A 57,671-nucleotide genomic window follows, 5' to 3' on the forward strand; every position below is an offset into this window, starting at 1 on the left:
AAGGTTTCTTAACAATTTAGCTTTTTTATCAAGAAAAAAAGCCAACTTTATTTGCTATTTTATTTTAACCATGCTATGATGAATAGGTAAAGTTCTGATATGTTAATACTTGTTTATCTTTTCTATTGATACACACTTCAATTACACATCATTTTCTATTACAAACAAATAAACACAGTCGATGTGTAATATGGAGGTATACGTTTATGAATAACGGTACAGTAAAATGGTTTAATGCAGATAAAGGTTTTGGATTTATTACAGGTGAAGACGGCAATGATGTATTTGCTCACTTCTCAGCTATCCAAGGCGACGGCTTCAAAACTTTAGAAGAAGGTCAAGCAGTGACTTTCGACGTTGAAGAAGGCCAACGTGGCTTACAAGCAACAAACATCGTTAAAGGTTAATTGACGTTAACAAGCGAGAATCCATTGGGTTCTCGCTTTTTTTTTGTTTTATTTTATGTAAATATTGAAATTTATAAGGTTTCCAGGATCTGTTACAAGAGAATAGTTGCAGGCTTTGAGGGCCTGACATGGTAAATAGTACATCTTTGTTTTCGATAGTCAACTAACCCTAAGCGTTGCGTTTTACTTATCCATGATTTCTCATTCGATGATAAGCGTATAAAAAGAGGAAAACAGAAAGAGAGGCTATATACCGTATTCAATAAATAAATGCTTTTCACAATAAATGAAAAAGTGATTGAACAGGTTTAGTAGCATCGCTACCAATAAAATCAATGATCGCTAGTGATTCAAATGGCATGTCTCATTTGAATAGAATAAAGAAACAGGTACAGTGGAAAATGCCACGATTCAATGTATGGTCCCCCGTACTTATACAAGAGTAATCGATGTGAAAGGTCGATAATTCTTATTCGTTTCATCGATATTGTCTTGAATGAATTGTAAAAGTAGAATATATTGGTACAAATTAGCTACTTTTTTTATTGGAGATGGGAACAAAGATGATTACATTTCGAGGGGGATTTATATGAAGCCAAAAGAAATACTTTGCCAATGGGTTGATGCGTTTAATCAGGCAGATGTTGAAATTATTTCAGAATTATATGATGACAATGCAATAAACCATCAGGTTGCTAATGAGCCAGTTGTTGGGAAACAAGCGATCAAGCAGATGTTTGAGCAAGAATTTTCTAACGCAAAAATGGTTTGTATCGTTGAGAATATTTTCGAAGATGGACAATGGGCAATTTTAGAGTGGCGTGACCCCTTAGGTTTGAGAGGTTGCGGTTTTTTTCAAATAGTAAATGATAAAATTTTATTTCAAAGAGGCTACTGGGATAAATTATCTTTCTTAAAACAGCACGACTTGCCTATTGAATAAAAGGAATTCCCTTATAGGAATGGTTAGCAGATATGCATGACAGGAAGGTTGATCGCTTCACGTAGAATTCTTAAAGGAGCAACACTGTTTGAAAACAATACCTTTTGTTTAAGTAATGATTAAGAATAAGCTAGTTTACTTCCGTCGGCGCCTAGTTGCGTGGTATAGTTATTGATAAGCGACAAATATTTTTGTACCACACGTTACTTGTTTTGAAGAAATTTATTCAAACCTGGCGTAACTTCAGAGTTACAAGGATACAATAGAGGTTAGGGATTGTATCGTTTAAATGAGAAATAAATAATAGTAGTAATAGTATGCTGCACTTTCAAAGAATAAATATTGACTCGTCAGATAGCCTTCTCGTTTACCCAAACGAGAGGGCTATCGTTCATTAGAAAAGAGAAAGTGTCTTTTTCCTAAAAGAAAGGAAGAAGACACTTTTTGGCTTTATTCTGCTGTGAGGGGGATCGTCAGTTTGCGATCATCGGTTTGATCGTCGAGCATTGAATCGACATATTGCTTCAAAAAGTAAGAATAGGTCGCTAACCACTGATACTCCTCGGAGTCTTTGATAGCAGTTTTTTCTTCGGCTGAGTAAGTATCATTGCCAGTAAAAAGGGCGGTGTTCAACTTCGTGACAAACGCGCAAAGTTTTGTCATCTGGGCATCTGACAGTTCAGACACTGCGGACAATTGGTCACGGACCAGTTGGTCGGTGTCTTTTTCAAAAATACTTTTCTGGTAGTTTTGATAGTTCAGCAACTGTTCATCTGTTTGCTTCGTTTCAGCCGCCCAAGCATCGAGATCAATCTGGCGTGCTTCGTAGTTGATTTCCTTGTCAGAAAGAGAAAGGACACCGTAGCCTAATTCTGCCGTTGAATAAGACCCAGTGACTGCTTCATAAAGCGAATCATTCCCTTCGTTAATGTCTTGAATGTGGATATGACCAGAGAAAACGGCTGGCACGTTGAAGCGTTCCAACAAAGCGACAGTCTCAGAGGCGTTGTCAAGAACATAACCGTCTTGTAAGTGTTCATTATGACTGAACAAGTTATGGTGCAAAAAGACCAGTGGTACTTGCTCCGCTTCTTTCGTCAGGGTTAATTGCTCCTCCAACCAAGTTAGAGTAGCCGGTTTCAACTCACCATTCGTAGTAGGATCATCCCAATTAACCTCAGAATCGTAGATACATGAATCGAGCAAAAAGAGACGATACTTGTCGTTTAACTGAATGCTGTAGCTAAGGGAAGACTTGTCGATACTGTTGGCTTTTTCGTAACCTTCAGCAAAAATCGTTTGAAAATCCTCAGGACTGATTTGATCTGCGTAGTATTCCTTTTCACCTTTAAATGCTCGCGCCCAACCATTGTAAATCTCGTGGTTGCCAGGTAATGCTAAAACCATAATGTCAGCTTCTTGCAATGGTTCAAGCAATCTTGCCAACTCTTGAGCACTTGCTTTCTCGCCATTGAGCGTCATATCACCGGTCAAAATAATTCCCGTGGGTTTCTCTTTTAAGGCTTGAGCGGTGAAGGCCTCGATCGATTGTTCTTGATACGTCATCTCTTTGCCAGCAGCTCCCTTTGTGAAGGTCTGAAAGGCTGCGCCGTTATCATGGAGCGTGGAGGAAAGAAAATGAATATCACTTAAGAGCCAAAACTCACTGTTGCTCGCCTGTTGCAATGGAGTATCGGCTTCATGCACCTTACGAAATTGAAAGAATAACAGGAAACAGGTGACAAAAAGTGTAAGTAGTGCCAATGGCCAAAACCATTTTTTGTGTGTACGAATCGCGATTCCCTCCTCGCTTGTTTTATTTATTATAGAAAGGAATAGGGATCTTGTCACATAAATGGTCTTTTTTTGAATGATTTCTTGTTTTCATAGTTTTTCTTATTAAAAAAAGTGTGATCAAGCTTTAAACCCTGACGAATTAGCTTTACTTTCAATAAAGATAACATTAATTGATTTTATTTTTGATGATGAAAATGAAAAGAAAACGCGGTAATTTATTCAGAAACGTTGATTTAACGGTCTTTAATTGTTTTGTTATTTATCGTTGAGATAAAGGAAGTGTTAGATTGAAACATTTTTGTAACATTTCCTTTATCTGTGTGTCATATCATTATGGTAGAATTCATTTGTCGTTAAATCGAACATTAAACTTTCTTAGACAAAATTAAGTTTTTATAAAGGCAGTTCATCTGTCAAATCAACCAGCTAGTCGGAGGAAAAACGAGTGAAGAATAGTTTGTTATCAGCATTAATGGTGTGTTCACTAACATTAACAGCAGTTGCAGCACCTGCATTAGCATTTGCAGATTCCATTGATGATCAAATCGAGCAGCAAGACCAAAAAATCAATTCTCTTAAAGGTCAGCAAGCTGACGCCCAATCACAAATCGATTCTCTAGAAGCAGAAATTGAAACAGTGAGTGCAAAAGTTGCTTCATTAGAAGCGAAACAAGTTGAGTTAGGTCAGGAAGCTGAGAAATTGCAAGACAAAATCGCAACATTGAAATTGCGTATTGCCAAACGTGAAGAAGCAATCCAAAAGCAAGCCCGTGATGTACAAGTTAACGGTCAAAGCACCAATTTCATTGATGCTGTTTTAGAAGCAGATTCTTTAACGGATGTTATCGGTCGCGTACAAGCGATGACAACGATCGTCAATGCAAACAATGATTTAGTTGAACAACAAAAACAAGACAAACAAGATGTTGAAGACAAAGTCAAAGAAAACGAAAGCAAGATCCAAGAAGTTGCTGCGAACCAAGCAGAACTTAGCCAACAAAGAGATGCCATCGCAGCAAAACAAGCTGATTTAAATGTCTTGAAAGCAAACTTAGCAGCAGAACAAGCAACTGCTGAAAAAGACAAAGATGCATTGAATAAGAAAAAACAAGAAGCAGAAGCTGAAAAAGCACGTATCTTGAAAGAACAACAAGAAGCTGCTGCTGCTCAAAAAGCAGAAGAAGAAAGACAAGCTGCTGCTTTGAAAGAAGCACAACAAGAAGCTGCTGCTCAATCAACTGAAAGCACGACAGAGAATACAACAGCTTCTACTGAAACAGCAACAAGTAGTTCTTCAAGCAACACAAGCTCAAGCAATACCAGCAGTTCTAACAGCTCAAGTTCATCGAACGCAGGCTCTTCAAACACTGGTTCAAGCAATTCAAGCTCAAGTAACTCAGACTCAAACTCTTCATCAAACAATAATTCTACCGGAAGTATTTCTACTGGCGGCGGAAAAGATCATTCAAGCTCAGGTAACATGTATGCTTGGGGTCAATGTACTTGGTACGTGAAAAACCGCGCTCCTTGGGTAGGTACTTACTGGGGTAATGGTGCACAATGGGGTGCGTCAGCTGCAGCTGATGGATACACTGTCAATGGTACACCAGCAGCCGGTGCCGTTGTAGTCTTTGCCGCTGGTCAATCAGTTGGTGGCGAATGGACTGCTGATCCAACTTATGGACACGTAGCCTATGTTGAATCATACAACCCATCAAACAATACCATCACAATCTCTCAAGGCGGAATGGGCTTTGACAGTCCTGGTGGACCAAACACTGCAACAATGAGCGCATCTGGATATACTTACATCCATCGCTAATCAATTCAAAAGCAAAGCATCAACGCAATCGCGTTGATGCTTTTTTATTTGATCGATAGCTTTCTAAATCAATCAGATAAGAGAACTACTCAGAGAGGCAAGACAGGGTTCTCTCAAATCTCATCAAGATTCTATAGAAAGTAGGAGGTTTCTCGTTTTACTATTCAAGGAGTGAGAAACGGCGAAAAGGTTCCTTTTGAAGTTACCACCAGTTCTTCCATTGCACGAGAAATCGCCGTGTAGAGAATTCGCCGGTCTTGATCGGTATGATAATTTTCTTCTGAGACATCATATAAGAGGACCTGCTTAAATTCCAATCCTTTGGCAAAATAAATCGGTAAAACCGTTCCATGAAATGACACGGCCTGTTTATCGAAGAACTGTTTGAGCGCCTCACTGGATCGACTATCTTTGGTGATGATCGTTACTGGTTGCTTAAGTTCCTTTATTATGTCTACTAACGCAACGTCAGGCAGATTGGCATAAAACCGTGGCAACTTTCCTTCTGGTCGAACGGCAGAGATGTTTAAATTGGTTTCTTTTGGTAGCATTTGGGCAAATAACCGCGTGATTGCACCGCTAGAACGATAACTCGTAGTCAGCTGATACGTTTCGAGGAATTTCGCCTGTTGTTGAAATAACGTTTGGATTTCTGATACGGTGATGGCACTTGTAAAGATCGCCTGTTGCTGATCCCCCACGAGGGTAAAAGCGGTCATAGGAAAAAGACATAATAGAAACTGAATTTGTGCTGGCGTATAATCTTGGACTTCATCGATAAACAGATAGCGTAACGCAGGGACAGGTTGTTTTTCGGCGAGCAAATGACGAATCAGCAATAGACAAACGGTATAATCCAAACTATCTGTTGTTTGCGTCAAAGTGATCTGTCCGTGAGTAAAATAGTCGGCACTGTCTGCTAACAATCGTTTCGTATCAAACCAAGTAAGGTCGTTGATTTGTTTGGAAACTTTTGCGTATTTTTTCTTCAGGAGGCGAATGGCTGCTTTCTGAATCGTTTTTTCTGAATCATCCTTTAAAACTGTCCCTAATAGGGAGCGCTGTTCGTCTTCAGTCAAAGAACGAACTTGGTCGTGAACATTTGCTGCTAAGGCATTTTTTTGCAGTCGATCCTCCCAAGCGTAAGCCAATTTCTTTTTGACTGCTTGGATGCGATCGCGCAAGGATGCCTGTTTCGGTGTCTCTTGGAAGAAAGTGTCGATCGTTTCTTCAGAAAAAAGGACGACGTTTTTTCTTTTGATTGGTTTAAACTGAAGCACAAGTTCTTCTGGCAGCTGTTTGCTCAAGGATTGAAGAAAGCGGCTGAAGTCCGCACTGCGCAAAAGGTCGATTGCTTCACTGGGTGTTTGCTGGATGCGGTCAAAATACGCCTCTTCCGATTCTAAGTCAACACTAGGAAATGCTTGGCAAAACTGGCGCATGGTCAACGTCAATGGATTTTTTTCACCGAGGGAAGGCAGCACTTGCGAAATATAATCAATAAACCGAGAGTTCGGGGAGAGGATCAAGACATTCTCTGCGGTCATCTCTTCACGAAAATGGTACAGCAAAAAGGCGACTCGCTGCATGACAGCAGACGTTTTTCCGCTTCCAGCAACACCGTTGACCAGTAGGTTTTTATGCGCTAAGTCACGGATGATGACGTTTTGTTCGTGTTGGATCGAAGCGGTGATATCTTGCATTTTTTGACTATTATTGGCTTCAAGGGCTGCCAGTAACACTTCATCTTGAATCGCGACTGAGGTATCAAAGGCTTGCTTCATGTGATCTTTTTCGATAATAAATTGTCGGCGATGTTCAAGAGCAGCAGAAATCGTCTGATTGTTCACTTGATAAGAGACCGGGCCCAAGCGTTTGGCATAGAACAATTCGGCAATAGGGGAGCGCCAATCATAGATCAACCCTTCCTTATTTTCATTAACAAAACCATTGATCCCAATGTAAAAATCTTCTATCGTTTCCTCATCTTCAAATTGTAGGGAGATTTTACCAAAGTAGGGACTATCCAGTAGACGGTCGATGGCAGCTAATTCACGTTCAGCAGATTGAAGAGCGGCGTTCATTTGGTCGATCTCACGATTCTTACTTTCGATGGCAGCAAAAGTATCTAAACGGTCAGCAAAATTATCAAAGTTTAAGCGAATCTCTTCGCCGATGCTTTGCATCTCAAGGCGATCTTTTTTTCTGCCTTCAGTCAATAAACTGTTCAGCACTGTCTTTCGCGTCAGCAATTGCTGGTACGTGTCTGCGAGATGCTTCTTTTCAGCCTTTAGGTCGTTCATTTAGACTCACATCCATTCTCCAAAGTATCTCAATTATACGGGCATCCACCAAAAATACTAGTCTATTTTTTTGACTCTGGATGCGGTATAATAATAGTGGGAAGAGGCAGCTGATTGTTCCAATGTCATGGGAGCAAGCAGAATGCGTCTATTTTTTTGTTTTAAAAATGGGAAAAAGGGTCATTGCTTGTGTTTTTGAAGGGGCTGTTTATACTGAATATAGAGAAAAATACAAAGCGAAAAATCGTTGAGGGAGTGTCAGCATGTCCAAATTATTGTCACCAGTGAAGCTAGCGAATTTAGCATTGGCCAACCGCGTCGTTATGTCGCCGATGTGTATGTATGAAGTAAAAAAAGAAGACGGTGTTGCGGAGCCTTTTCATTTTGTTCACTACGGGGCACGAGCATTAAGCAAAGTCGGCTTGATCATTATTGAAGCGACTGCCGTTGAACCAGACGGACGAATCACAAACAATGATCTAGGGTTATGGAATGAAGAGCAGCAAACAGAGCTGACGAAATTGGTGGAACTGCTGCATGGGTTCGATGCGCAAGTAGGCATCCAACTAAGCCATGCAGGACGAAAAGCAGTTGATGCCAGCAATCCTTTGGCACCAAGTGCCGTTGCCTTTAACGAACGCTACCCGTTACCGTCAGAAATGACCCTGTCGGAAATCAAACGGGTGCAAGATAGTTTTGTTCAGGCTGCCCAACGAGCAGCCAAAGCGGGTGTCACGATGATCGAACTTCATGGGGCTCATGGCTACTTGATGGATCAATTTCTTTCGCCTCTCGTCAATCAACGCACCGACCAGTATGGTGGTTCCTTAGAGAATCGCTATCGCTTTGTAAAAGAAACGGTACAAGCAGTTCGGGCAGTCTTTTCTGGGTCCTTGTGGATGCGCTTGTCACTGACAGACTATGAAGAACCAGGACGCCAAAATTCGTTGGAAGATTGGCAGCAAGTGGCCCAATGGCTTCAAGCAGATGGCATTGATTGTCTTGACTGTTCCACAGGCGGTGTGGTGGATAAAAAGCCTAACATTCCGATCTATGATGGCTATCAAGTGCCCTTTGCTGCAGCTATCAAGCAAGTGGTCGATATTCCCGTAGCAGCAGTCGGTTTATTGGATAATCCTGATCTTTGCGAATATCTTTTGCAAACCAATCAAGTGGATTTGGTTTTACAAGGCCGCGCATTGATCAGAAATGTCAACTGGTTGGCAGATGCAGCGGCGAAACTTCACGATAAGTCTTTTCAAGCGTACAATGATTCCTATCAACGCGGGGTGAAGCGTTGAATCATCTGATAAAATTCTCCTAGAAGAAAATTCTTCTTAGGAGATTTTTTTATTCTACTAGTATGCTTTACAAACTAGTGACAAACACGTATACTAGGTACAATACTAGTTTGTATAACAAACTAGATAAAGGGAACCAAAGGAGGGAAATCGTGAAAGAGACGCAATTGCTAAAAGGGGTTTTGGAAGGGTGTGTTTTGCAAGTGATTGCTCAAAAAGAGATTTATGGTTATGAACTGGTACAGGAACTGAAGCAAAGAGGCTTTGAAACGATCGTTGGCGGCACGATCTATCCTTTGCTGCAGAAGTTGGAAAAACAAGAACTTATTACCTCTGAGATGAAAAAATCACCTGAAGGACCTGATCGCAAGTATTTCTTGATCACCCCGAAAGGCATAGACTATTTGGCACAATTTAGAGAACAATGGACGAACCTAATGAAGAAAGTCGAAGGATTATTTAAGGAGTGAGGAAACATGGCAAATAAACAAGAGACGACCTATTGGCGAGAGCAAACCAATCTGATCGAGCAACAATTCAATGAGAAAAATCGCCAATTTTTTGATGATTTTCGAAGCTACCTCTTACTTTCCAGCCTTTTTTACGATGAGCATAAAGTCACAGAGCAGGTATACGCGATTGCAATGGATTTATTAGAAGCACAAACTCATGGGGAAGAGGCGCAACACTATTTTGGCAATGATCCGAAAGGGGTAGCAGATGAACTATTGGCAAACACGCCAAAGAGTAATCTCGAAGAGCGTCTCAAATTGGCGTATCTAGCGGTTGGCATCAGTTGGGGCATCAAGTTTATAGCTGATTTTACAAATCAAGGACCACTGGTTCTTAACCTGCTGGATTATCTTTTAACAGGATTGGTAACTGTGGTAGCGGTCATCGGGATTTTTGCGATCATCAGCAAAACCATCTATCAAAAGAAGGGCACAAGCAAGGTGATTCGTTTCGGCTCCCTTTGGCTCGTTGTGAGTGGCTGGATTGGTCTTTCACTGTTGATCAATCTGCTGACCCCAAACTGGTGGCTCCTGACGATCGCATTTCCTCTTGATGTAGTATTGGTTGGCAGTTTGCTGGTAGCGGCGATCGTTTTTGTTGTATCACGCAAAGAAAAAGCTTTTTATCCGATCGTTTTTCTACTGGGGGTATTTGTGTTGCTTGGTTGCCTGCAAAAAGCCATGGCATTTTATCACATTGGGGATCCATCGTGGATGACCGGCGGACTTTTGACACTGCTCGTTGTAGGGTTTCTTATTTTTCTCTGGTGGACCCGTCGAGTGATGAAAAAGCAATAAGCAAAGCCAGAAACAAGTGTGTTGCTTGTTTCTGGCTTTTTTACATGGACAAAAGCATTATCCTGAGGAATCTTTCTGCTTCATGCTACACTTAAAAAAGAAACGGAGGGAAATCAAGATGTTGACAACAGATCGGTTCTTTCACGGCCACGACAAGCAGACCGCTTTTTTTGAAGGCTGGTACCATAAGCACCAAATCGGTGAAGAAGTCTATGCTTTTATTCCAGGTCTTTCGATTCAAGAAGACGGTACCAAAGAAGTGTTCATTCAAGTGATCAATCATGAGGGCGCGCATTACTTCCCCTTTCCAGAAACTGATTTTCAGGTTTCAGAAGAGGAGCGAAAAGTAACGATTGGTGACAATATCTTTAGTGAAGCAGGCATTCAAGTTTCTTTAAAAAATAACGATCTCCAAGTACAAGGAGCAGTAAAATATAACGACCACAAACCGATTCAGCGGACACGTTATGCGCCGAGTATCATGGGGCCTTTTTCGTATCTGTCATTTATGGAGTGCTACCACGGTGTCTTGAGCATGAGTCATACCTTAGAAGGTACGCTGTACTGGAACGAAGAACCAATCGATTTTACGAACGGGATCGGTTATTTGGAAAAAGACTGGGGTACCTCCTTTCCAGCAGCTTATATCTGGGTTCAGTGCAACAGTTTTGATGCACCAGATGTACGGTTCTTTTTCTCCGCAGCCGACATTCCCTTTGCTGGTTTTGCTTTTTTGGGAACGATTTGTGTTCTGCAAGTCGGCAGCCAAGAATATCGTTTTGCTACTTATCATGGTGCAAAGATTCATGATGTCAAACGTACGGAAGACCGTTTAGTGATCCAGCTCAAACAAAAACAGTGGCTGCTGACGATCGAAGTGTTGACGAAAGAAGGCCATTCGTTGTTAGCACCTTCTATTGGGCAAATGAATCGGATCATTCGCGAAAGCGCCAGTACGGAAATTGCCTTGACCCTTTTAGAAAATGGGCAGGAGATCTTGCGGCAGACAGGGACGTCAGCTGGTTTTGAAGAAGTAGCGAATCTGCGAGGATTTCACTATTAAAAAAAGGCGGGAAAAAAGCAGAAAAATTCGTTTCTTTTGATATACTAGTAGATAGTTACTGCGAAAACACGTATCTTTGGAGGGAAACGGATGGAAAAAATAACGAATGAGACACTATTTGAACTGAAAACGATTGCGCAGCCTGCAGTGGGGCAAAATCAGGTTTTTTACTTGGAAACGGCAGTCAACCAAGAGACTAATACGTATGATTCAGCGATTTATAGTATTGACGCAAAGACCAACGAACGGCGTGAGTGGGGCACCGAAGCGACGACCCACAACAACCTAAAGGTCTCGCCAGATGAGCAAAGGCTCAGTTTTGTGACGACCGATCCAAAGAAAGGTGAAAGTACGTTATGGACGATGCCAGTGTCCGGAGGCAAGCCCCAAGCACTTGTCACTGAGAAGGGTCTGGGGGACTATTTTTGGAAGCAAGACGCAACGGCGGTCTATTATAAGCTGGCACAAGAAGAGCCGGTCTCAGAGAATCAAGACGACACAGAAAAGACGGACAAGCAAAAGGAATTTCCAGAAGTAAAAGCTACTACGAAAGTCAATTATTTGGCGGATGGCGTAGGCTTTTTAAAAGAAAAAAAACATTCGATCGTCAAAAAAACGATCGCGACACAAGAAACGGAACTGATTTTTGAGCATGATTCTCCCTTTGTTTTTTCTGGCATCGCGGATGATCAGAAGACGTTGTTCCTCACCTTTGACAAAGAGGAAGAAGATGAATGGGACTATGGCTCGAAGGTTTGTCTCCTTGATAGCCAGACGAAAAAGACAGAAAGTTTAGAAAACATCCTGCCAGAAGGAACCTACACTTTTGCTGCTGCGCGCAATGATCAGCTGTTACTATTAGGCAATGATCTCTCTTACGGATTTGTGACCTTGGATGATTTGTTTTTGATCGACTTAAAAACGAAAGCAGTCAAAAATCTTTCCAAGGAGTTAGATGTTGCCTTTGGCAATGCGATCATCAGTGATTTTCAACAAAAAAATCGTGGCGTAGCGATCACCTGGTTGACGGATGACACATTCCTTGTACCCGTAACAGAACATGGCAAGCTACAATTGTACCGTGCCACGACCCAAGGAGAATGGACCAAACTACTTGATGAAAAAATGGATATCCTCGATGCGGCGATCTATTCAGAAGCCAAACTTGCTGTTGCTTATGCGACGCCAACGATCCCTAGTCGCTTAGCGTTGATTGACTTAACAAATGGCGAAGTAACCGATCTCTATGATCCTAACCAAGCAGTTATGTCACAATTAACGATCAGTAAACCCGAAGCGTTTTGGTACGAAGGAGCAGATGGCTGGCAAATTCAAGGCTGGTATTTGCCTCCGACCGAAACAAAGGAGAATCATCCAGCGATTTTGTACATTCATGGCGGTCCGCAGGTCTGCTATGGGGAAACATTTTTCCATGAGATGCAAGTCCATGCCGCTAATGGCTATGGGGTCATCTTGTTGAACCCTCGTGGCGGGCAAGGATACGGTCAAACATTTGTCAAATCGATTTTAGGTGATTATGGCAATAAAGATTATCAAGACTTGCTGTTGGGGGTGGATGCCGTGGTGGCAAACCATCCAGAAATCGATACGAACACCATCCATGTGGCTGGCGGCAGTTATGGTGGCTTTATGACCAACTGGATCGTTGGCCATACCGATCGTTTTTGTGCGGCCGTTACGCAACGCTCAATCTCAAATTGGATCAGCTTTTATGGGACGAGTGACATTGGACCTGCCTTTGTCAAATTCCAATTGTTGCGGGAACTTGATCAGACCGAAGGACTTTGGAAGATGTCGCCTTTGGCCTATGCCAGCCAAGTCAAGACACCCACGCTAGTCCTCCATGGGGAAAATGATTTGCGATGTCCGCAAGAACAAGGACAGCAGTTTTACATGGCATTGCAACGTCAAGGCGTCGATACGAAGCTGATGCTGTTTCCTCAATCCTCTCATGGTTTGTCGCGCAATGGCTTGCCGAACTTGCGGATAGAACGCTTGCAGGCGATCAGTGAATGGCTTGCATCACATGAGAACCAATCAGTAAATTAACCGAATGAAATCACCTGACAAAGAATCACGACTTGGGCTGCTTGAAAAGCCCAACCAGTGATTTCTTAAAAAATCAGGTGATTTTTTTGCGGGATCAAAAGCTATAGGTTTCTGTTATCTTGCCGCCAATGACAGCGACGGTTGAAAACAAATTCATATGACGTTTTCTTCACGTGTTAAATAACAAAAAGAAGAAATAGTTTTGCTTGCTTCCTGTGTTTTAGTGTGATATGATACAAAACGTAATCGTTACACTTTAAGTGTTCTTTTGGTGTGACGCAAGAGAAAGGAGCTGGTTATTATGAGAAACAATATTATTTTGGCATGTGTGGAGACAGGGGAAAGACTTTATTTGACCAATAAGAACCAGCGCAATACGCCGGAACGTTTAGAATTAAAAAAATATTCACCAAAGTTGCGGCGCAGAGCGATTTTTCGTGAAATCAAGAAATAGGAAGGAAAATAACTGAATGGCAAAAAAATCAAAAATTGCAAAATACAACAAACAAGTACAACTCATCGAACAATACCGAGCAGTACGTCAAGAACTAAAAGCACAAGGAGATACCCAAGCATTGGCCAAACTACCGAAGGATTCGAATCCGACTCGTTTGAAGAAACGGGATATGATCGATGGTCGTCCGCGCGGCTACATGAATAAATTCGGCATGTCACGGATCAATTTCCGTAAGCATGCACATCTCGGAGAAATTCCCGGCGTTACAAAAGCAAGCTGGTAACAGAAAGGAGTCAATATGGAAAAAACGGACTTGTCTAGTGCGTATCGACGTTTAAAGAGCCCGAACATCAAAACAAGGAAACGCGCATTAAAGATCATTCATGAATTTAAGCGAAATAAACGAAAAAATGCATTGCAGCTGCGTGCATAATGAGAAAGTGAAAGAAAGTTGGAAATGACATGGCAGTACCTGCAAGAAAAACATCAAAAGCAAAAAAGAATAAGCGCCGGACCCACTATGGCGTCAAAGCACCAGCGATTTCGTTTGATGGGACAACAGGAACCTTCAAGCGCAGCCACCATGTATCTTTAGCAGAATATAAAGCGCAGCACCCAATCGAAAAGAATTAACGCCGTCTTATGACGCCGTCCAGAAAGCAGGGGGAAAATGGAGATCATCTATCCGTCACTGATTGAAGAAGCCTATCGTCACAGTAAAAAATTTCATCCAGAGATCACCAAAGAGGCAATCTATCGCCATTTTTACGAAGCAGGCTTGATCAAAGAAAACGGCGATCCGACGGAAAAAGCCTTGTCAGAAGGGGCGTTAAAGATTATACTGAGGACTGGGATCTTACCTTTGAAGAATTTTTGATGCTCTACCCTGTGTTTCGTTCCTTTGACTCAAAGCATTTCAAGAAGATCGAGCATTTTTGGGAAATGGATTTGGCTTTGCAAGAACAAATTCTTGCCCAATGGGAGCAAGAAACCTTCACAGAGGAAGAGATCATCGACCTAACTGCTTTTTTCGAAGAGCGATTACCTTCTAAAAGGAACAGTGAATGAACCGTGAAAGGCGTACATGTGATGAAAAAGACGATCCAGCCATTTTTAAAACTTCTAAAGCCCTATGATTATCTGCTGTTTGTTCTGTTAGTTGTCGGCTCTTTTTTACCGCTTTTTCTATTTGAAGCACAAGCTCAAAGTGATACCGGCGATCGGTATGCAATCGTGCGGATCAATGGAGATGAGGTTGACCGTTTTAACTTAGAAGAAATCGATGCGATGGAAAAAACCTACTATCCAGCAGAAGGTCAGTACAATATCGTCGAGATCAAAGATGGCGCGATCCGAGTTCGTGAAGACAATAGTCCCGACCAGATTGCTGTCAAAACCAGCTGGATCTATCGCAATGGGCAGACGAGCATTTGCCTGCCTCATAAGCTGGTGATCGAGATCAAGCAAGCCGGTGCCTCTGACTATTTAATTTATTAACAGAAAAAGGAAGCCAGCTGAACAATTCCTGTTCAGCTGGCTTTTTTATGAGGATGAGCAGAAGAAGCTGTCAAAACCGCCAATCGACCAACGTGTAAGTCAGCCAGAAACAGCGTTTTTGATACAAGAAAAGCGCAGAATTCCAACTGTCAGAAGAAAGAGGAACTATGGGTGAAAGCTACAATCTCTGTCCAATCGTTCACAAAAATTTCTGCCCAATCATCTAAAATAGTTGGGGAACTGCGGCTCTATTTGGTATACTTAGGCAAGTCAGTTCCTTTGAAGCTTCTTTTTCTAAGGACTATGAACGAGCGATGATACAAATATGACCAATTTTCGGAAGTGATAACTTTACTAGATGGGGGCTTAACGAAGATGGGAAATGAAACAATTTGGGAAAACACAGACAATTTTTATCTGTTATGTCAACCAATCATGCAGGTAGAATCGCTAAGTCAGCAAGAGGTGAACGGCTATGAGGTCTTGCTGCGCAGCGAGAAAAACAACCGCTTTCCGCAACAAGAATTCAGCGCAATGATTCAATCTGAAAGTGGCAACCAGCAGTTGATGGAGTGGTATGCCCAGGAGCTGCGACGGTTGTGCCAAGAAAAGCCGAAAACCCGCTTTAGTGTCAATATTCATCCACAACAGCTGCTGTGGCAGTCAACGTGGACCTTTTTTGAGGGGATGACTGCTCACAAAGAGCAGTTGCAGATCGAATTAACAGAGCATCCTGTAATAGGTCAGCATGATTCTTTTGATTTGTCTACTGCCCTTGCAAAAATCAAAGCCTATGGCTATGTGATCGCTGTCGATGACATCGGCTGTGGCCAAAATACCCTGTCATTGGTCTTTGCCAATCTTGAAAATGTGGATTGTTTGAAATTTTCACTACTGCCGTTTATTCAGCTCGATGAGGAGATCGGGTTTAGTTTCTTGACCTGTTGGTTGAAGGTCGCCAAAAAGTATCAGCTTGAGTTGATCGTTGAAGGCATCGAGACCCGCGATAAGATGGCGCAGCTGCTTGAGATGGGGGTTCATTTACAACAAGGATATTTATGGTCTAAAGGAGAGCGATTGTGATGGAATGTTAGAACGAGGCGTGCTCTTGGCGTTTGGTTTGCCGCTGATGATTGCCAGTTTACTGGTGACCGCAGATGTTTTTGTACGAAGTGTGCAAAAAATATCGGTTTCTCGTCCATTTAAGTATTTTATTATTGGTATTCTGACGTTTACGCATTTGTATTTTATTCTTTCTTTCTCAATGAATTCAGTTGGGTTTATCTGTTATCAATACACAACTGCTTTTATTGCGAGTCATTTTTTCTATGGTGATCGTGGCAAGATCTTGATTTTGATAACGCCGTGTATGGTCGTTTTCTATTTACTGTTTGTCGGTTTTTCTGACATTGGCAAAGCCTTTTATTTACCGCTATTAGGTGTCGGTGTCTTTGTCCTTGATTTTCTCTTATCAAAAATCAAGTCACTGCGTCCGCAACAGCAATTTTATATGATGTATTTTTTGACCTGCCTGCTCTCACCGCGTTTTTCGATGCTAGTCCATCATACGACGACCTATGACTGGGAAGCGATGTTGGCAGTATTTGTTGGTTCTTTCGTGCTGCTAGGAAGTTTTATGTGGTTGCATCGGTTGATTGAGGGGCAAGAATACCAAGTACTGGCAGAGTTGGCGAATAGTAAGATCGATGCGTTGACCGGCTGCTTCAACTATGGGACCTATAACCACGATCTGCTTCAAGCCGTTTCACAGAAAAAGACTGTGACGATCGCCATGATCGATCTCGATCACTTCAAAAAGGTCAACGACCGTTATGGTCATATCGCCGGAAATGAGCTATTGAGAACTTTCGCCTCACGGACGTCCACTTTTTTAGAGGCGCATTTTGCCGAGACCTTTTCCTTTTATCGTTATGGCGGAGAAGAGTTCTGTGTCGTGATCGAAGGGGATGTCAAAGAACAGACCGTAGCTGCGATGACGACACTGTGTCAAACCATTTCTAGTAGTATGTTTCCTGTCGCTAATTTTGAAAAAGGGACGATGTCTTTGTCTTGCGGCGTTGAAGCGAGCACAGTTTGTCATGGGGATATCTTGGCAGCCGTTGAAAGAGCCGATCAAGCACTCTATCTCGCAAAACAAAGTGGTCGAAACCGGGTGTGCACCTTGCCTGAGACGTAAAAAAATAATGGAAAAATAATTTACACAAATTCACAAAGAATTAAATCTTTATGCACAAAAAGTTAGTAATAATAAAGAAATAATGTTATTTATTTACAAAATATACATTTTGATTATTTTATTTATCTTGAGAATCTTCGCATATTAACAAAAAGATTGAAACTATGTATAATTTCTGGTAAATTATTCTAAATCAAGAGTGATAAAAACTGTCAATAATTAATAGTGATTCTTACTTGATGCTTTGTCCGCTTTTCCAATGAAATGTTTCTGGAATTGTCCCGTCGAATCAGCAAGTAAGGGTTCTTTTTTTTAGAAAGGAAGCACAGGAAATGGCAAATACGCTGGTTGTCAATACACTCGCAAATTTAGGCGCAATTATCATCAATATTTATTTGTTATTCAAAATCAGTGACGGATTCGTTGGCCAAGGGACGTTCAAAGCGAAACAGATCGCAGCGGCGATTGCTTGTGAAACCGTCGTGGGGATGCTGATGATGAATTTCTCTTACGTCGTATACGAAACGAGATTTGACCTGCGCTTCTTGCTTTACGCTTTTTCCATGAAGTATCTGGGGTGGAAGGTGACCGTACCGACGATGGTCAATCTAGCGTTAGGACGTTTCTTGTTTGAAGTATCAAAATCTTCTTGGTTGAACTTATACCTTACGTTTTTTTTGATAGTGACACTGACATTTCTGCATGCCTGGGCCAAACGGCGATTTACTGACAAACAAGAGTTGTTCCTATCAATTAGCTACTTGATCGCTATCTCCTTTCTTTTTGGTTTTTATTTGACGGGGGATATTCAAAAAACGACCCTAATTTATATAGTTTATGGCATTCTCGCCTATACTTTGGCGTTTTTCCTTTACTCGATAGTCAATGATATGCAGCGCATTTTGGCATTGGTCAAAATCGATGATCTTACGCAGTTGAACAACTTCCGTAAATTTCAAGAGGACCGCCAACGCCTAGACACGACCGAGGTGGACTTATCGATCGCTTTGATCGATATCGATCATTTCAAAAATTACAATGACCGTTACGGACACCGTGCTGGGGATGTGATTTTGCAAGAAATCGCTCGTATTTTTTCGACCTACTGTACGGCGAGCAATCCGGTCTATCGCATCGGTGGGGAAGAGTTTGCGATCTTGATCCAAGGAGACGCACAGGCTGCTGCTTATCTCCTCGAAAAAATCCAAAAGCGCATCCGTTACCAAGAAATCATCTTGGATGCAGGCGATTCGGTCAGCATCACGTTGTCGATTGGGATCGCACAACGGCAAAAGGGCGAGCTGCTGATGCAAACGCAAGAACGTGCCGATCAAGCATTGTATCGAGCCAAGCGCAGCGGTCGCGACCAACTCTGTCTTTACTGACGGGGTTGGCTTCTTTTCTTTTTTTATTTTCAAAAATACTACCTTAAATGAGGAGCACATATGGAAAATAGTTTAATCATGATTCCTTCGCTAGAACCTGACCACAAACTGCTGGCTCTGGTGGAGAAAATTCGTTTGCATAACCAGCACCTGCCGATTTTAGTCGTGGATGATGGCAGTGGGGCTGCTTATCAGTCTGTCTTTTCGGCGTTGGCACAGCAGTTTGGCTGTCAGGTTTTGACCCATCCAAAGAATCTTGGAAAAGGCGCAGCCATCAAAACCGCCCTCACTGAAGTGCTGACAAACCAGCCAGCTGTTGAATTTATGGTGACCATTGATTCGGACGGGCAGCATGAGTATACCGATATGATGGCTTGCTTAGCTAAGGCACAAGCCCATCCCGACAGTATTATTTTAGGGACCCGATCCTTTGGCAAAGAAGTGCCCTTGCGGAGTAAGTTCGGCAACATTTTGACCCGAAATATCCTACGTTTAGCGACTGGTCTTGCCATCGAGGATTCGCAGACGGGCTTAAGGGTTTTCCCTCGGAAATTCATGACAGATTTGTTGGCGATCTCAGGTGAGCGTTTTGAATACGAAACGCGGATGCTGATCGAAGCCCAGAAACGGGGGTGGCCGATTCTCTCGCAACCGATCGCCACCATCTATATTGAAGAAAATGCCTCTTCCCATTTTCGGGTCTTGGCAGATTCCGTCGCTATCTATAGCGTCTTTTTGAAGTATTTGTTTTCATCTGTAGTCTCCTTTTTTGTCGATGTGATCGCCTATGCGTTATTGATCCATTTCTTGTCTGTCATCGATCTGTCCTCCATCGTGATCGCTTCGTTGGGTGCCCGCTTGATTTCGGCGATCGTCAATTACTACATCAATCGCGAGCTTGTTTTTGGTCAACGGACAAAGAACAGTATGCTGCAGTATTTTTTATTAGTGATCGTACAGATTTTGCTGTCCTCTTTCCTCGTCTACCTGATCTATTTGATCCTGCCGATCGGGGATTCTGTGTTGTTAAAAATAGGCGTCGATTGCCTGCTCTTTTTCTTTAGTTACCATGTGCAAAAAAATGTCATCTTTAAGGAGTGATTGAGGTGGAACAAAAACGTTTGCCTTGGGCGAAAAAAGTCGTTTACTTTCTGGCGTTTGTCTTTTCGCTGATCTATTTATCATGGCGGGGGCTGTATACATTGCCATGGCACGAGTCTTGGTTTGCCCTGCTGTTTGGTTTGCTACTTTGGGGCAGTGAGATCATATCGAACTTTACGGGCTTGCTGTTGATTTGGAACAAAAACAAAGCAAAGCCTTTTGAAAAACCGATCGTGCCAGAAGCCGACTATCCAGCGATCGATGTGTTGATTGCGACCCATAATGAAGAAGTGCCGCTTTTATTAAAAACGGTCAATGCGGCAGTTCATATGAAATACCCCGATCCCAAAAAAGTTCACATCTACTTGTCAGATGACACCAACCGTCCAGAGGTCAAAGCACTGGCAGATAAATTTGGCATCGGCTATATCGGATTGACAGGCAATCAGCATGCCAAGTCAGGCAATCTCAATCATGCATTGTCAAAAACCAATTCGCCGCTAGTGGCGACCTTTGATGCAGATATGATCCCTTACTCAGATTTTTTGCTGGAAACAGTGCCTTATTTTGTGGCAAATCAGCAGGAACGCCGCAAAGATCAGACCATCAAACCGTTGGGCTTTGTCCAAACACCGCAAAGCTTTTACAATGCGGATCTTTTTCAGTACAATCTTTTTTCAGAAGCGGCGATCCCTAACGAGCAGGACTTCTTTTCCAGAGAAGTCAATGTTTTGAACAACGCCCATGATACAGCTATTTATACAGGATCCAATACGGTGATCGCACGAGAAGCGATCGAAGCCGCCGGCGGATTTCCGACGGACACCATCACGGAAGATTTTGAATTAGGCGCCTTGATCAATTGCCAAGGTTATCGCAGTTTATCAACAATGCAGCCCATGGCCAGCGGTCTGTCTCCCATTGATATCCCAAGTGCCTTAAAGCAGCGGATTCGCTGGGGAAGAGGAGTGGTCCAAAGTGTCCACAATCTCCATCTTTTTAAGAACAAGACGTTGTCTTTGGCGCAAAAAATGGTTTTCTTAAACAGTTATTTGTATTGGTGGTCGTTTTTACGTCGGTTGCTGTTTATTTTCGCGCCGATTTTGTACACCGTCTTTAATGTAAGGGTCGTAGAGACCAACTTTTGGGTCTTGCTGCTGTTTTGGCTGCCAAGCTATACGTTCTTGCATTTGGCGATGCAGGATTTGAGCAGTGATATTCGAACGCAGCGCTGGGGCGAGATCCAGGAAACGATTTTTGCACCTTACCTAGTGATTCCTGTCTTTTTACAAGCCATTGGCATCAAAGAGACCCGTTTCAAAGTGACCAATAAAGCAGCAACTCAGTCTAAAAAAGACTTGTTGTTTGTGGTGCCGCATTTGTTGCTGTTGATTTTGACGATTATCGGCTTAGTGAAGTTTAATTACGGCAAATTCGGCTCAGAGATTTTCTATGGCAGCGTGTTGACTTTCTGGTTGCTGACCCATTTCTTTAACTTAACCTTTGCGGTCTTATTTTATCTCGGTCGCCCGATTTACCGAACGACGGAACGGTTCAGAGCCCATTATCCTGTTGAAGTTTCCGACCAAGACGCCAGCTATTCTTTGATGACAGAAAATATCTCAGAAAACGGCTTGTCCTTTGTTTCTGACGTTCCTCTTTATTTTCCGCCAGATGCGCAGCTGACGTTTAAAATCACCCGTAATGGCTACCAAGCAGAGATGACGGGAAACGTCGTCCGCGTTTTTTCAGGCAAGGATCGCTGGGTCTATGGGGTTGCTTTACACCAATTATCAGAAAAAGACTACTTAGCTTATTTGCAGATCATTTATGATGGCTTCAATCAAAGCCTGCCAGTTCTGCGTGACCCGTGGATGACCTTCTTTGACAGTCTTTTTGAAAATCTCGGTAAGCATCTGCTGCAAGCCAAAGAAAAGCCATTGCTGCCTCAGCGAGTGCCTGTCCTGTCGATTGATCAAGAATGGGTCTTTGAAGAAGGAGCCTATACGGTCACAACATTTGGTTTTGACCAGCTCACGTTGGTAAAAACAGAAGAAGTCGAGATGCCTGCCCGTCTAACCTTGCCGATCAGTAATCTTGTGCTTCACGCTGAAAAAGCAACGCTTCAACCAACAGAAAATCAAGTGATTTATCAAGTAAGCAATCTTTCCGAGCTGCGTTTTACAGCAGCCTTTCAAGAATGGGTAGACAGCTTGCTGAGAAAGGAGGAAGATGATGATCGAGATCCTGCTGCGATTTAGTCTTTTTGGTTTATCATTAGCTGGCTATGCCTATCTTTTTGTACGAGTTTGCCATTTTCCCAAACACATCAGCTGGATCGCTGCTTGCTGTTTGCCGATCCTCGTTCTTTCCTTTGTCGCATATGGTCCAAAAGGATGGTTGATCTGGGGGGCATGGGTTTTATTTGGTCTTGGTTTACTATTATGCGTTTGGCGTTTTTGGCAGGAGCGCTATCAGGTACGTTGGGGCTTGCAAGAGCCCATCCTGCTGTGGTTTTACGGCTATTTTGCTTTGTTCGTTTTAACCTTGCTTCACAGTCATTTGACCCACTATGACAACTTCTCCCATTGGGCGACGATCGTTAAATTCCTTTATACGCAGGGACAATTGCCAACGGCAGCCGATGCCATCATCAGTTTTACTTCCTATCCTTTAGGCAGCTCGCTGTTTGTTACTTATACAGCGATCATTGTTGGCTATCATGAGAATGTCTTGCTGATTGGTCAATTGATTTTGATTTTCTGTAGTCTGTATAGTTTCTTTGCGATTATTCGTGATCCGAAAAGAAAGCTGGCTTTTGCCCTGATCTTCACCAGTATGGCGGTTTTCAATTATTTTAATATTGCGATTCGAATGAATAATTTGTTAGTGGACTTTATCCTGCCAGTGTTGACTTTAGCTGGCATCGCTGGCTTATTCGCTTTAAAAGGCAACGTACTACCGTCGATCGGTTTCTTTCTTTTGATTGGTGCCTCTCTTGATCTGGTCAAAAATAGTGCCGTCTTTTTTCTGCTGATTTTAGGCGGCTATTTACTAATCTGCTTGTGGCAGGCATCAGTTAACTGGCGACAACGGCTAGGCTTGATGATTGTAGGGTTAGCTGCCATTGGGCTATCTGTCCTGCCGGCGATTCTTTGGAACCTGCATGTCAAAGCGAATTTTCCTAAATCGAAGCATGAAGTCAGCGTGACCGCTTATAAACAGATTTTTGGCGAAAAGGATTCTCAGATACTGCAGCAGATTACGGATGTTTTTGTCAAAACCATCACGGATGTTGCGACGATCTCCACGCAAGGGATTCTCTTGATCCAGGTCATTCTGTTGGGCAGTTGGCTATTTGTCCGATTTATCATGAAAAAACGCAATCCATTTTTCAAAGAACTGCTGTTGATCGATGGTATCATTGGGGGGTATTATTTAGGAATCTATGCCATGTTCTTGTTCTCGATGCCCACTGATGAAGCATTGTCTTTGGCAGGGTTCGATCGCTATGCCTCAAGTATCGTGATTTTAGCACTTGGCTTAATGACCTTTTTCATGGTCCGAGGCATTGATCATTTGTATCATGAACAAGCGATCGATCGACGAAACTACCGTAGTTTTGCCAGCTTGACTACGAAAAAAATCTATCAATACAGTACCTTGATTCTGCTATTTTTTGCGACATTGCTGATCCTTTCAGAGAATAATGGCATGCGTTATACCAATCGTGAATATGCTGCTTCGATTCCAGCACAAGTTTCAGCCGTTACTGGCGATCACTTTGACCTAAACGAGAAAAAATATTTGGTGGTCAGTACTAACAAAGAAGCAGTAGATAGCTACTTAGTTGGCTATGTCGGAAAATATTACTTGTTTTCACCTAATGTCGATGGCCGAGAGAATTTCCTCTTATCCGATGCTGAATTTCGCACGCTATTAAAGCAATACGATGAAGTCGTCGTCTTAGAAGAGCACTATACCTTTAATGCCATGACGAAGAAGCTAACAGGCAAGACCTTTGCCCCAGGCGTTTATTCGGTGGCGGAGGTGTTGGGGCGTTAAGGGAAGGAATTGCTCAAGCGTGTCTCGTTATTAGAGAATCAAAAGTTAAAATACCAATGAAACAGACGACAGTTCGTTTGTTCATTGGTATTTTTTTTCTGTTCCCACTGAGTAATATCCTCTATACTATGAAAATACCAAGGGACATGTAAATAATCTGGATTAAACGAAAAAGTACACATGAAAAAAACGGCGCAATATATTCAGTGCCTATGATTTACTGTAATGAATGCAGTAAAAGTAAGTGTTTTCATTTTTTTAAGAAAAAGCTACCATTAGAAACGTAGACGAGGTGATAGTTTCATGATCAGTGAACGGGAAAAAGCAATTATTCGATATCTCTTAGAGAATGGACCAACAACGGTTGCTAAAATTGGGTTGCATATGTCGCTTTCGCAAAAGACAGTTTCGCAATCGCTAAAGAGAATTGATGAATTTTTGCAGGAAACAGCAATAAGGCTTGTTCGCAAACCTAGAGTAGGTGTATTTCTTGATGGTGATTCAGCTGAAATTCTAAAGTATCTTGATGGGCACGAGGAATCAAACTTACCGACGAGCAAAAAAGATCGTATTCAGTTTCTTTGCTTTGAAATACTGAAACAAAAAATGTATTTTACGCGTCAACAACTGCAAGATGCACTCTACATCAGTAAATCAACTTTAGAAAATGACATGGGGCAGGTAAGCGAGATCTTTCGTCATTTTAACGTTACGATTGAAGTTTTACCGGGGAAGGGTTCCTTTTTGAATTTGTCAGAACAAGAAAAACGTCGTTTAGCATTTGATTTGATCTACTATTTCTGGGGTGGAAATTGGAAAATAACACAAGAGCAGCAACGCTATTTGCATTCGATTCAAGGAATTCCTCAGTTTGTTAATGATTTTATTGACCTGACAAAGATTTCTTTAGTTGATACGCTCTTACAAGAGTATTTGAAAAAAGAACAAATTACGCTTAATGATGCTGCCTATCACTCACTATTGCTTCATCTAATCATCATGATTGATCGGGTCAAAGAGAAGAATTATCTGACTTTTGAAGAAAGAAGACATCCTTTGATGGAGAACAGAGCTTTTTATCGTTTTATTGCTTCAATAGAAGAAACGTTTTCTCTGTCGTTGCCAGTTTCGGAAGTTCATTATATTTCGCTTCATATCTATGGGGATTCGTTGATGAAGAAGAATGACTCCGATGATTTGCTTGATGAAACGATACGCAAATTGATTCATGAAACGATCTCCCTACGCAATGAAAGTCTTTTGTTAGGATTGGTATCACATATCAAAGAAGCTATTTATCGCATTCAAAAAGGATTAGTCATTCATAACCCTTTTCTAAATGATGTGAAGAAGAATTTCCCTTTGTCTTTTGAGGAAGCGCTTCGATTAGCTCATGCCTTAAATTGGCATTTTTCGATTTCGATCCCTGAAGATGAGGTTGCCTTTCTGGCCGTACACATCCAAGTGATGAAAGAACAACGAGAAGAAAAACAACCTAAGAAAGTGAGTGTCTTATTAGTTTGTAGCAGTGGGAAAGGCACTTCACAGCTATTAGCTGCTCGTATTCGGAGAAATTATGAGCAAATCGATATTTCCAGGATTCTTTCAATTCAAGAGTTGATTCAGACCAATATTTATGAGGACTTGATTTTATCGACAGTGGATTTAAAAATCGATTCGATTCCAACAATCCATGTTTCACCTGTACTGAATAAAGATGAGCAGCGAAAAATAGAAGCCTTTTTAAGAAAAGTCGAAGAAAAACAAAATGGTTCTTTCAGTCAGTTTGCGAAATTGATTCATGAGGACTTGATTTTTTTAGATCATCATTTTGAAGATTATCAAGAGGTGATTACATTTATTGGGGAGCAATTGATTACTCGTGGGTATGTAAACGAGGAAATGATTGACTCTTCGCTAAAAAGGGAACAGCTTTCCTTTACTTCTTTTGGACGATTCGCAACACCTCATGGTACACCAGAATACGTGAAAAAATCAGCGATTGTATTTTTACGTCTTAATAATGAGATCCACTGGGGAGAAACAAAGGTGAAATATGTCTTTTTCATCTGTATCAAAGATGAAACTGTACAAGAACTTGAGGAAATCTATGACACGATGCTTAATGTGATGGAATCAGATGAACGAACCTTCCTCCTTAAAGGGACGAAAGAGGAATTAAAAAAGTATTTACAAGGGGGAACATAAAATGAATATAGAAACACTACTACCTTTTGAACATATTGTTCTTGGTCTAGAGGCAACCACTAAAGAAGAAGTGGTCCGTCAATTAGCAAAAATATTGGTAACTGAAGGAATTGTTCAATCCGAAAATGAGTATGTTCAATCAGTTATGGAAAGAGAAGATCACTCGACCACAGGAATAGGCAATAATATAGCAATCCCCCATGGAAAAAGTGGTGCAGTTTCTGAACCCGCAATCGTTTTTGCTCGGTTAAAGGCACCATTAGAATGGCAATCCTTAGATGATGAACCAGTAACGGTTGTGATTATGCTTGCTATTCCTGAAGAACATCAAGGAGACACCCATTTACGGATCTTATCAGAAATTGCCATGAAATTGATGGATGAAGACATCACAGAAGCGCTGAAAAGCGAAACAGATAAAGAGATTATCGCGAAACTATTAAGCGAATAAAACGGAGAAAAGGAGAAAGAAGAATGAAGAGAAAAATTATTGCAGTAACGGCGTGTGCCACAGGAGTTGCCCATACCTTTATGGCGGCACAGGCGCTAAAAAAAGCAGCAGCGAAACGTGGGGATTTAATCAAGGTTGAGACACAAGGAGCAACAGGTATCGAAAATGAATTGAACGAGCGGGATTGTCAAATTGGGGAAGTCGTGATTTTTGCCGTCGATACGAAAGTGAGAAATGAAGAGCGTTTCAATGGCAAGGAGATCCTTAAAGTCCCGGTAGCAGCCCCTATAAAAAATGCAGAAAAAGTAATTGAAGATGCATTAAAGCTGATTGATCAATAAAGAGGAGGAAAATCAGATGAAAAAGTTGGCAAGTGAAATGAAAAATCATGTTTTAACAGGAATATCTTATATGATTCCTCTGGTGATTGCCGGAGCAGTTATCATGGCGATTTCTCGAGTAGGCGGATCAATATTTGGGATCGTCGATATTTGGGACGCCTCTCATGGAGAAAGTGCGAATACGATCATCCGATTACTCCATAGTTTAGATGGATTCGGTGGCATCGCTTTAGGATTGATGTTTCCCGTAATATCGGCATTTATTGCTTATTCGATTTCCGATAAGCTAGGGATTGCCCCTGGTCTTGTTGGAGGTATGTTAGTAAAAGACATTAACGCAGGCTTCTTAGGCGCAATTGTTTCAGGGCTGATCGCTGGGTACATTTGCTTGTGGATCAAAAACCATATAAAGCTGCCAAAATCGATGGCATCGGTAGTTCCAGTGTTCTTAGTTCCTGTTTTAGGTACTTTAGTCACTGTCCTACTTGTGAATTATGTGATCGGTACACCATTTGCAGCTATCAATGTGGGCTTAGAGTCATGGTTGAACGGATTGAGTGGCGGAAATGCGATCGTGATGGCGGCAGTTGTAGGGGCAATGGTTGGATTTGACCTTGGGGGACCAGTAAATAAGGCAGCTGTGACAACCGCGATGGCTTTATTGACAAGTAACGTTTATGCACCAAACACTGCAGCGCAAGTGGCAATCATTATTCCACCAATTGGTTTAGGCTTAGCGACTGTTTTTGCAAAGAGTAAATACAATAACGAATTAAAAGAAGCAGGAAAATCGTCGATCATTATGGGTCTAGTAGGCATTTCAGAAGGAGCGATCCCATTTGCGGTGGAAAATCCACTAAAAGTGATCCCAGTGAATATGATTGGTTCAGCGATTGGTTCTGCAATGGCTGTAGGTCTTGGAGCTGTCAATACAGCCCCAATCTCTGGTTTTTATGGCTGGTTCACTGTAGAAAAATGGCCACTGTATGTTTTATCGATTGCTACTGGCTCATTATTCATTGCGATTTGTACAAGCTTGCTACGTTCAAAAGATGCGGGGAAAGAAACAGATACCACGATGGAAGAATTTGACGAAGCTGCTTGGGAAGAGCAGTGGGAAGCATAGCTATGACAAATGTACACATAGTAAACCACACCCATTGGGATCGTGAATGGTATTTTACTTCAATGGACTGTGTCGTTTTGAGTGATCAATTATTTAGTGATGTACTAAAAGAACTAAAGAGGCAACCGACTGCTTCTTTCGTGCTAGATGGACAACTGTCTATTCTAGACGATTATTTAGAACTCTATCCTGAGCGCTTGACTGAGGTCAGAGAGTTGATCGCCAATGGTCAATTGTTCATCGGTCCTTGGTACACCCAAACAGATGCCTTTTTTGCTTCTGGTGAGTCCATCATTCGAAATGCCATGATTGGTATATTTGATAGCAAAAAATATGGCAGCTATATGCCGATCGGCTATTTGCCAGATACATTTGGTTTTAATGCTCAAATGCCAACCATATTGAACGAAGTTGGACTTGATAACATTATCTTTTGGCGAGGCATCGATTTAGGGGAACAGGTCAAATCCCCTTACTTTAAATGGACGAGTTTAAGTGGGCAAGATTCACTGTATGCGGTGAATTTTCCTCAAGGATATGGTGCACAGCAGCAATTGGAGCCAACGAGCAGTTATGTAGATGGCAGACTCGATAAAGGTGTCGATTTTATTAAGAGCTACGCGAATGAACCTGAAATCTTGATTCCAACTGGAAATGATCAGTTAGGCATTGTTTCTGCCATAGAAGAAAAACTAACGAAAATCAATCAGCTTGGAAAATACAAGTATCAATTGAGCACCTATCCAGCATTTATGGAGATCGTCCGTCAAAAAGAACTGGAAGTTTATCAAGGAGAGTTTCGTGCACCGGTTTTTGCGCGGGTTCACAAAACGATTGGTTCTGTACGAATGGATCTGAAACGTGAGATTTTTCGATTAGAAAATAAATTAATTTTAGAAATTGAACCAATGTTAGTTATTGCGAAAGATTTAGGGATCGAATTAAGTAATCGCTTGCTAATGAAAGCTTGGAAAAAGTTATTTGAATGTCAAGCCCATGATAGTTTGGCAGGCTGTGTATCAGATAGTGTTGCACAAGATATCAGTCATCGGGTAAAAGAAATCAGTGAGATTTGTGAGAGCATTGAAAATTTGATTTTAAAAAGAATCAGTGAAGGACTCGCTTTACAAGCCAATCAATTTCTGATTCTTCATCCAACACCAGTGCCATTTCAAGGGGATAAATTCGTTAAGATCGTATCCAGAACCAACAATATCAAGGTTATTGGAGCTGATTCATCTGTACTTGAAGCAGTGTATATCCCAAGCAGGAAAAATATTATGGAAGAAACTCCGGCTGGCAACCGTTTTATTGAAGAAGAGGGGTATTATCTGTTAACCGTTCAAGTGACCTGTGCCTTTTCAGGCCTTGGTTATCAAGTCCTTACATTTGAAGAGCAAGAGACAACTCCCGATTCGTCTTTAGATCAAAACACATGGATTAGAAATGGAAAATACATGCTTTCCTTTGAAGACGGCCATCTGATTTATTCAGATGGAAAACAACAGATCGTGGATTTCTTGTCGATCATCGATGATAGTAATGCCGGTGATACGTATGACTATTCGCCTATTTTGAATGATCAACCGATCACGCTTTCTTTTGCCAGTTGCAAAGGAAAGCAAGAAACATTGGTTTTGGAAGGAAGTTTACAGCTACCGTATACGATCGAAGAACGGATGAAAGGGATCGCCACCAAAACATTCGCCTATACATTGACCCTCCAACTGACAAAAAACGGTGAGGTAAACGCAAAGCTACGTTTTAAAAATACGCTTTTAAATCATCGGATTCGAGTGAAGGCTCGATTAAACAAGCCGATAAAAAGAGCGGTTGCAGCCATTCAATTTGGTTATCTTGAAAAAAGAAATCAAACACTGGAAAATTGGCAAGAAAAATATGCAGAAAAACCCGTCAATATTGAACCATTTGAAAAACAAGTGGTTGTTAATGATCAAGAGAACGCCCTCGTTTTTTATAGCGAGCAGAGCAAAGAGTATGAATATCTCGACGACTCCTTATATGTAACGGTACTAGCTACAACCGACTCCCTTGGAAAACCGGATTTGTTGTATCGACCAGGTCGCGCTTCTGGCGATACAACCAAAAAGGGACATATTATGATGGAAACGCCTCTCGCTCAAATGGAAAACCATGAGATGGTCTTCGATTTTTCCCTGCGAGTTGCATCAACAGCTATTTCTGAAGAGTTGTTGGCTACTTGGAAAACTGTTAAAGAACAGCCATCGATTTCTTATCAATTGCAAGATTTGAATTACTTTATTTATCGCATAGATAATAAAATTCAAAAGCGCATTGATCCATTATCTCTGACCGACATGTCTCTTTCTTTGTTGTCCTGCAGCTTAGAACCAGGTGTGGGTGTCAGCGCGCTTCATAATGCGTATTACTCTGAGGGAATCGTTATCCGCTTCGTCAATTCAACGAACAAAGAACGATCTCTTGAGCCAAAAAAATTATTTAATGGGTACGCATATCAACGAGTCAATGCATTAGAAGAACCGCTTGAAGCGGATCATATCATCCATGCTTATGGGGTAGCAACCTATTTATTAACTAAAAACTAGGAATAAAGAACACAAAATTTGTCGAGAAGGAATTGCTTCTGTAACGTTTTCCTCTACAAGATTTTGTGTTCTCGCTTTTTTACAATATTTAGAAGGAGTTTTTATGTCCGTACAACTTTTATTGCTTGCCTCACTGCCTGCACTAGGATGGGGCTTAATGCCAATCGTCGCTAAATTGATGGGAGGGAAATCAGAGGAACAACTGCTAGGAACAACAATCGCAGCCTTGATTTTCGGTAGTGTATTTGGTTTTTTGAATCAAGTGAGTTATGCCATGGTGCCATTTTTCATCAGTTTATTATCTGGGGTTTTTTGGGCTTGTGGACAATACTTCCAATTTCTCGCTTTGGAAAAAGCGGAGGTTTCTAAAGTAATGCCCGTCTCCGTCGGTACCCAATTGTTATTTGTTACATTAGCATCTGGCTTCTTTCTCAAAGAATGGAAAGATTTAACGACTGTAATTTTCTCAATCATGGCACTAGGAGTCATCCTAACAGGTGTTTTCCTTGTAACTAAGACAACTCATCAGAAAACAAGCTTATCACAGCAAGTACTTCTTTATCTATGTTGTTCTTCAGCTTTTTTGATGCTATATGTGACAGTCACTGGTCTGTTTCAGATAAGTGGAGCACAGATTTTCTTGCCTCAGGCAGTAGGGATGTTTCTCGGGGGAAGCGTGATTTCCTTGAAAAGTAAGAAACAACTGCGTTTCCGCAAAATAATCCGCAATTTAGGTACTGGTAGCACTTGGGTTCTCGCGAATGCTTCGTTATTCGCTGTGTCGTCTTCATTGGGTGTAGGCGTAACCTATTCATTTTCTCAAATGAGCTTACTTGTTGCCACCTATGGAAGTATTATTTTCTTAAAGGAACGAAAAGTTGGCAGAGAAAAGCAATTTGTTGCTCTTGGTAGCTTGCTCTATATTGTTGGTGTATTAGGGATGAGTTGGTTGAAATAAATTTATCAGTTGAGCAATTTTAGTTAGCGACCAATAAAATAGCAGATAATAGTTTAACAAATAAATAATTTCAAAGAGTGGGTAGCCACTCTTTTTTTGTTTTGTTTAGAACATGAATATTTACCTTATGCCACATTTTTTTATTTAAACAAGTAGCGACATAGGATCACTTTTTCTTCTTCGGTGTATGCCCATAATAAATTTTGTATTTTTTATAGAAAAAAGTGATATTGGTGAAACCTGCTTCAGCCGCACATTGGGTGATTGGTTTGGTGGAGGAAGCAATTAAGTTGTGGGCGAGATTCAATTTCTTTTCGATAATCAATTCGGTCAAATTTTTACTAGTTTCTCGTTTGATCAATGCACTTAGATAGGAAGGAGAATAGTTAAAAAGGGTGGCGAGTTTTGGCAAAGTAACTGTTTGGAAGTTCTCTTCGATATAGGTCAAGATCGCTAAAATGTGCTGTTTTTTTGCCGCTTCTTGCTTGTTGGTCTGATAGTCGAACTCACGCACGAGAAAAGTGAAAAGAATGGCTATTAGATTGCTGATGATTCGTTTACTGCCAATGGCTTTTTCATAAGTTTCTTTCAGCATTTCTTGAATCACAGCATGGATCCGATCATCTTTATTGTTCTTAAAGACAATATATTGGTCATGCGCGTGTTTGTCTGACAATGCAGTCAGAACGAAATCAAGCACGACCCCTTCATTAAACTGTTCCCGACTGATCAATTGAGCGAAATAATCCCGCTTGATCAAAAGATTGATCAAGACATCTTCTTCACCAGTCATTTCAATCGAATGTGGAATTCCAGTATCAATCAGACAAATTTGTCCTTTTGTCAGCGTAACTTTCTGATCATCGATCAATTGGATGCATGTTCCTGAGTAGATATAATTTAATTCGATAAAACTGTGGTTATGATAAGGAACTGGACTGAAGCGGCTTTGCTTTACCAGAGTAAAGTTTTCTTGTTCTTCTATCAGATTATCGAATAAGTAAACTTGTCGGCCATTGATCGTCACTTTTTCCAGCTGTTTATAATAGTCAGAAAGGTGGTTTGGATGGTCTCTGTGATAGCATTCTCGCTCAGATAACTGAAAAAGCTTTTTTTCCATTTCTTCGGTTGTCATTATGATCCCCTCCTTTCGTAAATCTAAAAATATGATAATTATCTGCAAAGAAGATGACATTGTTTCAATCTGCAGAATTGCTTATGATACATTTGAAAGCGTATTTATTATGATTTTAAATGAATTTGGATGAGAAAGAAAGAGGAATTTGTATGAAAAAGATAACGAATTTATTGAACGAAAAATATGATAATCATATTTTTCCGTTTTTATGGATGCATGGAGAAGAGAAGGAGACGATTCAAACTTACATCAATAAAATTTCCGAAGCCGGCATCCGATCTGTCTGCATCGAATCACGCCCTCATGAAGAATTTTTGAAAGTGCAATGGTGGGACGAGTTGGCGATCATCATTGAAGAGTGTGAAAAAAGACAAATGACACTTTGGATTTTGGATGACAAGCACTTTCCAACAGGCTACGCCGCAGGAGAAATTGAGAAGAATCATCGACATTTGCAGAAAGAATTTTTGAATTTTCGTCAATTTGATTTTGTAGGTCCCAAAAAGAATGCTGGAATTATGTTGGATTGGTGTTTCAATGCAGAGCGACCGAATATTTTGAATTCCGAAGGGGAAACGGTTAAGGAGAGTGGCAAATCGTTTTTTTCTGCTGAAATCATCAGCGCCGTTGCGGTCAAAAAAACTGGATTTAAGCAGATCAGCGAGGAGGAGTGGATCGACCTTACAGACTCAATTATTGATGAGACATTGTATTGGTCTATTCCTGAAGGAGAGTGGAGTATCTTTGTCTTTTACACGACACAAGAAGGCGGGGAAGCTTCGACACAAGGGTACTTGAATCCTTTGGTACCAGAAGCAACAGATGTTTTGCTGGAAACGGTTTATCAAAGTCATTATCAACACTTTGGAGAGAAATTTGGCACAACGATCCAAGGATTTTTCTCAGATGAACCGCGGTTTGGGAATATCAAGGGTCCTGATGCAGTCCTTGGAAAAGTAGATATGCCATTGCCGTGGCGGTATGATTTGTTGATTTTGTTAGCAAACCAGCTAGCCATATCTGAAACTGAGCTGCGAGGGCTTTTGCCGGCTCTCTATCGTGGTGAATCAAAACAGGCGGCTAAGATTCGTTACAATTATATGTCGTTGGTTTCTGAGCTATATAGTCAACACTTTTCTCAGCGGATCGGACGTTGGTGTCGTGAACATAAAGTCGACTATATCGGACATGTGATTGAGGATAACAATGCCCATGCACGTTTAGGCTATGGGGCAGGTCACTTCTTTCAATCGATGAAAGGTCAATCGATGGCAGGAATCGATGTCGTTTTGCATCAATTGATGCCGCAACAAAATGATGGATACTTTGAAGCCATGACATCTACTGGCTGGGATGGTGAATTTTTCCATTACGCATTAGGGAAAATGGGGGCGTCTTTAGGAAACTTAGACCCTGTGAAACAAGGTCGAACGATGTGCGAAGTATTCGGCGCATATGGTTGGTCAGAAGGAACCAAACTGATGAAATGGCTAACCGATCACATGCTGGTGCGAGGGGTCAATCATTTTGTCCCTCATGCCTTTTCAATGAATGACTTTCCTGATGCCGATTGTCCGCCGCATTTTTATGCGCAAGGCCATAATCCACAATTTGAGGGCTTCAAACAGCTGATGACGTATATGAATCGTTTGAGTTATCTATTTAGTGACGGGAAACATCAAGCGGACATTGCTGTGCTGTACCATGCTGAAGCGGAGTGGGCAGGCACTTATATGCCGATTCAAAAAGTTGCTCGTGAACTGATGGAACATCAATACGAATTTGAAATCGTTTCGGTTGAGATGATGCTTGATGCGCAATATACGAATCGAACGTTTGTCATCAATGAGCACGCCTTTCAAACACTAGTCATTCCATATATTGAGCGAATGCCTGATTCATTGATCAAAAAGCTGACAGCTCTCGCAGAATCTGGTATTCAAATTATTTTTATTGAGGAGATGGTGAAAGAATCCCTTGAACAAACTCTGCTTACCCATGAGCTTCGGCTTCTCGATCGTCTGACAGAAGTAACGCCGCTCACAGCACTTACTGATAATGCTGGCTTGAAGGTACGGGATCGTTTAGAAACGTCAAAAGCTCTGCCGTATTTGCGGTACTATCATTATCAGCAGCAAACAGATGAGGTATTCATGCTTTTCAATGAAAATGACAGTGAATCGCTGCAGTTTCAGGCTGTTTTTCCTGCTGAGAAGCCTTTAGTTCAATATGATCCAGTAGAAAATAAACTGAAACCTGTGTCATATAAAAATGGCAGCTATGAGATTCATTTAGCACCAGCAGAGAGTCTGATTCTTTTTGAAGCTACCTCGGAACAACCATTGCGTATTGAAAGAAGCAAACCAATGAAAGAAGTTCATCTAAACGATCAGCCATGGCAAGTCACTTTCGAAGGAATCGGGAAAGAGCAAGTAGCAGTTGCCTGTCAAAAACAATATTCGTCACTGCCTTTACTGGGGGTCGGTGATGACTTCAGTCGGTTTAGCGGGAAAATCACTTATACCGTGGACTTTCCTAAAGCAGTAGGAGAAGTTTTATTAAGTATTGAAGATGCTTCAGAAGTTGTGACTGTTTCAGTCAACGGTCATTGTGTAGGCACAAGAATCAGTACACCGTATACATTTGAGTTGACGGACCTGCTTCAAGAAACGAATAATTCCATCCAGATTGAAGTGATCAATAGTTTAGGTCGCAGTATGAGGGATTATCTTTCGCAATTTGTCCTGCTCGAGCCTTTGGGGATCACTGGAGAAATCAAACTTTTTATTGAGGAGGAGCAAAAATGAACAACCAGCAGTTGGCAACAGATATTTTGAAGGAAATTGGTGGAAAAGCCAATGTCGAATCGGTAACCCATTGCGTCACACGTCTGCGCTTTGTATTGCATGATACCGGTATTCCAAATAAGGAGACGATTGCTAGTCTTGACGGAGTGATCTCAGTCGTTGAACAGGGCGGACAGTACCAGATCGTCTTAGGAAATCGCGTGAACGATGTCTATGATACGGTCCTGCAACAAGTTGGCGAACTAAAAGAGGACAATACTCGTGAAAAAACAAAAAAATCTCTTTTTGATCAATTTACCACCACGATTTCAGGGATTTTCACGCCAGCTTTAGGCGCCATGGCTGCGTCAGGAACGATCAAAGGGATCTTGACGATTTTATCAGTAACAGGTATTTTGTCAGAAACTTCGGGAACCTATATCGTTTTGTACGCATTGTCTAATGCTTTCTTTTACTTCATGCCAATCTTATTAGGTGCTTCGGCGGCAAATTATTTTAAATTAAACAGCTATGTCGGAATGTTGATCGGGGCATCGTTGATCTATCCTACTTTGCTCCCGTATGCGACAGAAGGTAGTTTGACTTTTTTGTCGATTCCCGTGAATATGATGGACTATACTTCTTCCGTTTTTCCGGCAATCATTGCTGTCTGGGTGGCAGCCCAAATCAATGGTTTCGTTCAGAAATGGCCGTTGAAGGATTTGCGATTCATGGTACAGCCTCTTATCGTGTTGCTAGTTTCTGTCCCCCTTGCCTTGCTGGTCGTTGGTCCAATTATATCCAACTTATCCAGTCTACTGGCAACGCTTGTAAATAATGTTTATCAATTCAGTCCGGTTTTGGGTGGGCTGGTGATTGGGGGACCATGGATCTTGATGGTCATGTTCGGATTGCATTGGGCATTCATTCCGATTTTTCTTAACAACATGGCGATGCAAGGATTCGATCCTGTGATGGGTCTGCTCCTAGCGAACCAAATGGCAATGGCTGGAGCTGTCGTGGCGGTTGGTCTACGAACGAAAAATGATAAAACGAAAGCACTCGCATACTCAACAGGTCTGACAACCTTGATTGGTGTCAGCGAACCAGCATTGTACGGGGTATTACTTCCTTATAAGCGTCCGCTGATCGCTGCTGTTATCGGTGGAAGTTTAGGTGGTGTTATTGCAGGATTTATGCAGACAGTGCAGTATTCTTTTGGTGGTTCGGGATTATTGGGTATTCCTTTGATCATCAATCCAGCAGGAATCGATGGTGGATTTTATGGTGGGATCGCTTCGCAGGTAGTAGGGCTTGTTACGGCATTTCTAATCACCTATTTTTGGGGGATTATAGAACCTGAAAAAAGTAAAACAGTCAAATCAAAAGAATCAGTGAATACAAAAATCAATTTTCAAGAAGTCGTTCAAGGAGAAGTCGTTCCCTTAACTGAGGTTCCTGACAAAGTTTTTTCAGAAGGCTTGATGGGGCAAGGTAAAGCTGTCAAACCGGAATCAAATACCTTTTATGCCCCTTTTGATGGCGTGGTCACTGCTTTATTTCCGACAAAGCATGCGATCGGCTTGACCAGTGATCAAGGCGTTGAGCTTTTGATCCATATCGGTGTTGACACCGTAGAGCTAGAAGGCAGGCACTTTACGACCCTTGTTGAAGCAAATCAAGCAATCAAAAAGGGCCAGCCCCTGATAAAAGCCGATCTCGCAGCTAACCAAGCAGAGGGATATGCGACCATTACGCCAGTTGTGGTAACAAATGCGTCAGCATTCGAAAAGATCATGAATGAAAAAGAGTCTCTTATTGTTGCTAACTAAAATGTTAGATTCAATGCAAAAAAACATGAAATCAGTGAATGATTTCATGTTTTTTTTACCGCCCATTCTCCGTCTGTCGATAATCACTAGGTGAAATGCCGACTTTTTTCTTGAATAAACGGCTGAAATAGGCGGTGTTTTCGATGCCGATCGCCAATGAGATCTCTTTGATGGAAAGCCGAGAATAGCGCAAAAGGTCTTTCGAATAAGAGATGCGTTTGCTGATCTGGTACTCGATGGGGGGCAAGCCCATATATTTGGAAAACTCCTTGACGATTTGATACTTATTGATATGATACCTTTCCTCCAAAGATTCCAAGGTGATCCCTTGACGGAAATCTTCTTCTAGCTGGTCACGAATCTGCAAAATATAAGGCGGGATCTCACTATCCGAAAAATCGAGATGATATTTTTGCAGGAGCAGTTCATTGAGCAGCTGATGGATCAAAACAGAGCTTTGGAAGGCAGTTTTCGCATTTGGTTCTGGCTGTAGCATCAATAATTCTTGTAAGACCAAATGGATCGGATTTTGGCGGCTGCTGGCAGGATTGGTGTGAAAAACTGGACTGCCATTTTTGAGGAATTCCTCATAAAACGCTGCGACGTTGGCGCCATATAGATGGATCCAGTCCATTTCCCAGGGCTCTTGACTAACGGTGCGGTAGTACTGATAGTCTAGACAGTCGATAAAAAACACATCACCTGCTTTCAATTGATAGCTTTTTCCTTTGTAGCGCAATTCACCGCAGCCGGACAATGTATATTTGATCAAATAAGAAGGCAGGTTCTCTCGTTCTGTAAAGTAAGGTTTGCTGGCTTTGAAATAGCCGATTTCTTGAATGTAATAGAAAAGTTCACGCTGCTTTTGGGTTGAAGTATTGATGTAACGCAGTGAATCGGTTGACCATGAGTGGTTGGCTTTTTCCCAGTAATCCATCGGATCCTCCTTTTTACCAAGATTGTGCAAGTCTTTATCAAAATTGTGTGATGAAACTCGTTGATTGTCAAGCTAAAATTGAGGCAACAAGAATGAATCAGTGAATTGTAATCGATTTATTTTTAAACAAGATAATGAAAGGTGGAGACCAGTGAACACATTTATCGCAATCGATATCGGTGCATCAAGCGGTCGTCTGATGCTGAGCCGTTGGGAAAATGAGCAGATCACTTTAGAAGAGATCCATCGCTTTAAAAACGGCTTTCGTCCTCATGAAGGCTTTGACCGTTGGGCGATCGATTATTTGATCCAAGAGATTTTAGTAGGACTGCAAAAAGTGAAACAAGCAGGTATCAATGACTGCTTCGTCGGAATCGACACCTGGGCAGTGGATTACTGTTTGATCGATCAAGCAGGCGAACGTTTAGGCGACCCAGTCGCTTATCGAGATAGTCGCACCAATGATGCGATCGCAACTTTTGGTCAGCGCTATTCTTTGCAAAAACTGTATGAGAAAACAGGCATTCAGTTGCAGCCCTTCAACACGATTTTTCAGTTAGCCACAGAAGAAGCGCAACTGCTGCAAAAAGCCGACAAGCTGCTGCTGATTCCAGACTACTTGGGCTACGTTTTTACTGGCAAGATGGTCACGGAAAAAACCAATGCTTCGACGATGCAGCTTCTAAATGCCAACACCCAAACATGGGATACAGAATTGTTAGCTGAGATTGGCGTAACAGAAGGACTATTCCCACCATTGGTTGATGCTGGAACGGTTTTAGGCACACTGCAAACACAGAAGTTTCCAGCCTATGATTTGCCACAAGCGACCTTTGTCACTGTCGCTAGTCATGATACGGCATCAGCGATCATCGGTACACCTGGAGAGGGGGCAGATTGGGGCTACATCAGCAGCGGGACTTGGTCATTGCTGGGGATCGAAACCAAAGTACCCAATGTTTCCCTTGCCGCCTTTGATGAAAATTATACGAACGAATGGGGTGCCCACAACACGATTCGCTTTTTAAAAAACATCATGGGCATGTGGCTGATCCAAGAAGTGGCTCGGCAGCAAAACTATCAGTATTCCTATGCAGAATTGGCGGAATTGGCGCAAGCCACGCCTGCTTTTCAACAGTTTGTCGATGTCAATGATCCTCGTTTTTTGAATCCAGAAAACATGATTACTGAACTGCAAGCGTATTGTCGAGAAACCCAGCAGAAAGTTCCAGAAACCGCAGGGGAACTGGCTCGCTGTGTGTATGATAACTTAGCGCTTTGTTATGCCAGTGAATTACAAAAGCTGGAACAGCTGACAGGTACGACGAGCAAGCTGCAAAAATTGCATATCGTGGGGGGCGGTTCCAACAATCGCTTTTTAAATCAACTGACGGCTGATGTTGCGCAGCTGACGATCGAAGCTGGCCCAAGTGAAGCAACGGCGATCGGTAATCTTTTAATGCAGATGATGAGTGCTGGCATCTTCACGTCGCTGGCTGAAGCACGCCGTGCGGTCAAACACTCATTTCCTTGCAGTGTTCATGAACCACAGCCTTTTGATCACAAGATTTTAAGCAACTATCAACGTTTTATAGAAGGAGTAGGAAAAAAATGACAACGATTCAACAGCGTTATGAAGAAGCTAAGACAGCATATGCCAAATTAGGCGTCGACACGGATGCGGTTTTGAAAAAATTAACCGATGTGAAAATCTCGATGCATGTTTGGCAAGGGGACGATGTCCAAGGATTTTTGAGTGATGAAGCATTATCTGGTGGGATCTCTGTAACGGGGAATTATCCTGGTGCTGCCCATACCCCAGAGGAGTTGCGCCAAGATTTAGAAAAAGCCTACTCTTTGATTCCTGGAAAACACAAATTGAACCTTCACGCCATCTATTTAGACACCGAGGAAGCAGTGGATCTAAATGAATTGGAGCCGAAGCATTTTGAAAAATGGGTTGCTTGGGCGAAGGAACAAGGCTTAGGTTTAGACTTCAATCCAACCTTTTTCTCACATCCCATGTTCAAAGATGGCTTTACCCTTGCTTCACCAGATGAAGAAGTTCGTCAGTTCTGGATCGAACACAGCAAACGTTCTCGTCAAATCGCTGCTTATATGGGGAAAGAAACTGGGCAAGTCTGTGTCAATAATTTCTGGGTGCCAGATGGCTACAAAGACAACCCGATCGATCGTTTTACACCACGGGAACGCTTGATGACAGCATTAGATGAGATTTTTGCTGAAGAATTGCCAGCGGAATACACGGTAGATGCCGTGGAAAGCAAGTTGTTTGGTCTTGGTGCCGAAGCCTACACCGTCGGCTCTCATGAATTTTATATGGGCTATGGCTTGACGCGCGATAAATTGATTTGTTTGGATGCTGGACATTTCCATCCAACCGAAGTGATCTCCAATAAATTGTCTTCATTGGCACTATTTAGCAAAGGCATTTTGCTGCATGTCAGCCGTCCTGTACGCTGGGATAGTGATCATGTCGTGATCATGGACGATGAATTGCAAGAGATTGGCCGCGAATTAGTTCGCAATGACTTATTGCCAAAAACCAACATTGGGTTAGATTTCTTTGATGCGACGATCAATCGGGTCGCTGCGTGGGTGATCGGGACGCGCAATACTCAAAAAGCGTTGCTAAAAGCGATGCTAGAACCGATCGAAGAACTAAAAGCAATCGAATTATCAGGTGATTTCACCACTCGTTTAGCCATGACGGAAGAATTAAAAGACTATCCGTATGCAGATGTTTGGAATTACTTCTGTGAAAGCCAAGGGGTACCAGCAGGTCTGGATTGGCTATCAGAAGTGAAAGCCTATGAAGAAACCGTCTTAAAAGCCAGAAAGTAGGAGAACGATGAAAAAGATTGATATTTTACAAGCGAATTTTGTACAAGAAATGATGGAAACGACAGCAAATCTTTACCGTTTAGGGTGGGATGAGCGCAACGGCGGCAATATTACTTACTTATTAACAGAAGAAGAGATCTTGCCTTTCATCGATCCGCAAAGCGTCTTGCGGGAAATTCCCATGATTTTTGATGCCACGGCATTAGCTGGCAAGTACTTTATCGTGACAGGTTCAGGAAAATACTTTAAAAATGTAGCGGCACATCCAGCGGAAAATCTTGGTGTGATCCGAGTCAAAGAAGATGGGCAAACATTGGAATTGCTTTGGGGCTTGGAAAATGGTGCGGTGCCAACGAGTGAACTGCCAAGTCATTTCATGAGTCATATTGCTCGCTTGTCGGTCGATCCAGAAAACCGAATCATCATGCATAACCACGCATCGCATCTTTTAGCCATGAGTTTTACCCATGAGTTGGATGAACGCAGTTTCACGCGGACCTTGTGGCAGATGTGTACGGAGTGTTTGGTGGTCTTCCCAGAGGGTGTTTCCATCATTCCTTGGATGGTTCCAGGAACGAATGAAATCGGCGAAGCAACGGCTGCTAAAATGAAAGAAACCCGTTTGGTTCTTTGGCCACAACATGGCATCTACGGTGCTGGCAAAGATATGGACGAAGTCTTTGGCTTGATTGAAACGGCAGAGAAAGCTGCGGAAGTGTACACCTATGTCAAAGCGCAAGGCCCAATCTTACAAACCATTACAGATGAAAATCTGAAAAAATTGGCTGACGCTTTCAAAGTCACTCCCCGAGCAGGCTATCTTGAGGTATAATCAATGGTAGAAGAATAGAAAAGGCTTTCAGTCTTTTCTGTTTAAAAGATATTGTGAATAAACAAACAAATGGAGGTAGGAAGAATGGCAAATAGAATGATTTTGAATGAAACATCGTATTTTGGAAAAGGAGCGATTGAGAACGTACCGACCGAATTCAAGACACGAGGGTTTAAAAAAGCGGCAGTGATCACCGACAAAGATTTGGTGAAATTTGAAGTTGCGACCAAAGTGACGAAATTATTGGATGAAGCAGGTGTCGATTATGCGTTATATGATGGGATCGTGCCGAACCCAACGATCCAAAATGTCAAAGACGGCTTAGCCTTTGTCAAAGAAGCCCAAGCCGATTGTATCATTGCGATTGGCGGTGGTTCACCGATCGATGCGGCAAAAGCGATCGCGATCATTGCTACGAATCCTGAATTTTCCGATGTGATTAGTTTGGAAGGCGTGGCAGACACGAAACATCCATGCTTGCCGATTTTAGCGGTACCGACAACTTCTGGGACTGCAGCCGAAGTAACGATCAACTATGTGATTACAGATGAAGAAAATCATCGGAAATTTGTTTGTGTGGATCCTCACGATATTCCTCTGGTAGCCTTTGTGGACAGCGATATGATGATGGGGATGCCTAAGAGCTTGGCAGCCGCAACGGGAATGGATGCCATGACCCACGCCATCGAAGGCTTCATCACCAAAGGCGCTTGGGAAATGACTGATATGCTGCACATCAAAGCAATCGAGATCATCGGCCGCTCATTGAGAGATTCCGTGAATGGCGATCAAGCAGGACGAGAAGCGATGGCGTTAGGACAATACATTGCCGGTATGGGCTTTTCAAACGTCGGCTTGGGCTTAGTCCACGGCATGGCCCATCCATTATCCGCTTGGTACAACATTCCTCACGGAGTAGCGTGCGCGTCCTTGTTGCCAACCATCATGAAATACAATAAAGACTTTACGGGTGAAAAATACCGTGAGATCGCGATCGTTTTAGGCATTGAAGGGGCAGAAACGATGTCACTTGAAGACGTCCGAGATGCTGCTTGCCAAGCAATCGATCAGTTAAGCAAAGATGTGGGCATTCCAGCGACCATTTCTGAATTAGGCGTCAAAGAAGAAGATATCCCAGCCATCGCCAAAGATGCCTTGAACGATGTCTGCACACCAGGCAACCCGCGGGATACGACTTTAGAAGAGATTATTGAGCTTTATCGTTCGTTGATGTAAAAAGCTCAAATCATTCCTTTCAATGAGAGTGGTTATTTCGCTTGCTGCACAAGCCGTTTAAACCTAGATTGTTTTTTAACGGGGGTTGAAGGGTTTCGATAAACGGCGTTTTCCTTCTCGTTTTATTGGAACTAGCAGCTTTTCTTTTCTTATTCCAACAGTTGAATAAGGAACATTGATGATAACACAGATTTTGTTACAGCCATTTTGAAAAATGGCTGTTTTTTTTGTCCTTAACGTTGTATTGTAATTCTTATTATCGATCGTCTTTGTCCCTTGAAGGGGACAAAGAATGATATAACGCTTACATTTCCTGGTGCTATGATAAGTGTGTAGAAAGGAGAACGGTTACATGACTGTTATGGAACAACGAAAGAGAAAAATCATCCATATTCTTTCCAATACGAGAGAATTTGTCACAGCCGATGAACTATCCGCAGCGCTTCGACTTTCTACAAAGTCGATTTATCGCATCGTAAAAGCGATCAATGAGGATGCCACGATTGACTATGTGATTCTCTCAGAAAAAGGGAAAGGCTACCGCTTAAGTTTCCATCATCAAGAAAAGCCCCAGAGTCAGAAAGCGGAGATGCCGAATGCACTGACACCAGTGGAACGCCGTAACAAGGTGATGGAGGAGCTATTGCTTATTTCACCCAAAAGAAAGAATATTTTTTCCCTGTATCAGCCTTTTTATGTGAGTGAAACGGTCATCAACAGTGATGAAAAATTAATTTCTGAAGCTTTGCAGCGTTTTGAGCTGACGGTTTCCCGCAAAAATAAAATGATTGGGGTGAACGGTGCAGAAAAAAATATCCGTCGTGCATTGCAGGAGTATATCCAACAAACCCGCAATATCCGCTTGGATGATCTGCATGTGACGAATGAGGCGTTCAACCGTTATGATGCGGAGTTTGTTTTGCGACAGCTGAATTTGATTGAAAATCACCTAGGCTTAGTAATTCCTCACCCATACAACATCAATCTTTTTTCTCACCTGTATATCTTATTGCGGAGGTTTCGCAAAGTAGGGAATTCGTTTAACGAGGATATTTTAGATGAGAAAGAGAAACAGCAAATGCAAGAAAACCCAGAGTTAGCCACCATCGCCAAAGAGATCATTGGCAATAGCGAACAGTACTTGCATACGAAATTACCAGAAAACGAAAGCTATTATATGTATCAGTACCTCGTCTCCTCACGGATGCAAAAGGCCACGGATGAATTAGAGGATCTGTCAGAACAAGTAAAACTGATTTCCAATGCATTTATAGAAAAAATGAGCACCCAGCTGCAGCGCTCATTTGAAGACGAGGAGTTATTCGGTAAATTGGCTCGCCATATCAAACCAATGATCAATCGATTGCGACATGGGATTGAAGTCAAAAACAATCTTTTGGAGCAAATCAAATTAGAATACACAGATTTGTTTTTTGCTACCGAAGAGACTGCAAGAGAAATCTGCCAAGTGTACGATTTGCCAGCGCTCACAGAAGATGAAATCGGCTTTGTCACCCTTTACTTTGCTCAAGCGATCGAAGAACATCCTCAACAACTCAAGGTTATGATCGTCTGTACTACGGGAATCGGAACCTCCGAATTATTAAAAGTAAAAGTGCATAAGAAATTTCGTGAGTTGGCAATCACCGCTGTCCTACCTTCTCGTGATGTGGAAGCGGCTTTAAAGCAACACCCGGATACGGAGATGATCATCTCAACCGTTCAATTAACGATCGATAGTCCGATTCCGGTCGTGATCGTGAGCGCCATGCTGACGATGGAAGACCAAAAACGCCTTGAAGTGATGATTGGGAGGGTGAGAAATGACTAAATTCCCTTTGTCCCTTACTTTAGTTTCAACAAAAGCAGGAGAGACGAAAGTCGATGTTTTAAGGAAGATTGCAGCTGTTAGCCAAACAATCGGGCTGACGGAGAGCAAAACCCTGCTATTTGAAGCACTGCAAGCCCGAGAAGCGAGCGGCAATACGATGATTGCTGAAGATTTTGCGCTACCACACATTGAAAGTGATGTGGTGAAAAAAAGCGGAATCGTCCTAGTCAGAGGTGAAAAAGTCCTTTGGCAGGGAACGCTGCAAGCAAAAACGATTTTTGCGATCCTGATGAAGACTGACGAAACAACCGCGGTGAAACAAGCAGTCATCCGCTTAATGAAATGTTTCGCCTATGAAGAAAATCTGCAATTCATTGCAGAAAAATCAAAAGAAGAAATCGAAGCCTTCCTTCTCAACCAACGCGGCTGATAGGAATGAATGATCAATTCAGTAAGGCAAGAGGTACTCAACTAGAGGAGGAAAACGAATGGATATTTCAACAGTGATTGATCCAAAAATAATCAAAACCAACATGGAGGCAGCTTCTAAAGAAGAAGCCCTGCAGCAATTGAGTCAGCTTTTATATACCAATGAGTACTTGACGGATCAGGCAGCATTTTTAAAAGATGTCTATGAGCGGGAAGCAGTTGGTCAAACAGGGATTGGTAATTACATTGCCATTCCTCATGGAAAAAGTGCTCATGTGAAGGAGATCGGCGTAGCAATCGGGGTTTTAAAAGAAGAGATCCCTTGGGAAACGTTGGATGGCAAGGGAGTGAAAGGAATTATCTTATTCGCCGTCGGTGATGACACGGAAGGGGCGCAAAAGCATTTGAAACTGCTCTCTTTGTTCGCTCGGAAATTAGGAAATGACGAGGTGACGGCTGCCTTGTTGAAAGCAAAAGAGCCGCAGCAAGTGATTGAAGCATTTCAAGGATAACAGAAAATTTAAGGAGGAATTATTTATGAAAATCGTCGGAGTATGTGCATGTACAGTAGGGATCGCTCACACTTATATTGCTCAAGAAAAGTTAGAAAATGCGGCTAAAAAGGCAGGTTACGAGATCCATGTGGAAACACAAGGAACGATCGGTCGTGAAAATGAATTGTCACCTGAAGCGATTGCGGCTGCAGATGTCGTGATTTTAGCAGTTGACGTCAAAGTAGTAGGACGTGAACGATTTGAAGGGAAACGGATCATTCAAGTGCCGACCGAAGTTGCCATCAAGTCCCCAAGCAAATTGTTGGAAAAAGCCAAAGAGGTCGTCCAACAGCAGGCGGTCTAAGAAAACCGAAGGAGGAAGGAAACTATGGAAAAAATCAAAGCATTGAATTTAAAAGGACACTTGTTGACAGCCATCTCCTATTTGATTCCGATTGTCTGCGGTGCTGGATTCTTGATTGCCATTGGCATGGCTTTCGGCGGCACCAGCCAGGGACAACTAGTGCCAGGTGAATTTACGATTTGGGATGCTTTAGCTACGATGGGAGGCGCAGGACTCGGGTTGCTTCCAGTGGTCATTGCGACAGGAATTTCTTATGCGATTGCCGAAAAACCGGGGATCGCGCCAGGGTTTATTATTGGTTTGACAGCCAATGCCATTGGTGCAGGTTTTATTGGGGGAATTTTGGGCGGCTACTTAGCTGGATATCTAGTAATTGCTATTTTACGATTTATTAAAGTACCAAATTGGGCGAAAGGCTTGATGCCGACATTGATCATTCCCTTTTTGACCTCATTGATCGGTGGTCTGATCATGGTCTATATTATCGGTACACCGATCACTGCCTTTACGAACTTACTGACGAACGCACTAAATAGCTTAGGCTCCTCTTCATTATTGGTTTTTGGTGCCGTCATCGGCTTGTTGAGCGGCGTTGATTATGGTGGACCAATCAATAAAACGGTCTTTGCTTTTGTTCTGACGATGCAAGCAGAAGGGATCAATGGACCGATCACTGCACTTCAATTAGTCAATACTGCAACACCGATCGGCTTTGGTTTAGCATTCTTTATTGCAAAACTGTTCGGCAAAAACATCTATACGCCTGTAGAAGTGGAAACGTTAAAGTCTGCCGTACCAATGGGTGTGATCAATATCGTTGAAGGGGTGATCCCAATCGTTATGAACGATATCGTCCGAGGGCTGATCGCAACAGCTATTGGCGGCGCTGCTGGCGGGGCTGTTTCAATGGTCTTAGGGGCAGATGCAACGGTACCGTTTGGTGGTGTGCTGATGCTGCCGACCATGACTCGTCCGTGGGCTGGGGCAGTAGCTTTGCTGGTAAATATAGTAGTGACTGGGATCACCTTGGCTTTGATTAAGAAAAATGTCACTGAAGAACAAGTAGCCGCACAAGCAGAAGTGGAAGAAGAAGAAATCGATTTAGATGATATTCAAATTTTCTAAAAAAGCGATTCAATTGAAAGAAGAGTCGTTCCTCTCAGTACAAGACTGATTGAGGAGAAAGGATAAGTCTATGAACAAAGTTGAATTTTCACCGTCATTGATGACGATGGATCTAGATAAATTTAAAGAACAAATCACTTTTTTGAATGACCAAGTTGACTCCTATCATATTGATATTATGGATGGTCATTACGTACCCAATATTTCCCTATCCCCATGGTTTATTCAAGAGGTCCGCAAAATCAGTACGTTGCCTCTGTCCGCTCATTTGATGGTCACTGAACCTGCTTTTTGGGTGCAGCAGCTGATCGATATCAACTGTGAATGGATCTGTATGCACGCTGAGGTTTTGGATGGATTAGCATTTCGTCTGATCGATCAAATCCATGATGCTGGATTAAAAGCCGGGATCGTTTTAAATCCTGAAACGCCAGTATCGGTCATTTTGCCTTATATCAATCTTTTGGATAAAGTCACGATCATGACAGTTGATCCAGGGTTTGCTGGCCAACGCTTTATTGAAGGGGCGTTAGATAAAATTGTTGAACTGCGGGAATTACGGGAAGAATACGACTATCACTATGTCATTGAAATGGACGGTTCCTCCAATCGGAAATCCTTCAAACGGATCGATGAAGCCAATCCAGACATCTATATTGTCGGACGCAGTGGATTGTTTGGTTTAGATGACGACATTGCCAAAGCATGGTCGATCATGGTCGCAGATTATCAAGAAATGACTGGAAAAGTTTTGAGCAGCTAAGCAAAGCCGAAAGCAAAAGAATCGGACGACCAAAGTTAGGACTGTTAAAAAGAGGAGCATTCGTTGCCTATTAGCCAGTAAACTTTGGACGTCCGGTTCTTTTCTATTGTGAAAAGGCAGTGAATAGAAACATGCTGGCTGAAGAACGTGAAGGAGGCAATTTAATTGAAAAAACTATTTGATAAAATCGATCAATTAGGAGTGAACACCCTTCGTACATTAAGTATCGAAGCCGTACAAAAAGCCAATTCAGGACATCCAGGATTACCGATGGGGGCAGCACCCATGGCCTATGCCTTGTGGACGAAACACTTGAAAGTCAATCCAACGACTTCTCGCAACTGGGTGGATCGTGACCGCTTTGTTTTGTCTGCTGGACACGGTTCGGCGTTATTGTACAGCTTGTTGCACGTGTCTGGTTACGATGTGACCATTGAGGATCTAAAAAACTTCCGTCAATGGGATAGCCGCACGCCAGGACATCCAGAAGTCGATCACACAGACGGCGTGGAAGCAACCACTGGACCTTTAGGACAAGGGATTGCCATGGCAGTCGGTATGGCAATGGCTGAAGCCCACTTGGCTGCAACCTACAATCGCGACAAGTATCAAGTCATTGATCACTATACCTACGCTTTATGTGGCGATGGGGACTTGATGGAAGGTGTTTCGCAAGAAGCTGCATCCATGGCTGGTCACATGAAATTAGACAAACTGATCGTCTTGTACGATTCAAATGACATCTCCCTAGATGGCCCAACTTCAAAAGCCTTTACAGAAAATGTCGGTGCGCGTTTTGAAGCGTATGGCTGGCAACACATTCTCGTTGAAGACGGCAATGATTTACAAGCGATCTCGAAAGCGATCGACGAAGCAAAAGCTGAAAGCGACAAACCAACCTTGATCGAAATCAAGACTGTGATCGGATACGGTGCGCCAAATCAAGGCACCTCTGCCGTTCATGGTGCGCCGATCGGTGCCGAAGGCATTTCTGCAGCCAAAGCGATTTACGGTTGGGAATACCCAGAATTTACCGTACCTGAAGAAGTTGCCGCGCGCTTCAAAGAAACCATGATCGATGAAGGGCAAAAAGCTGAAGCAGCTTGGAACGAAACCTTCCGTGCCTATGAAGCAGCCTACCCAGAACTTGCGGCGCAATTCAAACAAGCCTTTGCGGGTGAATTGCCAGCAGATTGGGATGCAGCATTACCAAGCTACGAAGTTGGCAGCTCACAAGCTAGCCGGGTATCTAGCAAAGAGATGATCCAAGCCTTATCCAAAGCCGTCCCTAGTCTCTGGGGTGGATCGGCTGACCTTTCTGGATCCAACAACACGATGGTGGCAGCAGAAAAAGACTTTGAACCTGGCCAATACGAAGGCCGCAACATTTGGTTTGGTGTCCGAGAATTTGCGATGGCAGCAGCGATGAACGGCATTCAATTGCATGGCGGGACGCGAATCTATGGCGGGACCTTCTTCGTCTTCGTTGATTACTTGCGTCCAGCGGTGCGCTTGTCTGCGATCCAGCATGCACCTGTGATCTATGTCTTGACGCATGACTCCGTGGCGGTTGGGGAAGATGGACCGACGCATGAGCCAATCGAGCAATTAGCTAGCGTCCGTTGCATGCCAAATGTCCAAGTGATTCGTCCAGCAGACGGCAATGAAACCCGTGCTGCCTGGAAATTGGCTATGACAACAACGGATAAACCAACGGTCTTAGTCTTAAGCCGACAAAATCTACCAGTGATCGAAGGCACGCAAACCGGTGCGGATGAAAATGTCGCAAAAGGTGGCTACGTGATTTCAAAACAAGCTGGTGAAACACCAGCGGGGATTTTGATCGCCACAGGTTCTGAAGTGAATCTTGCGGTCCAAGCACAAGCTAAATTGGCAGAAGAAGGCATCGATGTATCGGTGGTCTCCTTACCAAGCTTTGATTTGTTTGAAGCACAAAGCTCAGAATACAAAGAAAGCGTCTTGCCAAAAGCAGTGAAGAAACGGGTAGCGATCGAAGCGGCTTCCCCATTTGGTTGGGAACGTTACACCGGTTGCCATGGAAAAGTGATCGCGATCGATCATTTCGGTGCATCCGCACCTGGTGACAAAGTCTTAGCGGAATTCGGCTTCAGTGTTGAGAATATCGTGAATACCTTCAACTCACTATAATCAAAAAACAGGCGATCTTTAGAGGGAACACTCCTTTGAAGATCGCCTGTTTTTATTTATTAAGGAAACGCGGATAAGTTTACGCTCATTGTTTCTCTATTATTAAAAGGAGCCATGAAATCATTTCTCGATAGCACTCATCAGCGACAGTGTTTGGCGTCCGATCAAAGTCATGCTGATCTAAATCGAGCCAAAGTGTTTTGGCATGGGGGACTTGTGCAGCGAAAGCTTCGGATGCGCTGAAGGGAACATCTGGATCTTTTTTGCAATGAGCGACAAAGCAAGGAGGAAAGTCTTGGTAAGCGGCAGCTGGAATCGCCAAGGCTGCTAGCTGTTCCCGATTCCCTAAATAACGCTGCCAGTTGCCATATTGACGGGCGGAAAGGTACAAAGGAAATCGTTTTTCTAACGTGCCGTGGGTGATGGGTTGGCTTTCGATCATGGCTTCAGCGGCGAGTGGTGGGACTTTCGGAAATTGTGTGTAAAAGCGTGCCGGCTGCAAAAATTCTTTAAAAAACAACTCTTGGTAACCGTAAAATCGGATCAAGCCCTTTTGCTCCGAGTGCTTTGTGCGTGCGGTCAGTAAGGTCGCTAAAAAACCGCCGGCGGAGCGACCGAACAAAACGTACTCATTTGTACCAACGCCGCTAAAGTGCCAGCCTTCGGCCAAAAACCACGCCACTGCCTTTTTTGCATGAAGGTAGATATCGTGTAGCGCTACTTCGGGAGCCAGTGGATAATCGAACAGGTAAAGGCTAACACCGGCAGCCAGCAATTGGTGGACATAATCCTGCGGAAGGTCTTCTCGCTGACCATAGAGGAAGCCACCACCATGAAAATACAAAAGGCTGATCCGAGGCTGCGCTGCTTTTAGGATCGTCACTTCTAACGGCAAAGTGCCGTAGGTGTCAAATTGGATTTTTTCTGTTTGCGCAAAGGCATTTTTAGGATAAACCATTGTTTTCTTCCTTTCTCTTCTTCGATAGTATAAGGAAGAGTATAGGAGAAGGAAGCGGTTTAAAAAACAGCGTTATGACTAAAAATAGAAACGGTTTTGTCGAAAGTGAACAATGATGTCCTTCAGTAACACGCTTACAATAACCGTATAAATCAAAGGAGGCAGAACAATGGAGTTGAAAAAAGAAGTAGCGGCAATGATCGATGCACTATCTCAGATTGGGAGTGATCCAACTGGAGGAATGACTAGACTGCTTTATACCGATTCATGGAAAGAAGCGCAATCATTTGTAGAAAAACAATTAAAAGAAACTGGCTTAACGACGTCCTATGATGCAGTCGGCAATCTCTTCGGCAGAATGGAAGGCAGCCAGTATCCAGAAGAAACGATTCTTTCAGGGTCACATATCGATACCGTCGTCAACGGTGGCACATTAGACGGTCAATACGGGGTCGTTGCTGCTGCTTTAGCGATCAAGTATTTAAAAGAGACCTATGGACAACCTTTACGCTCCTTGGAAGTCATCTCAATGGCAGAAGAAGAAGGCAGTCGTTTTCCAACCGTTTTTTGGGGAAGCAAAAACTTTGTCGGAGAAGCCAAAAAAGCCGATGTTGAAGCGATCGCAGATTTTGAAGGCAACAGCTTCGTGGCAGAGATGCAACGCCAAGGCTTTGATTTTCGCGACCCACAAGAACCGGTTCGATCAGACATCAAAGCCTTCGTGGAAATCCATATCGAACAAGGCAGTGTTTTAGAAAAAGAAAACTTGCAGATCGGTGTCGTCAATAGTATCGCTGGTCAAAAGCGCTACACCTTTGTTTTAAAAGGACAAGCCAATCATGCAGGAACCACACCGATGGGCTATCGCCAAGATGCTGTGTATGGTTTTGCCAAAATGTGTGCCGCAGTGATCGACCGTGGCTTAGAGCTTGGGGATCCATTAGTAGTGACATTCGGTAAAGTTGAGCCAAAACCGAATACGGTCAACGTGGTTCCTGGTGAAGTGTTGTTTACGATGGATTGTCGCCATACCGATGGGCAGCTATTGGATGCCTTTACTGCTGAAGCAGAACAGATCATTCAAGCGATCGCCAAAGAGCATGACCTGACAGTGGAGATGGATCTATGGATGGATGAACGCCCTGTGCCGATGGACGAGACGATCGTTGCCATGGTGGAACAAGCAGTGAAGCAAACCGGCAAACGCTACAAAGTCATGCATAGTGGGGCGGGGCATGATTCCCAAATCATTGCACCACATTTTCCAACGGCGATGCTGTTTGTACCAAGTATTGATGGGATTAGCCACAACCCAGCCGAAGCAACGACTATCGAAGATTTAGTAGCTGGGGTTGAAGTTTTAGCAGCTTCCCTTTACGAGCTAGCATACAAAGAATAGAAAGCAGGGACACACATGGGATATAAAAATAATAATACGGGCTATTTAGATGGATTGCTGCAATCACGAGCAGTCATTAGAAAAAATAATTTTGCGATCTTGCCGCATGATGGGCTAGTGAATAATGTCATTCCAGGCTTCGAAAACTGTGAATGTTCGATACTCGGCACACCAAAATTAGGGGCGTCTTTTGTCGATTACATCATTTCATTCAAAAAAGATGGCGCCAACCAATTGGGCTTCGGCGGTCCAGAGATCGAGAGTTTCTTGTATGTCATCTCGGGCAAACTGGAAGTAAGTGATGGCAAAGAAACCCATACATTGACGGACGGAGGCTATATCTATCTGCCTGCTGGAGAAAAACTGTATATGAAAAATCTCCAAGAAGAAGCAACAGAAGTATTCTTGTATAAGAAGCGTTACCAACCGCTAGAAAATCACCAAGCCTACAAAGTAGTGGGGAATCTTTCAGAGTTGACACCGATCCAATACGAAGGGATGGAAGACGTCCTGCTTTGGGATTTCTTACCGAAAGAGTTGGGCTTTGACATGAATATCCATATCCTTTCCTTTGAACCAGGGGCAAGTCATGGCTACATTGAGACCCACTACCAAGAACATGGGGCGTACTTACTGTCAGGTAAAGGGATGTATAACTTAGATAATGAGTGGTTCCCAGTGGAAAAAGGCGACTACATTTTCATGAGTGCCTATGTACAGCAAGCGGCCTATGGTGTTGGCCGTGACGAACCATTGACCTATATTTATTCCAAAGATTGCAACCGCGATCCGGAAATTTAAAGGAGTTTAGAAGATGGAAGAAACGGTTATTGTACAGTCACAAGAGTTACAGCAATTGATCCAAAACAAATTAGCGGCTGCTGGTTTGTCTGAAGAGCACGCAGCCATCGTTGCAGAGCATTTGGTCTTTGCCGATGCCAGCGGGATCCACTCTCACGGGGCTGTGCGGGTAGACTATTACGCAGAGCGGATCGCTAAAGGTGGGATGAATCGCACCCCGCAGATCACGTTTGAAGAGACTGGACCTAGCAGCGGGATCGTTCACGGTCAAAATGGCGCAGGGCAGGTCGTCGTGTTAGAAGCGACAAAGCATGCCATTGAGATGGCCAAACGTTCTGGGATCGCGGCGGTTGGTGTGCGGAAAACGAGCCATAGTGGGGCACTATCCTATTATGTCAAAAAAGCCGCAGAAGCTGACTTGATTGCATTATCTATGTGCCAATCGGATTCAATGGTGGTTCCTTTTGGCGGCAAAGAAAATTATTTTGGTACCAATCCGATTGCCTTTGCGGCACCGCGAAAGCATGGTGCGCCGGTGGTTTTTGATATGGCAACGACAGTCCAAGCGTGGGGCAAAATTTTAGATGCTCGTTCCAAAGATAAAGAGATTCCAGCAACATGGGCCGTTGATGCCCATGGCAAGCCAACGACGAATCCGCATCATGTTCATGGGTTATTGCCAATCTCAGGACCAAAAGGTTTTGGGTTGATGATGATGGTGGATATCTTGTCTGGAATGCTCCTTGGGCTGCCTTTTGGCAAGCATGTTTCCTCTATGTACAACGATCTGACGAAAGGTCGCGACTTAGGGCAATTTATTTTGCTGATCGATCCGCAACGCTTCACTGACTTAGACACATTTAAAGAGTCAGTCGAAACGATGATCGAAGAGCTACACGCCATACCGGCTGCTGAACAGTTCCAGCAAGTCTATTATCCAGGCGAGATCAATCAACTAACCTATGAAAAATATATGGCAGAAGGCATTCCTATCGAAAAGAACATTTATCGCTATCTCATTAGCGACACGGTTCATTTTGACCAGTATTCTGGGTCAGATGCCTTTGCACAGACAGGAACAGGAAAGTGAGGAGACCCATGTTACACACTATTATTCAAAAAAACAATTACCAAGATTCCATTGTTTTAATGCTTTTGACCAATCGTTTACTGACGATCGAAGGGATCAACAACGCTTCGGTCATGATGGGTACACCTGCCAATAAGGATATCTTCAAGACGGGTGGTCTTTATACCGAGGAGATGAACAATGCGACATCCAACGATATGGTGCTCGTTTTAGACATTGAAGAGGAAGAAATCATCGAAACAGTCCTGTCAGAAATCGATGCCTTCTTAACGGACCAAAGCAATAGCGCAGGAGAAGAAACCCAAAGCGTCAAAACTTGGGAAAAAGCCTTAGATCTTGGAAAAGATGCGAAGGTCGCTGTCTTATCGATTCCTGGTACTATGGCAGCACCAGAAATTGAAACCGCATTAGCAGCAGGCAAACATGTTTTTTGTTTCAGTGATAATGTTTCATTGGAAGAGGAAGTTCGACTAAAGAAAATGGCTCATGAACAAGGACTTCTTTTAATGGGACCAGATTGTGGCACAGGGATTCTCAATGGGATACCAGTAGCCTTCACGAATGCCGTTCGTAAAGGGAAAATCGGTGTTGTCGGCGCTTCGGGTACGGGCATCCAAGAAGTCACCACCATCATTCATAAATTGGGTGCGGGTGTGACACAAGCCATCGGAACCGGTGGACGAGATCTCAAAGAAGAAGTCGGTGGGATCACCATGAAAGACAGCATTCTTGCCTTGGAACATGATCCTGATACGGAGGTGATCGTGGTGATCTCCAAACCACCTGCACCACGTGTCCGCGATGAAGTATTGGCATTATTAAGAAGAGGAACAAAACCTGCAGTCACGATTTTTCTGGGGGAAGAGCCAACGGATCACGAAGAAAATCTTTACCGAGCTTACACGCTGGAAGAAGCGGCTCAATTAGCCGTGCAGCTGCTACGTCAAGAACAGATTGGATTAGAGCCAGTAAAAGAGGAAACGGCAGCTGCCGCTTTTGGACCTGAACAGCAAAAAATCAAAGCTTACTATTCTGGCGGAACATTGGCGTACGAAGCAGCGATGCTAGTCAAAGCAGGATTAAATCTAGAACAAGAAGATGCCCATCAGGAAGGGTACATTTTAAAAGCAGCTGGCCATGAGATCATCGATTTAGGTGATGACATCTATACGCAAGGCAAGCCCCATCCGATGATCGACCCAACAAAGCGGATCGAACTGTTGAAACAAGCGGGAGAAGATCCTGAAACGGCAGTGATTTTGTTAGATATCGTTTTAGGGTATGGCTCTCATCAAGATATGGCGAGTGAATTGGCACCGACCATCAAATCGTTGAAGGAAGCAGCGCAAGCAGCTGGCCGGGAGTTAGCGGTGATCGCTACGATCGTCGGAACTGATTTAGACCCCCAAGACAGTAACGAGCAAGCAGAGATTTTAACCGCAGCTGGCGTGATTTTGTGTCAAAGCAATGCCCAAGCAGTCAAACAAGCTTTAGCAATGCTCGGTCACCCGTTTTCCCCAATTAGTCGTAAGCTGTTGCCAAAAGCAGTGACAACTGCCGATGCGTTGCCAGAGCCATCTGAAAAGAGCCGTGAATTGTTGGCGAATGACGCGTTCATCAATGTAGGATTGCGTAGCTTTGCGGAAGCGATCCAGGCGCATCACGGTCAAGTCGTTCAATATGACTGGCAGCCAATTGCTGGTGGAAACGTAACGTTACAAAAAGCCTTACGTTTCTTAGCACAAGTGTCACTATCAGAGTAGGAGGAAGTTATCGTGTACGAAACTATTGAAGAAGCAAACCAAGCCGTTATTGCCAAGATCGTTGCCGGTTCGCCTTTTTTGCTGGATGTCGTTCCAGCAGTCAGTGTCATTCCAGAATTAGGTGAAGGAAAAGTCCTGTTGCATGCAGGACCACCGATCCGCTACGACCAGATGATTGATCCGATTCAAGGTGCTTGTGTTGGCGCGGGGCTTTTTGAAGGCTGGGGCGAAACGGAAGAAGAGGTACGTCATTTATTAGCATCTGGGGAAGTTCAACTGATTCCTTGTCACCACGTGCAAGCGGTTGGTCCAATGGGGGGCATCACCTCTGCCAATATGCCAGTGCTCGTGGTGGAAAACAAAACCGATGGCAACCGAGCGTATTGTACGATGAACGAAGGGATCGGGGCAGTTTTACGTTTTGGCGCCTATTCTCAAGAAGTCATTGATCGCTTGCATTGGATGAAAAATACGTTAGCGCCAGTTTTAAGTGCTGCACTACAAACAAAACCCGATGGCTTGAACATCAATGTCTTAGTCGCGAAAGCAATCGCCATGGGGGATGAGTTCCATCAACGGAATATCGCTGCTTCGTTGGCGTTCTTAAAAGAAGTAGCACCAGCGATCGTTACCCTGGAAGGATTTGAAAAAGAAAAACCAGAAGTCATTCAGTTTCTTGCAGACACGGATCAGTTTTTCTTGAATATCATGATGGCTTCTTCAAAAGCGGTGCTTGATGGCGCCCGAACGATTGAAGAAGGAACGGTTGTGACCGCAATGTGTCGCAACGGGCATGAATTCGGTATCCGTATTTCTGGCATGGGAGACGAGTGGTTTACTGGTCCTGTCAATACACCAAAAGGGCTCTATTTCTCAGGATTCAATGAAGAAGATGCCTCTCCAGATATGGGCGACAGTGCCATTACGGAAACCTTTGGTGTTGGGGGAATGGCAATGATTGCTGCTCCAGCTGTGACACGCTTCGTTGGTTCTGGTGGATTTCACGATGCGTTGAAAACCAGCAATGAGATGTTAGAGATCTCCATTGATACCAATCCGAATTTTCCCGTTCCTACATGGGACTTCAAAGGGATCTGTTTAGGGATCGATGCTCGTAAAGTCGTGGAAACAGGGATCTTACCGGTGATCAATACAGGGATCGCCAACAAACAAGCTGGACGAGGACAAATTGGTGCCGGGACAGTGACACCACCAATGGATTGCTTTGAAAAAGCTGTCTTGGCTTATGCAAAAAAATTAGGATTTGAAGAATAAATCAGGAACTGAAAACGTGAAAAAGGAGCAACCTAGTGATGATACAGGCAAAATGGATCGACCAAGCTTTATTTGAACCCGCATTTATCAATGGCAACTGGCTCGTTCACAGTGTGTTTCAGCATAGTTTCAATCTACAAGATCCTCGTCAGGATCAGCTGATCTGTGTCTCCAAACAAGCGGCTCGCGTGCCC

The 57,671-nt window shown here is 42.9% G+C and carries 49 protein-coding genes and 1 pseudogene (1 of these 50 cut by a window edge); 45 read left to right on the forward strand and 5 right to left on the reverse strand.

From position 1 onward, the window contains the following. Window positions 1–206: 206 nt before the first annotated feature. Window positions 207–407, forward strand: a complete 201-nt coding sequence (locus IGK61_RS03960) for a cold-shock protein (RefSeq protein WP_005225331.1) — start codon at window positions 207–209, stop codon at window positions 405–407. Window positions 408–996: 589 nt separating this feature from the next. Beyond that, entirely contained in the window at window positions 997–1,350 is a 354-nt protein-coding gene (locus IGK61_RS03965; protein ID WP_074536530.1) for a nuclear transport factor 2 family protein, read from the forward strand. Between the two features lie 450 nt (window positions 1,351–1,800). Here IGK61_RS03965 and IGK61_RS03970 read toward each other — a convergent pair whose 3' ends face one another. Then, window positions 1,801–3,201, reverse strand: a complete 1,401-nt coding sequence (locus tag IGK61_RS03970; RefSeq protein WP_438844692.1) for a metallophosphoesterase — start codon at window positions 3,199–3,201, stop codon at window positions 1,801–1,803. 391 nt (window positions 3,202–3,592) lie between these two features. Between IGK61_RS03970 and IGK61_RS03975 the strand changes: the two genes are divergently transcribed. Continuing rightward, window positions 3,593–4,969, forward strand: a complete 1,377-nt coding sequence (locus IGK61_RS03975) for a CHAP domain-containing protein (RefSeq protein ID WP_060792881.1) — start codon at window positions 3,593–3,595, stop codon at window positions 4,967–4,969. 164 nt (window positions 4,970–5,133) lie between these two features. Here the strand turns inward: IGK61_RS03975 and IGK61_RS03980 are convergent, their stop codons facing one another. Further along, on the reverse strand, window positions 5,134–7,272 hold the full coding sequence (locus IGK61_RS03980; RefSeq protein ID WP_438844693.1) for a HelD family protein: 2,139 nt from the start codon (window positions 7,270–7,272) through the stop codon (window positions 5,134–5,136). 263 nt (window positions 7,273–7,535) lie between these two features. Between IGK61_RS03980 and IGK61_RS03985 the strand changes: the two genes are divergently transcribed. The 23 genes and pseudogenes from IGK61_RS03985 to IGK61_RS04095 all read left to right on the forward strand — a co-directional run bounded on the left by IGK61_RS03985 (window position 7,536) and on the right by IGK61_RS04095 (window position 31,390). Next, the gene (locus tag IGK61_RS03985) at window positions 7,536–8,573 is read left to right on the forward strand and encodes an NADH:flavin oxidoreductase/NADH oxidase (RefSeq protein WP_074536527.1); all 1,038 of its coding nucleotides are present in this window, start codon (window positions 7,536–7,538) and stop codon (window positions 8,571–8,573) included. Between the two features lie 152 nt (window positions 8,574–8,725). After that, a complete protein-coding gene (locus IGK61_RS03990; protein WP_074536526.1) occupies window positions 8,726–9,043 on the forward strand; it encodes a PadR family transcriptional regulator in 318 nt (105 codons plus the stop codon). A 6-nt stretch (window positions 9,044–9,049) separates the two neighbouring features. Further along, window positions 9,050–9,883 carry a hypothetical protein gene (locus IGK61_RS03995; RefSeq protein WP_074536525.1) on the forward strand — a complete coding sequence of 278 codons (834 nt, stop codon included), beginning with the start codon at window positions 9,050–9,052 and terminating at the stop codon, window positions 9,881–9,883. 118 nt (window positions 9,884–10,001) lie between these two features. Continuing rightward, window positions 10,002–10,946, forward strand: a complete 945-nt coding sequence (locus IGK61_RS04000) for a tocopherol cyclase family protein (protein WP_074536524.1) — start codon at window positions 10,002–10,004, stop codon at window positions 10,944–10,946. A 90-nt stretch (window positions 10,947–11,036) separates the two neighbouring features. Further along, a complete protein-coding gene (locus tag IGK61_RS04005) occupies window positions 11,037–13,016 on the forward strand; it encodes a S9 family peptidase (protein ID WP_074536523.1) in 1,980 nt (659 codons plus the stop codon). 301 nt (window positions 13,017–13,317) lie between these two features. Then, on the forward strand, window positions 13,318–13,470 hold the full coding sequence (gene rpmG, locus IGK61_RS04010) for a 50S ribosomal protein L33 (protein ID WP_005225339.1): 153 nt from the start codon (window positions 13,318–13,320) through the stop codon (window positions 13,468–13,470). A gap of 16 nt (window positions 13,471–13,486) precedes the next feature. Next, window positions 13,487–13,756 (forward strand): 30S ribosomal protein S14, encoded by a 270-nt coding sequence (gene rpsN / locus IGK61_RS04015; protein WP_005225340.1) that lies wholly within the window; start codon window positions 13,487–13,489, stop codon window positions 13,754–13,756. 15 nt (window positions 13,757–13,771) lie between these two features. After that, window positions 13,772–13,906 (forward strand): putative metal homeostasis protein, encoded by a 135-nt coding sequence (locus IGK61_RS04020; RefSeq protein WP_005237325.1) that lies wholly within the window; start codon window positions 13,772–13,774, stop codon window positions 13,904–13,906. A gap of 29 nt (window positions 13,907–13,935) precedes the next feature. Next, on the forward strand, window positions 13,936–14,106 hold the full coding sequence (gene rpmF / locus IGK61_RS04025) for a 50S ribosomal protein L32 (RefSeq protein ID WP_005225341.1): 171 nt from the start codon (window positions 13,936–13,938) through the stop codon (window positions 14,104–14,106). Window positions 14,107–14,143: 37 nt separating this feature from the next. Beyond that, window positions 14,144–14,541: pseudogene (locus tag IGK61_RS04030) on the forward strand (hypothetical protein). 21 nt (window positions 14,542–14,562) lie between these two features. Then, window positions 14,563–14,970: a NusG domain II-containing protein gene (locus IGK61_RS04035; protein WP_074536521.1), complete on the forward strand. Its 408-nt coding sequence runs from the start codon at window positions 14,563–14,565 to the stop codon at window positions 14,968–14,970. 375 nt (window positions 14,971–15,345) lie between these two features. Continuing rightward, window positions 15,346–16,053 (forward strand): EAL domain-containing protein, encoded by a 708-nt coding sequence (locus tag IGK61_RS04040; RefSeq protein ID WP_074536520.1) that lies wholly within the window; start codon window positions 15,346–15,348, stop codon window positions 16,051–16,053. A gap of 4 nt (window positions 16,054–16,057) precedes the next feature. Further along, entirely contained in the window at window positions 16,058–17,167 is a 1,110-nt protein-coding gene (locus IGK61_RS04045; protein WP_074536519.1) for a GGDEF domain-containing protein, read from the forward strand. A 332-nt stretch (window positions 17,168–17,499) separates the two neighbouring features. Continuing rightward, the gene (locus tag IGK61_RS04050; protein WP_074536518.1) at window positions 17,500–18,552 is read left to right on the forward strand and encodes a GGDEF domain-containing protein; all 1,053 of its coding nucleotides are present in this window, start codon (window positions 17,500–17,502) and stop codon (window positions 18,550–18,552) included. Window positions 18,553–18,612: 60 nt separating this feature from the next. Then, window positions 18,613–19,653 (forward strand): bifunctional glycosyltransferase family 2/GtrA family protein, encoded by a 1,041-nt coding sequence (locus IGK61_RS04055; RefSeq protein WP_074536517.1) that lies wholly within the window; start codon window positions 18,613–18,615, stop codon window positions 19,651–19,653. After that, window positions 19,650–21,914: a glycosyltransferase family 2 protein gene (locus IGK61_RS04060; RefSeq protein WP_074536516.1), complete on the forward strand. Its 2,265-nt coding sequence runs from the start codon at window positions 19,650–19,652 to the stop codon at window positions 21,912–21,914. Before IGK61_RS04055 ends, IGK61_RS04060 begins: the two co-directional genes overlap by 4 nt. Then, window positions 21,889–23,718, forward strand: a complete 1,830-nt coding sequence (locus tag IGK61_RS04065) for a lantibiotic ABC transporter permease (RefSeq protein ID WP_074536515.1) — start codon at window positions 21,889–21,891, stop codon at window positions 23,716–23,718. The genes IGK61_RS04060 and IGK61_RS04065 overlap by 26 nt, the downstream gene beginning before the upstream one ends. A gap of 303 nt (window positions 23,719–24,021) precedes the next feature. Beyond that, window positions 24,022–25,926: a BglG family transcription antiterminator gene (locus tag IGK61_RS04070; RefSeq protein WP_074536514.1), complete on the forward strand. Its 1,905-nt coding sequence runs from the start codon at window positions 24,022–24,024 to the stop codon at window positions 25,924–25,926. Between the two features lies 1 nt (window position 25,927). Next, window positions 25,928–26,377: a PTS sugar transporter subunit IIA gene (locus IGK61_RS04075; RefSeq protein ID WP_074536513.1), complete on the forward strand. Its 450-nt coding sequence runs from the start codon at window positions 25,928–25,930 to the stop codon at window positions 26,375–26,377. 23 nt (window positions 26,378–26,400) lie between these two features. After that, the gene (locus IGK61_RS04080; protein WP_008380922.1) at window positions 26,401–26,718 is read left to right on the forward strand and encodes a PTS fructose transporter subunit IIB; all 318 of its coding nucleotides are present in this window, start codon (window positions 26,401–26,403) and stop codon (window positions 26,716–26,718) included. Next, window positions 26,708–27,844: a PTS fructose transporter subunit IIC gene (locus IGK61_RS04085; RefSeq protein WP_071859233.1), complete on the forward strand. Its 1,137-nt coding sequence runs from the start codon at window positions 26,708–26,710 to the stop codon at window positions 27,842–27,844. The genes IGK61_RS04080 and IGK61_RS04085 overlap by 11 nt, the downstream gene beginning before the upstream one ends. Before the next feature lie 2 nt (window positions 27,845–27,846). Then, window positions 27,847–30,432, forward strand: coding sequence for a glycoside hydrolase family 38 C-terminal domain-containing protein (locus IGK61_RS04090; protein WP_074536512.1), 2,586 nt, complete (start codon window positions 27,847–27,849; stop codon window positions 30,430–30,432). A 103-nt stretch (window positions 30,433–30,535) separates the two neighbouring features. Then, complete coding sequence (locus tag IGK61_RS04095; protein WP_074536511.1) at window positions 30,536–31,390, forward strand: GRP family sugar transporter; 855 nt, start codon at window positions 30,536–30,538, stop codon at window positions 31,388–31,390. A gap of 166 nt (window positions 31,391–31,556) precedes the next feature. Here the strand turns inward: IGK61_RS04095 and IGK61_RS04100 are convergent, their stop codons facing one another. Next, entirely contained in the window at window positions 31,557–32,525 is a 969-nt protein-coding gene (locus IGK61_RS04100) for an AraC family transcriptional regulator (protein WP_074536510.1), read from the reverse strand. Window positions 32,526–32,677: 152 nt separating this feature from the next. Between IGK61_RS04100 and IGK61_RS04105 the strand changes: the two genes are divergently transcribed. Beyond that, complete coding sequence (locus IGK61_RS04105; RefSeq protein WP_074536509.1) at window positions 32,678–35,335, forward strand: cadherin-like beta sandwich domain-containing protein; 2,658 nt, start codon at window positions 32,678–32,680, stop codon at window positions 35,333–35,335. Beyond that, window positions 35,332–37,146, forward strand: coding sequence for a beta-glucoside-specific PTS transporter subunit IIABC (locus tag IGK61_RS04110; protein ID WP_074536508.1), 1,815 nt, complete (start codon window positions 35,332–35,334; stop codon window positions 37,144–37,146). The genes IGK61_RS04105 and IGK61_RS04110 overlap by 4 nt, the downstream gene beginning before the upstream one ends. A gap of 55 nt (window positions 37,147–37,201) precedes the next feature. Here IGK61_RS04110 and IGK61_RS04115 read toward each other — a convergent pair whose 3' ends face one another. Next, complete coding sequence (locus tag IGK61_RS04115) at window positions 37,202–38,083, reverse strand: AraC family transcriptional regulator (protein WP_074536507.1); 882 nt, start codon at window positions 38,081–38,083, stop codon at window positions 37,202–37,204. 199 nt (window positions 38,084–38,282) lie between these two features. Between IGK61_RS04115 and rhaB the strand changes: the two genes are divergently transcribed. The 11 genes from rhaB to tkt all read left to right on the forward strand — a co-directional run bounded on the left by rhaB (window position 38,283) and on the right by tkt (window position 50,191). After that, window positions 38,283–39,698 carry a rhamnulokinase gene (gene rhaB / locus IGK61_RS04120; RefSeq protein WP_205821379.1) on the forward strand — a complete coding sequence of 472 codons (1,416 nt, stop codon included), beginning with the start codon at window positions 38,283–38,285 and terminating at the stop codon, window positions 39,696–39,698. Further along, complete coding sequence (rhaA, locus tag IGK61_RS04125) at window positions 39,695–40,948, forward strand: L-rhamnose isomerase (protein WP_438844694.1); 1,254 nt, start codon at window positions 39,695–39,697, stop codon at window positions 40,946–40,948. The genes rhaB and rhaA overlap by 4 nt, the downstream gene beginning before the upstream one ends. A gap of 7 nt (window positions 40,949–40,955) precedes the next feature. After that, a complete protein-coding gene (gene rhaD / locus IGK61_RS04130; RefSeq protein ID WP_074536504.1) occupies window positions 40,956–41,780 on the forward strand; it encodes a rhamnulose-1-phosphate aldolase in 825 nt (274 codons plus the stop codon). An 84-nt stretch (window positions 41,781–41,864) separates the two neighbouring features. Further along, window positions 41,865–43,016, forward strand: coding sequence for a lactaldehyde reductase (fucO, locus tag IGK61_RS04135; protein ID WP_074536503.1), 1,152 nt, complete (start codon window positions 41,865–41,867; stop codon window positions 43,014–43,016). A 352-nt stretch (window positions 43,017–43,368) separates the two neighbouring features. After that, window positions 43,369–44,847 carry a BglG family transcription antiterminator gene (locus IGK61_RS04140; protein ID WP_074536502.1) on the forward strand — a complete coding sequence of 493 codons (1,479 nt, stop codon included), beginning with the start codon at window positions 43,369–43,371 and terminating at the stop codon, window positions 44,845–44,847. After that, window positions 44,840–45,277 (forward strand): PTS sugar transporter subunit IIA, encoded by a 438-nt coding sequence (locus IGK61_RS04145; protein ID WP_074536501.1) that lies wholly within the window; start codon window positions 44,840–44,842, stop codon window positions 45,275–45,277. The genes IGK61_RS04140 and IGK61_RS04145 overlap by 8 nt, the downstream gene beginning before the upstream one ends. A 58-nt stretch (window positions 45,278–45,335) precedes the next feature. Continuing rightward, window positions 45,336–45,788, forward strand: a complete 453-nt coding sequence (locus IGK61_RS04150; protein ID WP_074536500.1) for a PTS sugar transporter subunit IIA — start codon at window positions 45,336–45,338, stop codon at window positions 45,786–45,788. Between the two features lie 25 nt (window positions 45,789–45,813). Beyond that, window positions 45,814–46,134 (forward strand): PTS fructose transporter subunit IIB, encoded by a 321-nt coding sequence (locus IGK61_RS04155; protein ID WP_074536499.1) that lies wholly within the window; start codon window positions 45,814–45,816, stop codon window positions 46,132–46,134. 24 nt (window positions 46,135–46,158) lie between these two features. Then, window positions 46,159–47,259 carry a PTS fructose transporter subunit IIC gene (locus tag IGK61_RS04160; RefSeq protein ID WP_005234436.1) on the forward strand — a complete coding sequence of 367 codons (1,101 nt, stop codon included), beginning with the start codon at window positions 46,159–46,161 and terminating at the stop codon, window positions 47,257–47,259. 70 nt (window positions 47,260–47,329) lie between these two features. Then, window positions 47,330–48,022, forward strand: a complete 693-nt coding sequence (gene alsE, locus IGK61_RS04165; protein ID WP_074536498.1) for a D-allulose 6-phosphate 3-epimerase — start codon at window positions 47,330–47,332, stop codon at window positions 48,020–48,022. Window positions 48,023–48,187: 165 nt separating this feature from the next. Continuing rightward, entirely contained in the window at window positions 48,188–50,191 is a 2,004-nt protein-coding gene (tkt, locus tag IGK61_RS04170; protein WP_438844695.1) for a transketolase, read from the forward strand. An 85-nt stretch (window positions 50,192–50,276) separates the two neighbouring features. On the opposite strand, the gene IGK61_RS04175 is transcribed toward tkt, so the two are convergent. Continuing rightward, complete coding sequence (locus IGK61_RS04175) at window positions 50,277–51,149, reverse strand: alpha/beta hydrolase (RefSeq protein ID WP_074534905.1); 873 nt, start codon at window positions 51,147–51,149, stop codon at window positions 50,277–50,279. Between the two features lie 169 nt (window positions 51,150–51,318). Here IGK61_RS04175 and allC point away from each other — a divergent pair, with 169 nt between their 5' ends. The 6 genes in view from allC to IGK61_RS04205 are tightly spaced (at most 38 nt apart) and all read left to right on the forward strand, a layout consistent with a single transcriptional unit that may run on beyond the window. Next, window positions 51,319–52,548 carry an allantoate deiminase gene (allC, locus tag IGK61_RS04180; RefSeq protein ID WP_074534906.1) on the forward strand — a complete coding sequence of 410 codons (1,230 nt, stop codon included), beginning with the start codon at window positions 51,319–51,321 and terminating at the stop codon, window positions 52,546–52,548. A 15-nt stretch (window positions 52,549–52,563) separates the two neighbouring features. Continuing rightward, a complete protein-coding gene (gene allE, locus IGK61_RS04185) occupies window positions 52,564–53,349 on the forward strand; it encodes a (S)-ureidoglycine aminohydrolase (RefSeq protein WP_016613701.1) in 786 nt (261 codons plus the stop codon). Window positions 53,350–53,362: 13 nt separating this feature from the next. Next, on the forward strand, window positions 53,363–54,439 hold the full coding sequence (allD, locus tag IGK61_RS04190; protein ID WP_015509185.1) for an ureidoglycolate dehydrogenase: 1,077 nt from the start codon (window positions 53,363–53,365) through the stop codon (window positions 54,437–54,439). 8 nt (window positions 54,440–54,447) lie between these two features. After that, window positions 54,448–56,202: an acyl-CoA synthetase FdrA gene (fdrA, locus tag IGK61_RS04195; protein ID WP_074534907.1), complete on the forward strand. Its 1,755-nt coding sequence runs from the start codon at window positions 54,448–54,450 to the stop codon at window positions 56,200–56,202. Between the two features lie 12 nt (window positions 56,203–56,214). Further along, window positions 56,215–57,477, forward strand: a complete 1,263-nt coding sequence (locus IGK61_RS04200; protein WP_081343837.1) for a DUF1116 domain-containing protein — start codon at window positions 56,215–56,217, stop codon at window positions 57,475–57,477. A gap of 38 nt (window positions 57,478–57,515) precedes the next feature. After that, window positions 57,516–57,671, forward strand: the start of a protein-coding gene (locus IGK61_RS04205) for a DUF2877 domain-containing protein (RefSeq protein WP_074534909.1). It continues 708 nt past the right edge of the window; only the first 156 of its 864 coding nucleotides appear in the window; the start codon lies at window positions 57,516–57,518; the stop codon falls past the right edge of the window.

This window comes from Enterococcus sp. AZ063 (genome assembly GCF_051715045.1).
GTDB classification, from domain to species: Bacteria; Bacillota; Bacilli; order Lactobacillales; family Enterococcaceae; genus Enterococcus_D; species Enterococcus_D casseliflavus.

Coding starts and splice junctions, on each gene's coding strand:
- rhaD (WP_074536504.1), top strand. CDS start 40,956: ATGAAAAAGATTGATATTTTACAAGCGAATTTTGTACAAGAAATGATG.
- allD (WP_015509185.1), top strand. CDS start 53,363: ATGGAAGAAACGGTTATTGTACAGTCACAAGAGTTACAGCAATTGATC.
- IGK61_RS04005 (WP_074536523.1), top strand. CDS start 11,037: ATGGAAAAAATAACGAATGAGACACTATTTGAACTGAAAACGATTGCG.
- IGK61_RS04050 (WP_074536518.1), top strand. CDS start 17,500: ATGGCAAATACGCTGGTTGTCAATACACTCGCAAATTTAGGCGCAATT.
- allE (WP_016613701.1), top strand. CDS start 52,564: ATGGGATATAAAAATAATAATACGGGCTATTTAGATGGATTGCTGCAA.
- rhaB (WP_205821379.1), top strand. CDS start 38,283: ATGCTGAGCCGTTGGGAAAATGAGCAGATCACTTTAGAAGAGATCCAT.
- alsE (WP_074536498.1), top strand. CDS start 47,330: ATGAACAAAGTTGAATTTTCACCGTCATTGATGACGATGGATCTAGAT.
- IGK61_RS04020 (WP_005237325.1), top strand. CDS start 13,772: ATGGAAAAAACGGACTTGTCTAGTGCGTATCGACGTTTAAAGAGCCCG.
- IGK61_RS04110 (WP_074536508.1), top strand. CDS start 35,332: ATGAACAACCAGCAGTTGGCAACAGATATTTTGAAGGAAATTGGTGGA.
- IGK61_RS03995 (WP_074536525.1), top strand. CDS start 9,050: ATGGCAAATAAACAAGAGACGACCTATTGGCGAGAGCAAACCAATCTG.
- IGK61_RS04040 (WP_074536520.1), top strand. CDS start 15,346: ATGGGAAATGAAACAATTTGGGAAAACACAGACAATTTTTATCTGTTA.
- IGK61_RS04145 (WP_074536501.1), top strand. CDS start 44,840: ATGACTAAATTCCCTTTGTCCCTTACTTTAGTTTCAACAAAAGCAGGA.
- rpmF (WP_005225341.1), top strand. CDS start 13,936: ATGGCAGTACCTGCAAGAAAAACATCAAAAGCAAAAAAGAATAAGCGC.
- IGK61_RS03965 (WP_074536530.1), top strand. CDS start 997: ATGAAGCCAAAAGAAATACTTTGCCAATGGGTTGATGCGTTTAATCAG.
- IGK61_RS04075 (WP_074536513.1), top strand. CDS start 25,928: ATGAATATAGAAACACTACTACCTTTTGAACATATTGTTCTTGGTCTA.
- fdrA (WP_074534907.1), top strand. CDS start 54,448: ATGTTACACACTATTATTCAAAAAAACAATTACCAAGATTCCATTGTT.
- IGK61_RS04045 (WP_074536519.1), top strand. CDS start 16,058: ATGTTAGAACGAGGCGTGCTCTTGGCGTTTGGTTTGCCGCTGATGATT.
- rpsN (WP_005225340.1), top strand. CDS start 13,487: ATGGCAAAAAAATCAAAAATTGCAAAATACAACAAACAAGTACAACTC.
- IGK61_RS04155 (WP_074536499.1), top strand. CDS start 45,814: ATGAAAATCGTCGGAGTATGTGCATGTACAGTAGGGATCGCTCACACT.
- IGK61_RS04150 (WP_074536500.1), top strand. CDS start 45,336: ATGGATATTTCAACAGTGATTGATCCAAAAATAATCAAAACCAACATG.
- IGK61_RS04095 (WP_074536511.1), top strand. CDS start 30,536: ATGTCCGTACAACTTTTATTGCTTGCCTCACTGCCTGCACTAGGATGG.
- IGK61_RS04100 (WP_074536510.1), bottom strand. CDS start 32,525: ATGACAACCGAAGAAATGGAAAAAAAGCTTTTTCAGTTATCTGAGCGA.
- IGK61_RS04070 (WP_074536514.1), top strand. CDS start 24,022: ATGATCAGTGAACGGGAAAAAGCAATTATTCGATATCTCTTAGAGAAT.
- IGK61_RS04000 (WP_074536524.1), top strand. CDS start 10,002: ATGTTGACAACAGATCGGTTCTTTCACGGCCACGACAAGCAGACCGCT.
- IGK61_RS04065 (WP_074536515.1), top strand. CDS start 21,889: ATGATCGAGATCCTGCTGCGATTTAGTCTTTTTGGTTTATCATTAGCT.
- IGK61_RS03985 (WP_074536527.1), top strand. CDS start 7,536: ATGTCCAAATTATTGTCACCAGTGAAGCTAGCGAATTTAGCATTGGCC.
- IGK61_RS04080 (WP_008380922.1), top strand. CDS start 26,401: ATGAAGAGAAAAATTATTGCAGTAACGGCGTGTGCCACAGGAGTTGCC.
- IGK61_RS03960 (WP_005225331.1), top strand. CDS start 207: ATGAATAACGGTACAGTAAAATGGTTTAATGCAGATAAAGGTTTTGGA.
- rhaA (WP_438844694.1), top strand. CDS start 39,695: ATGACAACGATTCAACAGCGTTATGAAGAAGCTAAGACAGCATATGCC.
- IGK61_RS04035 (WP_074536521.1), top strand. CDS start 14,563: ATGAAAAAGACGATCCAGCCATTTTTAAAACTTCTAAAGCCCTATGAT.
- fucO (WP_074536503.1), top strand. CDS start 41,865: ATGGCAAATAGAATGATTTTGAATGAAACATCGTATTTTGGAAAAGGA.
- IGK61_RS03980 (WP_438844693.1), bottom strand. CDS start 7,272: ATGAACGACCTAAAGGCTGAAAAGAAGCATCTCGCAGACACGTACCAG.
- rpmG (WP_005225339.1), top strand. CDS start 13,318: ATGAGAAACAATATTATTTTGGCATGTGTGGAGACAGGGGAAAGACTT.
- allC (WP_074534906.1), top strand. CDS start 51,319: ATGGAGTTGAAAAAAGAAGTAGCGGCAATGATCGATGCACTATCTCAG.
- IGK61_RS04175 (WP_074534905.1), bottom strand. CDS start 51,149: ATGGTTTATCCTAAAAATGCCTTTGCGCAAACAGAAAAAATCCAATTT.
- IGK61_RS04115 (WP_074536507.1), bottom strand. CDS start 38,083: ATGGATTACTGGGAAAAAGCCAACCACTCATGGTCAACCGATTCACTG.
- IGK61_RS04160 (WP_005234436.1), top strand. CDS start 46,159: ATGGAAAAAATCAAAGCATTGAATTTAAAAGGACACTTGTTGACAGCC.
- IGK61_RS04055 (WP_074536517.1), top strand. CDS start 18,613: ATGGAAAATAGTTTAATCATGATTCCTTCGCTAGAACCTGACCACAAA.
- IGK61_RS04105 (WP_074536509.1), top strand. CDS start 32,678: ATGAAAAAGATAACGAATTTATTGAACGAAAAATATGATAATCATATT.
- IGK61_RS04090 (WP_074536512.1), top strand. CDS start 27,847: ATGACAAATGTACACATAGTAAACCACACCCATTGGGATCGTGAATGG.
- IGK61_RS04140 (WP_074536502.1), top strand. CDS start 43,369: ATGACTGTTATGGAACAACGAAAGAGAAAAATCATCCATATTCTTTCC.